Below are 57,671 nucleotides of genomic sequence, written 5' to 3' on the forward strand. Positions count from 1 at the left end.
TCCTACAAGGGACCACCAACCCAGAATAACAATCCACAGAGGTTGAACCATGGCTGTCAGCAGCGAACGTGCAGGCAACAAACCGTTGATCGAGAAGCGCTCGATCGACTACATCCCGGAGGCGGAAAGACACGGTCGTCTGTTTAGCCAGTTCACCTTGTGGATGGGTGCCAACCTGCAAATCACCGCGATTGTCACCGGGGCCCTGGCCGTGGTGTTGGGCGGTGACGTGTTCTGGTCGTTGATCGGTCTGTTGATCGGCCAACTGATCGGCGGTGGGGTAATGGCGCTGCATGCCGCGCAAGGGCCCAAGCTCGGCCTGCCGCAGATGATCTCCAGTCGCGTGCAATTCGGCGTATATGGCGCGGCCATCCCGATCGTGCTGGTGTGCCTGATGTACCTGGGCTTCACCGCAACGGGAACCGTGCTGTCCGGCCAGGCGCTGGGCCAGTTGTTTGGCGTCAGCGACAGCGTTGGCATCCTCATCTTCGCCAGTGTCATCGTGCTGGTGACGGTGCTCGGTTATCGGGTGATCCATTGGATCGGCCGTGTGGCCAGTGTCATTGGCGTGATTGCCTTTGTTTATCTGTTCAGCCGCTTGATGAGCCAGGTTGACGTTGGCGCACTGTTGCAAATCCGTCACTTCAGCTGGAGCAGCTTCCTGCTCGCGGTGTCGCTCGCGGCGTCCTGGCAGATCGCCTTCGGCCCTTATGTGGCTGACTACTCCCGCTACCTGCCGAGCAAGGTTTCCTCGGTGAAGACCTTTTTCGCCGCAGGCGCAGGTTCGGTGATTGGCGCACAGGTGGCGATGATCCTCGGCGTGTTTGCCGCCGCATCGGCCAACGGCCAGTTCGCCGGCCACGAAGTGGCCTACATCGTTGGTCTGGGCGGAACCGGTGCCACCGCTGCGCTGCTGTACTTCAGCATCGCATTCGGCAAGGTGACCATTTCCACGCTCAATTCCTACGGCAGCTTCATGTGCATTGCGACCATCATCAGCGGTTTCCGTGGTGACCTGAAGGTATCGCGCTTGCAGCGTCTGCTCTTCGTGCTGGCCATCGTAGGTGCCGCGACCTTGATGGCGTTGCTCGGCCAGCACTCGTTCCTCGGTGCGTTCAAGTCCTTCATCCTGTTCCTGCTGGCGTTCTTCACGCCATGGAGCGCGATCAACCTGGTGGATTACTACTGCATCACTCGCGAGCGCTATGACGTACCGGCGCTGTCCGATCCGAACGGTCGCTACGGCCGTTGGAATGCCCTCGGTATCAGCGTCTATGTTTTCGGTGTGCTGGTGCAGCTGCCGTTCATCTCCAGCAAGTTCTACACCGGCCCGCTGGTGGCAGTTCTGGGCGATGTGGATATTTCCTGGATCATTGGTCTGGTGATTCCCGCAGCCCTGTATTACGTGTGTGCGAAAAAATGGCACGGCTCAGTGCCTGATCAACTGATCCTGCCGGTCGAGCAGGGCGTGGTCACCGAACAAACGCTGACTGTCGGTCGCGCTGCGGCGCAGGCCTGACTGGACGTGGACAGGGCTGGATGCCTCTTGACTGCCGTAAGCCAATTCATGATTAGGAGCGTCACTACAATGAAATCGAACAAGACCCTGCTGACCACATTGCTTTCCATGGGCCTGCTGGCCAGCGCCGGCGCCACTCAGGCAGCGGGCTGGTGCGAGTCGGGCAAACCGGTGAAATTCGCCGGCCTTAACTGGGAAAGCGCCATGTTGCTGACCGACGTGATGCAACTGGTTTTGGAAAAAGGCTACGACTGCAAGACCGACAGCTTGCCAGGCAACTCCATCACCATGGAAAACGCCCTGAGCAGCAACGACATCCAGGTGTTTGCCGAAGAATGGGTCGGCCGCAGCGAGGTCTGGAACAAGGCCGAGAAGGCCGGCAAGGTCGTCGGTGTCGGCGCGCCGGTGGTTGGTGCGATCGAAGGCTGGTACGTGCCGCGCTACGTGATCGAAGGCGATGCCAAGCGCAAGCTGGAAGCCAAGGCTCCGGATCTGAAAAACATCGCCGACCTGGGCAAATACTCGGCGGTGTTCAAGGATGCCGAAGAACCCTCCAAAGGGCGCTTCTACAACTGCCCGGCCGGCTGGACCTGTGAGCTGGACAACAGCGAAATGCTGAAAAGCTACGGCCTGGAAAGCAGCTACACCAACTTCCGCCCAGGCACCGGCCCGGCACTCGATGCCGCCGTGCTGTCGAGCTACAAGCGTGGCGAACCGATCCTGTTCTACTACTGGTCGCCAACCCCGCTGATGGGCCAGGTCGACGTAGTGAAACTCGAAGAAAAACCCGGTGTGAACAAGACCGTGGATATCAAGGTTGGCCTGTCCAAGACCTTCCACGACGAAGCGCCGGAACTGGTCGCCGTGCTGGAAAAGGTCAACGTTCCGATCGACCTGCTCAACCAGAACCTGGGCCGCATGACCAAAGAGCGGATCGAGTCGCCAAAACTGGCCAAGATCTTCTTGAAGGAACATCCTGAAGTCTGGCATGCATGGGTGAGTGAAGACGCAGCCAAGAAAATCGACGCGGCCTTGTAGGTCGGGCTTCTCCGGCTGCCGCCAACGGCAGTCGGATGCTTGATCGCAACCCCTTGATTGAGAGCCTCTTATGTTTCCCGAAAGCTTTACCTTTTCCATCGCCGACTGGGTCAACGGTTGGGTCGATTCGCTGGTCACCAACTACGGCGACGTTTTCCGCAGCATCTCCGACACCCTGCTGTGGGCCATCGTCAATCTTGAAGGCCTGCTGCGTGCCGCACCCTGGTGGCTGATGCTGGCGATCGTGGCCGGTGTGGCCTGGCACGCGACCCGCAAGGTCGTGACCACTGCCGTCATCGTTGGTTTGCTGTTCCTGGTGGGTGCGGTAGGCCTCTGGGACAAGTTGATGCAGACCCTGGCGCTGATGATGGTGGCGACGGTCATCTCGGTACTGATCGGCGTCCCGTTGGGCATCCTCTCGGCCCGCAGCAATCGCTTGCGTTCGGTGCTGATGCCGTTGCTGGACATCATGCAGACCATGCCGAGCTTCGTGTACCTGATCCCGGTGCTGATGCTGTTCGGCCTGGGCAAGGTCCCGGCGATCTTCGCCACCGTGATCTACGCCGCGCCACCGCTGATCCGCCTGACCGACCTGGGGATTCGCCAGGTTGACGGCGAGGTGATGGAGGCGATCAATGCCTTCGGGGCCAACCGTTGGCAGCAACTGTTCGGCGTGCAACTGCCGCTGGCCCTGCCGAGCATCATGGCCGGGATCAACCAGACCACCATGATGGCCCTGTCGATGGTGGTGATCGCCTCGATGATCGGCGCCCGTGGCCTGGGCGAAGATGTGCTGGTGGGGATCCAGACCCTCAACGTCGGACGCGGCCTCGAAGCCGGTCTGGCGATCGTGATTCTGGCCGTGGTGATCGACCGCATTACACAGGCGTACGGTCGTGCACGGCATGAGGTGAGCAAATGAACAACGCAACCGTGAGCAAGATCGAAGTCAAGAACGTCTTCAAGATTTTCGGCAACCGTTCCAAGGAAGCGCTGGCCATGGTCGGCCAGGGCAAGACCAAGGACCAGGTGCTGGCCGAAACCGGCTGCGTGGTCGGCGTGAACGATTTGTCCCTGAGCATCGGCAGCGGCGAGATCTTCGTGATCATGGGCCTGTCCGGTTCCGGCAAATCCACCCTGGTGCGCCACTTCAATCGCCTGATCGACCCGACCAGCGGCGCGATCCTGGTGGACGGTGTGGACATCCTGCAATACGACATGGAAGCCCTGCGCGAATTTCGCCGGCGCAAGATCAGCATGGTGTTCCAGAGCTTCGGCCTGCTGCCGCACAAGAGCGTGCTGGACAACGTCGCCTACGGCCTGAAGATCCGTGGCGAGAGCAAGCAAATGTGTGCCGAGCGCGCGCTGCACTGGATCAACACCGTGGGCCTCAAGGGCTACGAAAACAAGTACCCGCACCAGCTCTCCGGTGGCATGCGTCAGCGTGTGGGCCTGGCCCGGGCCTTGGCGGCGGACACTGACATCATCCTGATGGACGAAGCCTTCAGTGCCCTCGACCCGCTGATCCGCGCCGAGATGCAGGACCAGTTGCTGGAACTGCAAAAGACCCTGCACAAGACCATTGTCTTCATCACTCACGACCTCGACGAGGCCGTGCGCATCGGCAACCGTATCGCGATCCTCAAGGATGGCCGCCTGATCCAGGTCGGCACGCCGAAAGAGATCCTGCATTCGCCGGCGGATGAATATGTCGACCGCTTCGTGCAGCGTCGGGCGGCGGTGGTTTAAGAGATTTTCGGTGGCTGTTCGGGCCCCTTCGCGAGCAAGCCCGCTCCCACATTTGGAATGCAATCCCCCTGTGGGAGCGGGCTTGCTCGCGAAGGCGGCGGTGAAGCTGCATCAATATTTGGATGAGGTTGAAGATGTCCCAGGCTGAAAAAATCGTTATCACCGAGGCGCAGGTTACTTGGCAGGACGTGGTCGCCGTCGCCCGTCATGGCGCGCAGCTCGAGCTGTCGGCACCGATCTGGGCACGGATTGAAAACGCCCAGGCCATCGTCCAGCGCATCGTCACCAGCGGCGAGCGTGCCTACGGCATCAACACCGGGCTGGGCGCGTTGTGCAACGTCTCACTGCAGGACGAACAACTCAGCCAGTTGTCACGCAACACCTTGCTCAGCCACGCTTGTGGCGTCGGCGCGCCGCTGTCCAACGAGCAGGCGCGCTCGATCATGTGCGCAGCCGTCGTCAACTACAGCCACGGCAAGTCTGGCCTGCACCGGCAGGTGGTCGAAGCGCTGCTGGCGTTGCTCAACCGTGGCATCACCCCGCAAGTGCCATCCCAGGGATCCGTGGGCTACCTGACCCACATGGCCCACATCGGCATCGCGTTGCTGGGCGTCGGCAATGTCAGCTATCGCGGGCAGATCGTATCCGCGCACCAGGCCTTGGCTGAAGAAGGCTTGCAACCGGTCAAGCTGGGCGCCAAGGACGGTCTGTGCCTGGTCAATGGCACACCCTGCATGACCGGCCTGAGCTGCCTGGCGATCGCCGACGCTGCCCATCTGTTGCATTGGGCCGACGTGATCGGTGCCATGAGCTTCGAGGCCCAGCGCGGGCAGATCGACGCGTTCGATGCCGAAATCATCGCGCTCAAGCCGCACCCGGGCATGCAGCAGGTGGGCATCAACCTGCGCGCGTTGCTTGACGGCAGCGAAGTGATTGCCCAGAGCAAGGGCATTCGCACCCAGGATGCCTTGAGCATTCGCTCGATTCCGCAGGTGCACGGTGCCGCTCGCGACCAACTGCTGCACGCGACCAAACAGATCGAAACCGAACTCAACAGCGCCACCGACAACCCGCTGGTGCTGGGCACCGCAGACAACTACCGCGTGGTGTCCCAGGCCAACCCGCACGGCCAGTCCGTGGCATTGGCGGCGGACCTGCTGGCCATCGCCATGGCCGAAATCGGCTCCATCGCCGAGCGTCGTCTCGACCGATTGATCAACCCGCACGTCAGTGGCTTGCCGGCGTTTCTGGTGGCCAACCCCGGGGTGAACTCCGGGATGATGATCGTGCAATACGTGGCCGCTTCGCTGTGCGCGGAAAACCGCCAGCTGGCGCAACCGGCAGTGCTTGATAACTACGTCACCTCGGGCCTGCAGGAAGATCACCTGAGCCTGGGCACTAACGCCGCGCTCAAGCTGCATCGCGCCCTGGAAAACTGCACGCAGATCCTCGCCATCGAGTACCTGCTGGCGGCCCAGGCGTTTGAGTTCCTCAAGGAGCAACGCTTCGGCGCCGGTACCGATGCCGCCTGGCGCCTGCTGCGCGAGCGGGTTGCGGCCTACGATCAGGACCGTTGGCTGGCGCCGGATATCGCGGCCGCTGCCAGTGTTCTGAAAGACCCTGTCTTGTTGCACAAAGCCTTACCGAATTTGAACTGATTTCACTACAAAACCAGCGTGCCAAGGCGCCAGCCCCCTCAAGAAGGGGGAAGCGACGGACAACGGATATCTCCGGAGCGTCTGGTAGTTAATAACAACTCTCACAAGGAGCATGAAATGACTGCGCTTAATTTGATCCCTGGCCAGCTGACCCTCGCCCAACTGCGTGACGTGTATCAGCAACCGGTGACACTGACCCTCGACAACAGCGCCTCGGCCCAGATCGAAGCCAGCGTTGCCTGCGTGGAACAGATCCTCGCCGAGAACCGCACCGCCTATGGCATCAACACCGGCTTCGGCCTGTTGGCTTCGACCCGCATCGCCAGCGAAGACCTGGAAAACCTCCAGCGCTCGCTGGTGTTGTCCCACGCCGCCGGTGTCGGCCAGCCGATCAGCGACGATCTGGTGCGGTTGATCATGGTGCTCAAGGTCAACAGCCTGAGCCGTGGTTTCTCCGGCATCCGCCGGGTAGTGATCGACGCGCTGATCGCCCTGATCAACGCCGAGGTCTACCCGCACATTCCGCTCAAAGGTTCGGTCGGTGCATCCGGCGACCTGGCGCCGTTGGCACATATGTCGCTGGTACTGCTGGGTGAAGGCAAGGCGCGTTACAAAGGCGAGTGGATGGAAGCGACCGAAGCGCTGAAAGTCGCCGGCCTGACTCCGCTGACCCTGGCGGCGAAAGAAGGCTTGGCGCTGCTCAACGGTACCCAGGTGTCCACCGCGTTTGCTTTGCGTGGCCTGTTCGAAGGCGAAGACCTGTTCGCCGCAGCCTTGGCGCTCGGTGGCCTGACCGTTGAAGCGGTGTTGGGCTCGCGTTCGCCGTTCGATGTGCGAATCCACGCCGCTCGTGGCCAGAAAGGCCAGATCGACGCCGCTGCCGCTTATCGTGATTTGCTGGGCGAGCGCAGCGAAGTTTCCGATTCCCACGAAAACTGCGAAAAAGTACAGGACCCTTACTCCCTGCGCTGCCAGCCACAAGTCATGGGTGCCTGCCTGACCCAGTTCCGTCAGGCCGCTGAAGTGCTGGCCATCGAAGCCAACGCCGTGTCCGACAACCCGCTGGTGTTTGCCGCTGAAGGCGACGTGATTTCCGGCGGTAACTTCCACGCCGAACCGGTGGCCATGGCCGCTGACAACATGGCGCTGGCTATCGCTGAAATCGGCTCCCTGAGCGAGCGCCGCATCTCGCTGATGATGGACAAGCACATGTCGCAGCTGCCGCCGTTCCTGGTGGCCAATGGTGGCGTGAACTCCGGCTTCATGATCGCCCAAGTGACTGCAGCCGCACTGGCCAGCGAAAACAAGGCGCTTTCCCATCCGCATTCGGTGGACAGCCTGCCGACCTCCGCCAATCAGGAAGACCACGTGTCCATGGCCCCGGCTGCGGGCAAGCGACTGTGGGAAATGGCCGAGAACACCCGTGGGATTCTCGCTGTTGAATGGCTGGCGGCGGTGCAGGGCCTGGACTTGCGCAATGGCCTGAAGAGCTCGCCGAAACTGGAAAAGGCTCGGGCGATTCTGCGTAACGAAGTGCCGTTCTATGAGAAGGACCGTTTTTTCGCCCCGGACATCAATGCGGCGACCGAGTTGTTGGCTTCGCGTTGCCTGAACGAGCTGGTGTCGGCGAAGTTGCTTCCTAGCCTGTAAGGGCCTCTTCGCGAGCAAGCCCGCTCCCACAGGAGAACGCATTTCAATGTGGGAGCGAGCCTGCTCGCGAATCGATTTTGAATAACACGAGGACTTGGGATGAAAACCCTCTGGCAACACTGCCACGTCGCAACCATGACGCAAGGCGTCTACTCGATCATCGAGGATGCGGCCATCGTGACGTCCGGTGCGCACATCGAGTGGGTCGGCCCGCGCAGTGAACTGCCGTCTGGCGAGTACCCGGCGGTCAATGATTTGAACGGGGCCTGGGTCACTCCAGGCCTGATCGACTGCCACACCCACACGGTGTTCGGCGGAAATCGCAGTGGCGAATTCGAGAAACGACTGCAAGGTGTCAGTTATGCGGAAATCGCCGCAAGCGGCGGCGGCATCGCCAGCACCGTGCGGGCCACTCGCGCGGCCAGTGAAGACGAACTGTTCGCCAGCGCCGCCAGGCGCCTGAAAAGCCTGATGCGCGATGGCGTCACCAGCATTGAGATCAAATCCGGCTACGGCCTCGACCTGGCCAACGAACGCAAGATGCTGCGGGTAGCCCGGCGTCTTGGCGCCGAGCTGCCGGTCAGCGTACGCAGCACCTGCCTGGCGGCGCACGCCTTGCCGCCGGAATACGCCGATCGCGCTGACGATTACATCGATCACATTTGCAGCGAAATGCTCCCGGCACTGGCCGCCGAAGGGCTGGTGGACGCGGTGGATGCGTTTTGCGAATACCTGGCGTTTTCCCCTGCCCAGGTCGAGCGCGTGTTCATCACCGCCCAGGCACTGGGCCTGCCGGTGAAGCTGCACGCCGAGCAACTCTCGTCCCTGCACGGTTCGAGCCTGGCGGCGCGTTACCACGCACTGTCGGCCGATCACCTGGAATTCATGACCGAGGACGACGCCATCGCCATGGCCAAATCCGGCACAGTGGCCGTTTTGCTGCCTGGCGCCTTTTACTTCCTGCGCGAGACCCAGTTGCCGCCGATGGAGGCCTTGCGCAAGCATGGCGTGAAAATCGCCATTGCCAGCGACCTCAACCCCGGCACCTCGCCAGCGCTGTCGTTGCGCCTGATGTTGAACATGGCCTGCACCTGTTTCCGCATGACCCCGGAAGAGGCCCTGGCTGGCGCGACCATCCATGCGGCGACCGCGTTGGGCATGGCCCAGACGCACGGTTCGCTGGAGGCGGGCAAGGTTGCAGATTTCGTTGCCTGGCAAATCGATCGCCCGGCCGACCTGTGCTACTGGCTGGGCGGAGACCTGGAAAAACGCGTCGTGCGTCACGGCGTCGAAACGAGCGTTTAGGAGAACAGTTGTGGATAAGGTTCTGAATTTCAAACAAGGCCGTGTGCCGCTGCTGATCAGCATGCCTCACGCCGGCCTGCGCCTGACCCCGGCGGTCGAGGCGGGGTTGATTCCCGACGCGAAAAGCCTGCCGGACACCGATTGGCACATCCCCCGGCTTTACGATTTTGCTGCAGAACTGGGTGCCAGCACCTTGGCCGCCGAGTATTCGCGATTCGTCATCGACCTGAACCGGCCGTCCGACGACAAGCCTTTGTATGTCGGCGCGACCACCGGCCTGTACCCGGCGACACTGTTCGACGGCATTCCGTTGTTCCGCGAAGGGCACGAGCCTTCCAAAGAAGAGCGTGCGACCTATCTGGAGCAAATCTGGACGCCGTATCACAGCACGCTGCAGAACGAGCTGGCGCGACTCAAAGCCGAGTTCGGCTATGCGCTGCTGTTCGATGCGCACTCGATTCGCTCGATCATCCCGCACCTGTTCGACGGCAAGCTGCCGGACTTCAACCTCGGCACCTTCAATGGCGCCAGTTGCGATCCGCAGCTGGCGAGTCAGCTGGAAGCCATCTGCGCCGCTCATCCGGATTACAGCCATGTGTTGAACGGGCGCTTCAAGGGCGGCCACATCACCCGGCATTACGGCAATCCGGCAGAAAATATCCATGCCGTGCAACTGGAGTTGGGCCAGTGCACCTACATGGAAGAGTTCGAGCCGTTCCGTTATCGCCCGGACCTGGCGGAGCCGACGCGTGTGGTATTGAAAGAGTTGTTACAGGGTTTGCTCGCGTGGGGTGAGGAACGCTACAAACGCTGAATCCCGGCGCAGGCTGTGATCTTTTGATCCTGAAAAATCAAACCCAAAAGATCGCAGTCTGCGGCAGCCCTACAGGGGACATGCTCATTGACGTAATTCGGGTTTATGATGCCCAACGGCAGAATAATAGAAGTCCCCCCAGGGATGACCTCGACCCCCTTACGGAGTGCGCAATGCAGACTTTGTACCCGCAGATCAAACCCCACGCCCGGCACGATCTGGCCGTCGACGAGACCCACACGCTGTATGTCGACGAAAGCGGTTCACCGCAAGGTTTGCCGGTGGTGTTCATTCACGGCGGCCCCGGTGCCGGCTGCGATGCCGCGAGTCGGTGCTACTTCGATCCCAACCTGTACCGCATTGTCACTTTCGACCAGCGCGGTTGCGGTCGCTCCACCCCCCACGCGAGCCTGGAAAACAACACCACCTGGGATCTGGTCGCCGACCTCGAGCGGATCCGCCAGCACCTGGGCATCGACAAATGGGTGCTGTTCGGCGGCTCCTGGGGTTCAACCCTGGCGCTGGCCTACGCGCAAACCCACCCGGAGCGTGTGCACGGGCTGATCCTGCGCGGGATATTTCTCTGCCGTCCGCAGGAAATCGAATGGTTCTATCAAGCGGGCGCCAGCCGCCTGTTCCCGGATTACTGGCAAGACTACATTGCGCCGATCCCGTTGGACGAGCGCCATGACCTGCTCAACGCCTTCCACAAACGCCTGACCGGCAATGACCAGATCGCCCAGATGCACGCGGCCAAAGCCTGGTCTACCTGGGAAGGTCGCACCGCCACCCTGCGTCCGAATCCGCTGGTGGTCGACCGCTTCTCCGAGCCTCAGCGCGCGTTGTCCATCGCCCGTATCGAATGCCACTACTTCACCAACAATGCTTTCCTCGAGCCGAACCAGCTGATTCGCGACATGGGCAAGATCGCCCATTTGCCAGGCGTCATCGTCCACGGTCGTTATGACGTGATCTGCCCGCTGGATAACGCCTGGGAACTTCACCAGGCTTGGCCCAATAGCGAGCTGCAAATAATCCGTGACGCGGGCCATGCCGCTGCCGAACCGGGGATTACCGATGCATTGGTGCGTGCGGCCGATCGAATGGCCCGGCGTCTGCTCGACCTCGCCCCCGAAGAAGCATGAAGGGCCTGTTGCAACGCGTGCGCGGCGCGCGAGTCGAGGTAGCAGGTGAGGTGGTGGGTGCGATCGACCAGGGTTTGCTCGTGCTGGTAGCCGTCGAGCCGGGCGACACGCGGGCCAGCGCCGACAAACTTCTCAATAAGCTGCTTAACTATCGAGTGTTCAGCGACGCTGAGGGCAAGATGAACCTGTCCTTGGCGGATGTGAGTGGCGGGTTGCTGCTGGTCTCGCAGTTCACCCTGGCCGCCGATACCAAGAGCGGGTTGCGTCCGAGTTTCTCGACTGCTGCCCCTCCAGCCTTGGGCGAGGAGCTTTTCGACTATCTATTAGGCAAAGCGAAACAGGTGCATGGCACTGTGGCATCAGGTAGATTCGGCGCGGATATGCAGGTGCACTTGGTCAATGACGGCCCTGTGACCTTCCTGTTACAGACCTGAAAGCGCTTGAAACATCTTTTTTGAGCGCATTTCGACTGAAAACAGGCGTTTTTCCCAATAAATACTTTGTTACCCCTGATGCGTTGTAACGCGGCCTACTAGATAATCGCGCGCTACGGGGATCAGCGTTCGTTGGTCCATTTTGACTTAGGTAGAGACTTGTCCGGATCCGATTGGGGAATCATTTTGCCCCAGCGGAGTCGGAACAATGCTCGCCAACTTGGCAAGAGTGGTCTGCAGGACCGGTTTTTTTATGCCGGATGCCTACAGGCCCTTTAACTGGCCGTTGGTTTTTTGATCTGTTTTCGGCGAGGGTTGCTCGTGATTGTTAGTCCCTGTAACGCACCAAAATTGACTGCCAAACGGTTTCGTAGCGCATTGGTAGCGGGTTCGGCACTGTTGTGCCTGCTCAGCGCCGGCCAGCTTTGGGCATTCAGTCTGGATGATGTATCGGTCAAGGCAAAAGAGCTGGCCGGGCAAAAGTACGAAGCTCCGCGCAGTAACCTGCCGAACGAATTTCGCGAGATGAAATTCGCCGATTATCAGAAAATTCGCTTCCTGACTGAAAAAGCAGAATGGGCCGATCAGAAGACCCCGTTCAAGCTGTCCTTCTATCACCAGGGTATGCATTTCGATACGCCGGTGAAAATCAACGAAATCACGGCGAACACCGTCGAAGAGATCAAGTACGACCCAAGTCGTTTCGATTTCGGTGACGTCAAGTTCGATCCAAAGGCCACCGAACAACTCGGTTATGCCGGTTTCCGCGTCCTGTACCCAATCAACAAGGCTGACAAGCAAGACGAAATCATGACCATGCTCGGCGCGAGTTATTTCCGCGTGGTCGGCAAGGGTCACGTCTACGGATTGTCCGCTCGCGGCATGGCGATCGATACTGCCTTGCCGTCCGGTGAAGAATTCCCGCGTTTTCGCGAGTTCTGGATTCAGCAACCGAAACCCGGCGACAAGCACCTGGTGATCTTCGCCCTGCTGGATTCGCCACGGGCGACCGGAGCCTATCGCCTGACGCTGCGTCCGGGCAGCGACACCATTGTCGACGTCAAGGCGCAGATGTTCCTGCGTGACAAGGTCGGCAAACTGGGTATCGCGCCGTTGACCAGCATGTACCTGTTCGGCGCCAACCAGCCGTCGAAAGTGCTGAACTATCGCCGCGAATTGCACGATTCCAGCGGCCTGGCCATCCATGCCGGTAACGGCGAGTGGATCTGGCGTCCGCTGAACAATCCGAAACACCTGGCGGTGAGCAACTTCTCGGTTGAGAACCCGCGTGGCTTTGGCTTGCTGCAACGTGGCCGTGACTTCAGCCACTACGAAGATCTCGACGACCGCTACGACAAGCGCCCAAGCGCCTGGATCGAACCGAAGGGCGACTGGGGCAAGGGCTCCGTCGATCTGGTAGAGATTCCGACTGCCGACGAAACCAACGACAATATCGTGGCTTTCTGGAGCCCGGACACGATGCCGGAACCTGGCCAGCCGCTGGACTTCGCCTATCGCATGCACTGGACCATGGACGAAGCCTCGATTCATGCCCCGGACAGCGCCTGGGTCAAGCAGACCCTGCGTTCCACCGGTGACGTCAAACAGTCCAACCTGATTCGTCAGCCGGACGGTAGCGTTGCCTATCTGGTGGACTTCGAAGGCCCCTCCCTGGCGGCGTTGCCGGCAGATGCGGACGTTCGCAGCCAGGTCAGCGTCGGTGAGAACGCCGAGCTGGTGGAAAACAGCGTGCGCTACAACCCTGAGACCAAGGGCTGGCGCCTGACCCTGCGGATGAAGATCAAGGACGCGAGCAAGGCCACCGAGATGCGTGCTGCGCTGGTGCAGAGCATCGTGCCAGCCGATTTGGCCAAGACTTCTCTGCCCGTGTCGAACTCTTCCGTTGCCAAGGCCGACAAGGTCGCCGCCAAGCAGCAGGAAAAAGCCGACAAGGAAGCGAAGGCAGCCGAAGCCAAGCAGGCCGAGGCCAAGCCGGTCGCAGATGCCAAGGACGCGGCAAACAACAAAGACGCCACGCAGCCTGCTGCTGCCGACGCGGCCCCAGCCACACCGGAATCGGCACCGACTGAAGAAGTCCTGACCGAGACCTGGAGTTATCAGTTGCCTGCCGATGAGTAATTCTCAAGTACAGCCAGAGACGCTTTCCGAGTATCTGGCACATCTGCCGATGACCGACCAGCAGCGCGCGGAACTCGCGGGCTGCCAGTCCTTCAGCGAATTGCACGAGCGTTTGTCGTCTTCGACATTTGACGCCCCGACCGACGCTGCCCAGGCTTCGGTTGGCAAGCGCCTGACCCTGAGCACTGCCGAAGAATTGCAGGACGCCGAAATGCTGGCGCTTGACGTCAGTGGTCGGGTCGTCCTCAAGGCGACCCCACCGATTCGTCGGACCAAGGTCGTGCCGGAGCCATGGCGAACCAATATCCTGGTGCGTGGCTGGCGTCGCCTGACCGGGCGTACCAACCCGCCGAAGCCGCCGAAGGACGAGAATGTCTTGCCAGCGGCGCGCTGGCGCACGGTCGGTTCGATCCGTCGCTACATTCTGCTGGTACTGATGCTCGGCCAGACCATCGTCGCCGGCTGGTACATGAAAGGCATCATGCCGTATCAGGGCTGGTCGTTCGTCGACCTGGAAGAAGTCCTGCATCAACCGCTGCTGCAAACGGCCACGCAAGTGCTGCCGTACGCCTTGCAGACCAGCATCCTGATCCTGTTCGGGATTCTGTTCTGTTGGGTCTCGGCCGGGTTCTGGACTGCACTGATGGGCTTCCTCGAGTTGCTCACCGGTCATGATAAATACCGCATCTCCGGCAAAAGCGCTGGCAACGAGCCGATTCCGAAGGACGCGCGCACCGCATTGGTGATGCCGATCTGCAACGAAGACGTGCCACGAGTATTTGCCGGTCTGCGTGCAACGTTCGAGTCGGTAGCAGCCACGGGTGACCTGGATCGCTTCGACTTCTTCGTCCTCAGCGACAGTAACGACGCGGATATCTGCGTCGCCGAGCAACAGGCCTGGCTGGACGTCTGCCGCGAAGCCAAGGGTTTCGGCAAGATTTTCTATCGCCGCCGCCGTCGTCGTGTGAAGCGTAAAAGCGGCAACCTCGACGACTTCTGCCGGCGCTGGGGGGGTGACTACAAGTACATGGTCGTGCTCGACGCCGACTCGGTGATGAGCGGTGAGTGCCTGACCAGCCTGGTCCGCCTGATGGAAGCCACGCCGGACGCCGGGATCATCCAGACCGCGCCACGGGCGTCGGGCATGGACACCCTGTATGCGCGCATGCAGCAGTTCGCGACCCGCGTGTACGGTCCGCTGTTCACCGCCGGCCTGCACTTCTGGCAGTTGGGCGAATCGCACTACTGGGGCCACAACGCGATCATCCGCATGAAGCCGTTCATCGAGCACTGCGCCCTGGCGCCGTTGCCGGGTAAAGGCGCGTTTGCCGGTGCGATCCTGTCTCACGACTTCGTCGAAGCCGCGTTGATGCGCCGTGCCGGTTGGGGTGTGTGGATTGCCTACGACTTGCCGGGCAGCTACGAAGAGCTGCCGCCGAACCTGCTGGACGAACTCAAGCGTGATCGCCGCTGGTGCCACGGCAACCTGATGAACTTCCGCCTGTTCCTCGTGAAAGGCATGCACCCGGTGCACCGCGCAGTGTTCCTGACCGGCGTGATGTCCTACCTGTCGGCGCCCTTGTGGTTCTTCTTCCTGGTGCTGTCTACGGCGCTGCTGGCAGTCAACACGCTGATGGAGCCGCAGTACTTCCTCGAACCGCGCCAGCTTTATCCATTGTGGCCACAATGGCATCCGGACAAGGCAATCGCGCTGTTCTCGACCACGGTCGTGCTGCTGTTCCTGCCAAAACTGTTGAGCGTCATCCTGATCTGGGCCAAGGGCGCGAAAGAGTTCGGCGGCAAGCTCAAGGTGACCTTGTCGATGCTGCTGGAGATGCTGTTTTCCATGCTGCTGGCGCCGGTGCGGATGATTTTCCACACCCGTTTCGTGCTCGCCGCGTTCCTCGGCTGGGCCGCGACCTGGAACTCGCCGCAGCGTGACGACGACTCCACGCCATGGAGCGAGGCGGTCAAGCGCCACGGCCCGCAGACCTTGCTGGGCTTCTTCTGGGCACTGCTGGTGATCTGGCTGAACCCGAGCTTCCTGTGGTGGCTGGTGCCGATTGTCGGTTCTCTGATGCTGTCGATCCCGGTGTCGGTGATTTCCAGTCGTGTCGGCCTGGGCCTGAAGTCCCGCGACGAGAGCCTGTTCCTGATTCCGGAGGAATACAATCCACCGCAGGCACTGCTGGCCACCGACCAATACACCCACGAAAACCGCTGGCATGCGCTGAATGACGGCTTTATCCGTGCGGTGGTCGATCCGCAGCAGAATGCCCTGGCATGCTCGCTGGCGACCTCGCGTCACCGTGAGGCCGAGCCGATCGAATGGCTGCGGGTCGAGCGGGTGCGCCACGCCATGAAAGTCGGGCCTGAAGGCCTGACCAACAATGAGCGTGTGCAACTGCTGAGCGATCCGGTGGCATTGGCTCGTTTGCATGAGCAGATCTGGAGCGAAGGTCACCCCGAGTGGCTGGGTGCGTGGCGCAAGTCGGTCCAGGCCGATCCGCACGCTCCGCTGTTACCGCTCCAACCGCTGATCGTTCAAGCCCAACCGGCCTGATGAAAAGCCCCGCTTGATAGCGGGGCTTGATTGCTCCCACGCAGAGCGTGGGAACGATCATGATCACCAACAATTCCCACGCAAACCCTTGTCGAGTGCGTTAGCATCCGTCCCCGAATTGGTGCGCCCGGACCGTTTTGTGTCCGTATCTGCCTGTTTTCCTTGGGGAACTGTCGATTTCGCGCCGCAAACGTCATGGTTTTGGGGGATTAAGATGAAGAAGTATCTGTCGATGCTGCTGGTCGGCGTCACAGCACTGGTTGCAGTCAGCGCGGCGCAGGCCGGTGCCATTGATGACGCGGTCAAGCGCGGCACCTTGAAAGTCGGTATGGACCCGACCTACATGCCGTTCGAAATGACCAACAAACGTGGCGAGATCATCGGATTCGAAGTCGACATCCTCAAAGCCATGACCAAGGCCATGGGCGTCAAGCTGGAGCTGGTGTCCACCGGCTATGACGGCATCATCCCGGCTTTGCTGACCGACAAGTTCGACATGATCGGCAGCGGCATGACCCTGACCCAGGAACGCAACCTGCGCCTGAATTTCAGCGAACCCTTCATCGTCGTCGGCCAGACCCTGCTGATCCGCAAGGAACTGGAAGGCACCATCAAGTCCTACAAAGACCTGAACACCGCCGACTATCGCATCACCTCCAAGCTGGGCACCACCGGCGAAATGGTCGCCAAAAAACTGATTGCCAAGGCCAAGTACCACGGCTACGACAATGAGCAGGAAGCGGTGCTCGACGTGGTCAACGGCAAGGCCGACGCCTTCATCTACGACGCGCCGTACAACGTTGTCGCCGTGAACAAGGTCGGCAACGGCAAACTGGTGTTCCTCGACAAGCCGTTCACTTACGAGCCGCTGGCGTTCGGGCTGAAGAAGGGTGACTACGACAGCATCAACTTCATCAACAACTTCCTGCACCAGATCCACGAAGACGGCACCTACGATCGTATCCATGACAAGTGGTTCAAAGACACCGCCTGGCAGAAGGACATGGAGTAACACCTCTACTTGATCGTTCCCACGCTCTGCGTGGGAATGCCGCCCGGGACGCTCCGCGTCCCTTCGCAAGCGTGACGCAGAGCGTCACAGGATGCATTCCCACGCAGAGCGTGGGAACGAGCGAATCAGAGAAGCGTTCATGAAACAGAAAAAAGCCCAATGGCCCTGGCACGTGCTGACCGTGCTGGTGTTGATCGGCCTTGCCGGCGCGTTGTATTACGCCACCTCGCTGATGTCCTACGAATGGCGCTGGAATCGCGTACCCCAGTACTTTGCCTACCACGCCGAAGAGTCCCAGCGCGCCGCCGACATCTCCACCGTCAGCGAACTGGTGCGCAAGGGCGACAAGGCTGAAGTCACCCTGCGCAATGACGCGGGCGACGAGCAGCACATGACCGTCGACGACAATAGCCTGCAAGTCGCCCAGGGCGATGACGTGGCCGAAGGCGATGTGATTGGCGTCACCCGTCATTGGGCCGCCGGACCGTTGTTGTGGGGGCTCTGGACCACGTTGTGGCTGTCGGTGGTGTCCGGTGTGCTCGGGCTGTTGATCGGCCTGGCGACGGGCCTGTGCCGGCTGTCGAACAACCCGACCCTGCGCGATCTCTCGACCATCTACGTCGAACTGGTACGCGGTACGCCGCTGCTGGTGCAGATCTTCATTTTCTACTTCTTCATCGGCACCGTGATGAACCTGTCCCGGGAGTTCGCCGGGATCGCCGCGCTGTCGCTGTTCACTGGCGCCTACGTCGCAGAGATCATCCGCTCCGGTGTGCAGTCGATTGCCCGTGGCCAGAACGAAGCCGCACGTTCCCTGGGCTTGAGTGCGGGGCAGTCGATGCGCCATGTGGTGTTGCCGCAAGCGTTCAAGCGCGTGTTGCCACCGTTGGCCGGGCAGTTCATCAGCCTGGTGAAAGACACATCGCTGGTGTCGGTGATTGCGATTACCGAGCTGCTCAAAAGTGGTCGTGAAGTCATCACCACCTCGTTCTCGCCGTTCGAAATCCTGTTCTGCGTTGCTGGCCTGTACCTGTTGATCAACCTGCCGCTGTCGAAAATCGCCAGTCGGCTTGAGCGGAGGCTCGCGCAAAGTGATTGAAGTCCGCGATCTGGTAAAAGTCTATGACACCCGTGGTCAGGTGGTGCGGGCGGTGGACAACGTCAGTACGAACGTCGCCAAGGGCGAGGTGCTGGTGGTGATCGGTCCGTCCGGCTCCGGCAAGTCGACCTTCTTGCGCTGCCTCAATGGCCTGGAAGAGTTCGATTCGGGTTCGGTGAGCATCGATGGCCTGCAACTGGCCGACCCTAAAACCGATGTGAACGCCTATCGTCGCGAAGTCGGCATGGTGTTCCAGCATTTCAACCTGTTCCCGCACATGACCGTGTTGGAAAACCTCTGCCTGGCGCAGAAGGTCGTGCGCAAGCGCGGCAAGAAAGAGCGCGAGGCCAAGGCCATGGTGCTGCTGGAGAAGGTCGGGATCGCGCAGAAGGCCAACGAATTTCCATCGCGATTGTCCGGCGGTCAGCAACAGCGGGTGGCGATTGCCCGCGCGCTGGCGATGGAGCCGAAGGTCATGCTCTTCGATGAGCCGACCTCGGCGCTGGACCCGGAAATGGTCGGTGAAGTGCTGGACGTGATGAAAAACCTGGCCGTGGAAGGCATGACCATGGTCTGCGTCACCCACGAAATGGGCTTTGCCCGGGAAGTAGCGGATCGGGTGCTGTTCTTCGATCACGGCAAGCTGCTGGAAGACGCCTCGCCCGCGCAGTTCTTCGATGCGCCGAAGGATCCGCGGGCGCAGGCCTTCCTTCGTCAGGTCCTTTAATTTCACCGGCCTCTTGGCCGCCTTCGCGAGCAGGCTCGCTCCCACAGTAGTTCGGGTGAACACAGAGTATGTGTCTACTACAAAGTCTGTGGGGGCGAGCCTGCTCGCGATAGCATCACCTCTATGAATCTCTTCAAACCCTGAACCGGCCCACCAGCATCTGCAAATGCGTCCCCAGCCGCGCCAGCTCAATGCTGGACGCCGCCGTCTCTTCGCTCGCTGCGGACGTCTGGTCCGACACATCGCGTACATTCAGCACGCTGCGGTTGATCTCTTCGGCCACGGCGCTCTGCTGTTCTGCAGCGGCGGCAATCTGCTGGTTCATTGCCTGGATCGCCGACACCGTGCGGGTGATGTTCTCCAGTGAGCCGCCGGCGCGACGGGTCAATTCCACGCTGCTGTCGGTGAGGGCGCGACTGTTGTCCATGATGTTCGCGACATGCTGCGTGCCGTTTTGCAGGCCGACGATCAGCTCTTCGATCTCTTCGGTGGACTTCTGGGTGCGTTGCGCCAGGCTGCGAACTTCGTCGGCGACGACCGCAAAACCGCGTCCGGCCTCGCCAGCGCGGGCCGCTTCGATGGCTGCGTTGAGCGCCAGCAGGTTGGTTTGCTGGGCGACGGACTTGATCACGTCGAGCACACTGCCGATCTTGTCGCTTTCGCGCTTGAGCTCGCCCATGGCCTCGGTGGAGTGACCCACTTCCAGGGCCAGGCGCTCGATCTGGGCGATGGCTTCGCCTACCACCTTGTCGCCTTCGCGGGCCTGTTGATCGGCAGCGACGGCGGCCTCGGAGGCTTCCTCGGCGTTGCGCGCGACTTCCTGCACCGTGGCGGTCATTTCATTCATGGCGGTGGCCACCTGGTCTGTCTCGACCTTCTGGTTGGTGACACCGGCGCTGGTTTGCTCGGTGACGGCGGACAGTTCTTCCGCGGCGCTGGCAATTTGCGTAACGCCATCGCTGATCCCGCCGATCAGTTCACGCAAGCCCAGGGTCATGCTCTGGATGGCCCGTTGCAGTTGGCCAAGTTCGTCCTGACGCTGGGACAGCAGGTTGTGGGTCAGGTCGCCGGCGGCAATGCGCTCGGCCGCCTTGAGGGTCTGGTTCAGCGGAATGACGATCTGCCGGGTGATGGCCCAGGCGGCAAACAGGCCAAAGACCAGCGCCAGGACGGTGGCCAGCAACAGCATGTTCTTGGCGTGCGCTACGTCGGTATCGCGCACCAGGGTTTGCGAGACGGTGAGCTTGTTGCTGACATTGAGCAGAATTTCGCCCTGGGCAGCCATGTGCTTGAAGGCGTCGGCGCTGGCGGTCTGGGAATCATGATACTGGCTGACCGCGGCGCGGTAGGCCTTGAGGGAGTCGGTCGCTTGCTGCAGGTTACCGATGTGTTGTTCCGGCAGCTGCGACGGCAGGCTTTGCAGATATTTCAGGGCGTTGTCGATGGCGTCCAGCGCCGGCTGTTCGGCCTCGGCCTTGCCGCTATAGGTGTAGCCACGCACCTGGAAGCGCGCCTGCTGGATCAGTTTGCTCAGGTCGATCACGCTGTTGAACTGCGCCACGCTGTCGCCTTGCAGCATGGATTTTTCCACTTCGGCGACTTTGGCCACGGCATTGTCGGCGGTGGCGCCCAGTTTGCTGCGGGCGTCTTCGCGGCTGGCGCTGACCTGGGTCAGGGTGGCGAAGGCTTGCTTGTATTGGCTGACGGCGGCCAGTTGCTGGTCGATCATGGCCACGTCGGCGGGTTGCTCGATCATCTTGCGAGCCGCTTGCAGGCTGGTATCGAGCTTGCCCAGCATATCAGTGACGGCACCGGGGCCCTGTTCGCCGCGGCGCATTTCGTAATCCAGGCGGGCGATGCGCAGGTCCTTGGTCATTCCGTTGATCTCGGAGATGAACCCCAGCGTATCACCGCGGCGGGTCACGTCGCTCAGGCCGGTCCAGCCGGTGAAGGTGATCAGCATCGTCAACAGCAGCACAAGACCGAAGCCGACGCCCAGCTTGCGGTTTACGCTAACGTTTCCCAGTTTATCGGCCAGCCATTGGTACATGCTGTAACTCCCTTGGACCACATATTGGTTTCATGGGCGTTATATCGGCTGCAGGCCGGCAATCTATAGGCGCTATCTGACAAGCGGGAGCAGCTGTTAGAAGAGGCGGGCCAGCAACGCCGTGACGGCGGTTTCCACGCGCAGGATGCGCTCGCCCAGTTGCACCGGTTGCAGGCCGGATTTGCCCAGCAAGTCGATCTCGTAGGGGATCCACCCCCCTTCCGGGCCAATGGCCAGGGTCACCGGCTCGGTCAGCGCGCGGGGGCAGGGCGGGTATTGGCCGGGATGACCAACCAGGCCGAGGGTGCCCTCGGTGATGGCAGGCAGGCGATCTTCGACGAACGGCTTGAAGCGCTTCTCGATCACGACTTGCGGCAACACGCTGTCCCTGGCCTGTTCAAGGCCGAGGATCAATTGCTCGCGAATGGCCTCGGGCTCCAGGAACGGGGTCTGCCAGAAGCTCTTCTCGACGCGATAGCTGTTCACCAGCACGACACGGGGCACACCCATGGCCGCGACGGTCTGGAACACCCTGCGCAGCATCTTGGGGCGTGGTAGGGCCAGGACCAGGGTCAACGGCAGCTTGGCGGGAGGAGGCTGGTCGAGGGTGACGCGCAGTTCCGCCTCGTTGGCGTCCAGGCGCAGGACCTCGGCCGAGCCCATCAGGCCGCCGATGCGTCCGACACGCATGCTGTCCCCGACTTCACAGCGATGGACTTCCTGCATGTGGGTCAAACGGCGATCGCGCAGCACCACCCGGTCGACCGCAATGAAGTCGGCCTCTTCAAGGAGCAGCAGGTTCACGGTTGGGTCGCTGGCGGCTGGTCGTTGTTATCGTCGGCAGGCTGGTCGTCCGGATGCTCGCCGCGCTTGCTGATCAGGCTGCCAAACAGGATGCCGATTTCAAACAGCAGCCACATCGGTACCGCCAACAGGGTCTGCGAGAAGATGTCCGGCGGGGTCAGGATCATGCCGACCACGAAGCAGCCGATGATCACGTACGGGCGGATTTTCTTCAGGTACTTGACGTCGACCACGCCGATCCACACCAGCAGCACCACGGCCACCGGTATTTCGAATGCCACGCCGAAGGCGAAGAACAGCGTCATGACGAAATCGAGGTAGCTGGTGATGTCGGTCATCATTTCCACACCGGCCGGGGTGGCGGCGGCGAAGAACTTGAAGATCAGCGGGAACACCAGGAAATAGGCGAACGCCATGCCGGCGTAAAACAGCACGATGCTCGAGCACAGCAAGGGCACGGCGATGCGCTTCTCGTGCTTGTACAGGCCCGGTGCGATGAAGCCCCAGATCTGGTGCAGGATCACCGGGATGGCCAGGAACAGCGACACCATCATGGTCAACTTCAGTGGCGTCAGGAACGGCGACGACACATCGGTGGCAATCATCGTCGCGCCAGCGGGCAGGTACGCCCGCAGCGGTGTCGAGACGAAGGTGTAGATTTGCTGGGTAAAGGCGAACAGCCCGGCAAAGATGATGAAAATTGCCGCTACGCAGCGCAGCAGGCGGGTACGCAACTCGGTGAGGTGCGAAACCAGCGGCATGTGCTGGTCGTTTTCAGGAAGATCGCTCATGGGGCTCGCGGCGGCAGTGTTGGGTCATGTGGGGCCGGCGCAACGGGCGCAGCCGCAGGTGCAACGGGAGAGGTCGGCGTCGCCGCAGCAGGTGCTGCTTCGACAGGCGCGGCTGCGACAGGTGCAGATTCAACGACAGGTGCATCGATCGTCTGCGTCGCCACAGGCTCGACTGGCGTCGGCTGCTGCTGGGTCGGCGAGAAGATCTTGCGGGCCTCCTGTTCAAGCGACAGGATGTGCTCGTTGTGCAGTTGCCGACGAATCTCGTCGGCACCGATTTCACGTTCAACTTCCTGTTTGATCGCATTGAAGCTGCGCTTGAGGCGCCCGACCCACAGGCCGGCGGTGCGCGCAGCGCCCGGCAGGCGCTCGGGGCCCAGCACCAGCAGGGCGACGAGGCCGACGAGCAGCAGTTCAGAGAAGCTGATACCAAACATTAGTCAGTGCTCACACGTCTTTGCGGATCGGCTCTTCGACTTTCTGTGCCTGCACGTCGATGGTGTGCGGCTGGTTCACCGAAGCCTGGGGCTGTACCGGCGGCACCGGTTGGGCCGGAGTCACGGTGGGCTCGGCGGGTTTTTCGTCGTCGTTCATGGCTTTCTTGAAGCCCTTGATCGATTCGCCGACGTCGGTGCCGAGGTTTTTCAGTTTCTTGGTGCCGAATACCAGTACCACGACAACCAGGATGACGACCCAGTGTTTCCAGTCAAAAATGCCCATGCTGCTGCTCCTCTCTAATAGTTATTCAGGCGGACGGGCGCGAGGCTTTCTCGGCGTGTCCGGACAGACCGAAGCGACGGTCCAGTTCATCGAGTACAGCTTGGGGATGCTGCCCCAATTGGGCGAGCATGACCATGCTGTGGAACCACAGATCGGCGGTTTCGTAGATCACATCGCTGCAGTCGCCGCTGACGGCGGCGTCCTTGGCGGCAATGATGGTCTCGACCGACTCTTCGCCGACTTTTTCCAGAATCTTGTTCAAGCCCTTGTGGTACAGGCTGGCGACATACGAGCTATCGGCGGCGGCGCCTTTGCGCTCTTCCAGTACCTGGGCCAGACGGGTCAGAGTGTCACTCATGTTTGTGTCCTGCGGAATAGATGGCGTGCGGATCTTTCAGGACCGGGTCGACGGTTGTCCAGTCGCCGTTCTCAAAGACGCGGTAGAAGCAGCTCTGGCGGCCGGTATGACAGGCGATATCGCCGATCTGCTCGACCATCAGGATGATCACGTCGGCGTCACAGTCCAGGCGCATCTCATGCAGGGTCTGCACGTGGCCGGATTCTTCGCCCTTGCGCCACAGCTTGCCACGCGAGCGCGACCAGTAGATGGCGCGGTTCTCGGCGGCCGTCAGTTCCAGTGCTTCGCGGTTCATCCAGGCCATCATCAGGACGCGCCCGGTCTTGTGGTCCTGGGCAATCGCCGGCACCAGGCCGTCGGCATCCCATTTGATCTCGTCCAGCCAGTTTTTCATCTTCGACTCCGACAGCGAGCCCGACACTTCATGAGTCAGGCTCAACGTTGAAACAGTGTGCCAGTGCGCAGCACAACTGGCTATCGGCGAACGACCAGATACAAGCCGACGGCCATCATGATGCCCGCCGGCCAGTAGGCCAGGTCGTTCAACGGACCACCCGCGGCGAGGATCGCGCCACCGGCCAGGTGCGCCGTACCGAGCAGGCGCAGGAACCAGTCGTCACGGCGGCGGTGCCACGGTGGCGGCGGGTCGTAGGCGTGCGGCTGGGACATGCGTTCGAGCAGGTCGCGAGCCATGTTGGCCAGGTGCGGGAGCTGCTCGAACTGGCTCTGCACGTTGCCGAGCAGGGCTTTGGGACTGACGCGCTCACGCATCCAGCGTTCGAGGAAAGGTTGTGCGGTGTTCCACAGGTCGAGATCCGGGTACAGCTGGCGGCCCAGGCCTTCGATGTTCAACAGGGTTTTCTGCAGCAGCACAAGTTGCGGCTGCACTTCCATGTTGAAGCGACGAGCTGTCTGGAACAGGCGCATCAGCACCTGGCCGAAGGAAATATCTTTTAACGGTTTTTCAAAGATTGGCTCGCAAACCGTCCGGATCGCCGCTTCGAATTCGTTGAGCTTGGTTTCCGCCGGCACCCAGCCCGAATCGATGTGCAGCTGTGCCACACGCCGGTAATCACGCTTGAAGAACGCAAACAGGTTGCGAGCCAGGTAATCCTGGTCTTCCGGGGTCAGGCTGCCGACGATGCCGCAGTCGATCGCAATGTACTGCGGGCTCCACGGGTTCACGGTGCTGACGAAGATGTTGCCGGGGTGCATGTCGGCGTGGAAGAAACTGTCGCGGAACACCTGGGTGAAGAAGATTTCCACGCCGCGTTCGGCGAGCATTTTCATGTCGGTGCGCTGGTCGGCCAGGGTCGCGAGGTCAGTGACCTGGATGCCGTATATGCGCTCCATCACCAGCACTTTCGGCCGGCACCAGTCCCAATAGACTTGTGGCACGTACAGCAGCGGCGAACCGTCGAAGTTGCGCTTCAACTGGCTGGCGTTGGCCGCTTCACGCAGCAGGTCGAGTTCGTCGTAGATGGTTTTTTCGTAGTCCTGGACCACGTCCACCGGGTGCAGCAGGCGCGCATCGGCCGAGAGCTTTTCGGCGGCCCGGGCAAGGATGAACAGCCACGCCAGGTCCTGGGCAATCACCGGCTTGAGGCCCGGCCGGATCACCTTGACCACGACTTCTTCGCCGGTTTTCAGCTGCGCGGCGTGCACTTGGGCCACCGACGCCGAGGCCAGCGGTTCGACGTCGAAGCGGCTGAACACTTCACTAATTTTCTTGCCCAGCTGCTCTTCGATCAGCTTGACCGACACCTGCGAGTCGAACGGTGGCACGCGGTCCTGCAGCTTCATCAGCTCATCGGCGATGTCTTCCGGCAGCAGGTCGCGGCGGGTGGACAGGATCTGCCCGAACTTGATGAAGATCGGCCCCAGGTCCTGCAGCGCCAGGCGCAAGCGCGCGCCACGGCTGAGGTCCAGGGTCTTGCGCGGAAACCAGCGCCACGGCAGGGCGTAACGCAGCACCAGGAGGAACCAGGGCAGCGGCAGGGCGAACAGCAGGTCATCGAGGCGGTAGCGGATCACGACGCGCTGGATGCGCAACAAACGGCGGACGGCAAGCAGCTTCATGCGTTATCGCTTGGGTCGAGGGATCGGGAAAGGCGCTCGAAACGCGCCTCGAGACGTTCCAGATCGAGCTTGATCTGGTCCAGTTCAGTGAATCGGGCTTCGGCCTCGCGCTGACCGACGAGGGTGCGCGATTCTTCGGCCAGGTATTCGCCCAGGTTCTGGCCCAGGCTGGTGAACCCTTGCTGATACCAGCGGGCGCGGCTGCGCAGGTGACCGCCGACCAGTTGCGTGGCAACCGGGCCAAGCCAGCGTGAGAGTTCGTACTCCCAGTCCAGTTCCAGGTCCTGAAGGATCGCCGCCAGTTCCAGCAGTACACCGCTGTCACCATCGAGCTCGACTTGCGGCGCGTGCAGCACCGCGGTCTTGTCCTTGCTCGTGGCCAGTTTCAGCAGGCTCGAGGCCGGTGCGCGAAGAGTGCAGTCGGCGCCGGTTTCCCACTGCGAAGCAAGCATCAGGCCTTCGTCGCTGGGCAGGATGAACAGTTGCAACGCCGGGCTGCGGCAATCGACGGCAATCACCTTGCCGCTCAAATGCGCCAGCCGCGGCAGCGCCGTGCTGTCGAGACGCAGCACCCGGTTCAGGCCGAGTTCAACGCTGGCGAGCAGGCCGGCGAGCAACATCAGGGCTTGATGCCGCGGTGCAGGGCGACGATGCCTGCGGTCATGTTGTGATAGGTCACGCGGTCGAAACCGGCCTCGACCATCATCGACTTCAGGGTTTCCTGGTTCGGGTGCATGCGGATCGATTCAGCCAGGTAGCGATAGCTTTCCGAATCATTGGTGATCAGCTTGCCCATCAGTGGCATGAAGGCGAACGAGTAGGCGTCGTAGGCTTTGGACATCAATGCGTTGGTCGGTTTGGAGAACTCCAACACCAGCAGGCGACCGCCAGGCTTGAGTACACGCAGCATCGAACGCAGGGCGTCTTCCTTGTGCGTGACGTTGCGCAAGCCGAAGGCGATGGTCACGCAGTCGAAATGGTTGTCCGGGAACGGCAGCTTTTCCGCGTCGGCCTGGACGAATTCAACGTTGCCGGCCACACCCAGATCCAGCAGGCGATCGCGACCGACCTTGAGCATGGATTCGTTGATATCGGCCAACACCACCTGGCCGGTCGGGCCAACGAGGTGCGAGAACTTGCGGGTCAGGTCGCCTGTGCCGCCGGCGATGTCCAGTACCCGGTTACCGGTGCGCACGCCCGACAGTTCGATCGCGAAACGCTTCCACAGACGGTGCATGCCGCCCGACAGGAGGTCGTTCATCAGGTCGTACTTGGCAGCTACCGAGTGGAAAACCTCAGCGACTTTTTCCGCTTTCTGGCTTTCCGGAACGTTTTTGAAGCCGAAGTGAGTGGTGGGTTCGGCGTCGTTGCCTTTGCGCTGATCAGTCATATCGCTGTCACCAAAAGAGAATGCGCGACATTCTAATCCCCAAGGCATGCTTTGTCTTGGCAAGGCTGAAGGTAAGATGGGCAACCATCGGGACGTTTTGACGCAGCAGAGGTCAAGATGTCTCGCGAAAGCATTCATAAAGCAGGAGTCATTCGATGGCCCATATTAGTGTTGAACGGGCCCACGGCCTGGGTAAGGAAGCGGCGCGCGAGAAGGCCGACAAGCTGGCGCAGAAACTACACGATCAATATGGCCTGGAGCCGCAGTGGTCCGGCGACACCCTGAACCTCAAGCGTTCGGGTGTGAAAGGTGCGGTGCATGTCAGTGACGATTCGATCAAGGTCGATGTGGAATTGGGCCTGATGATGTCGGCCATGAGCGGCATGATCAAAGCCGAGATCGAGAAGGCGCTGGACAAGGCGCTGGCATAAGGCGCGCGATCTTGTAGGAGCAAGCTTGCTCGCGATGGCATCTACGCGGTGTAACTGGAAAACCGAGGTGCCTGCATCGCGAGCAAGCTTGCTCCTACAGTGAGCGGTGAGGGCACCATCGATTCATGTCAGTTGTTAGGGTGCCGTTTCTAATTTTTCTCCCTACTTTGTGCCTGAGCCCGACACTTTCGCGGGCAGTTCCTCAAACCTTCTGCGCGTGAGGTGCACCATGGCCAAAGTTATTTTGAAGAAAAAAATCGACGCATCGACGACCGCTCTGCATGACGTCAAATCGTATGCCCGCAGGATCTGGCTGGCAGGCCTGGGTGCCTATACCAAGGTCGGCCAAGAGGGTAGCGAGTACTTTCAAGAGTTGATCAAGGCTGGGCAAGCAGTTGAAACCAAAGGCAAAAAAGTAGTTGCCGAAAAGCTTGAAGCGGCGAATGCCGAGATCGATGAAGCCAAGAGCGAAGTGAGCACTTTCAAAGGCAAGGTCGAAGTTCAGCTCGACAAAGTCGAGAAGGTGTTCGACACGCGTGTCGCAAGTACCTTGAATCGTATCGGCATTCCGTCTAAACATGACGTTGAGACACTCTCTGCCAAGCTCGATGAGCTGACGGCACTGCTCGAACGCGTCGCGCGTAAATCTTAAGGAGAACGGGATGGCTGGTAAAAAGAACACCGAAAAAGAAGGCAGCTCGTGGATTGGGAAAGTCGAAGACTACTCCCGCAAAATCTGGCTGGCTGGTTTAGGCGTGTACTCGAAGATCGACACTGACGGCAGCAAACTCTTCGACTCACTGGTTAAAGACGGCGAGAAAGCCGAGAAGCTGACCAAGAACGCTGTTGGCAAAACTGTCGACGCCGCCAAAGACTCCGCTTCTTCTGCCAAGTCGCGCATCAGCGGCGTGAAGGATCGTGCACTGGGCAAGTGGGATGAGCTGGAAGGGGCTTTCGACAAGCGCCTGAACAGCGCCATTTCGCGCCTGGGCGTACCTAGCCGCAATGAGGTCAAGGCACTGCACAGCAAGGTCGATACCCTGACCAAGCAAATCGAAAAACTCACCGGTGCCAAGGTTGCGCCTGTTGCGGCGAAAACTGCGGCAGCCAAGCCGGCAGCCAAAACCGCAGCCAAGCCATTGGCAAAAGCGGCAGCCAAACCTGCTGCCAAACCGGCTGCAAAAACTGCCGCCGCCAAGCCAGCCGCAGCCAAGCCAGCGGCTAAACCTGCAGCCGCCAAAACCGCCGCCAAGCCTGCAGCGAAAACCGCTGCTGCCAAACCGGCCGCCAAGCCTGCGGCAAAACCTGCTGCTGCGAAGAAGCCAGCAGTGAAAAAACCGGCCGCTCCAAAAGCTGCCGCACCCAAACCAGCAGTGGCTGCCGCCAAACCGGCAACCCCGGTAACGCCGGCGAGCACCTCGAACTCCGCCTCTGCGCCGACCCCTGCTGTAACCTCGACTGCCGCGCCAGCTCCATCGACGCCAACCAGTCAGTCCTGATTCCAGGGCTCAAAAAAACGCCCGGCCTGCCAAGGTCGGGCGTTTTTGTTTGTGGCGCTTAATGCTCTTGCAGGTACTGCATCGCCATTTGCTCCGTCGCCGCCTTGATCGGGGGCAACAAGTGCGGCGCCACCAGCATCATGATCTGGTAAACCACCAATCGCACTTCGCCTTCGCGGCCAAGAATCCGCTGATAGTCCAGTGAGAACAGCAGCGTCAGCGTGATCTGCTCCACCAGTTGCCCCAGCGCCTGGGTGTCGCTGACCAGTTGCCCCAGGGCCTTCAAGCGGGCCAGCAATGACGCCAGTGTACGCTTGAGTGCATTGAGCAGGTTGCGAATGCCCTTGGCCAGTTTCGGCAGGCGCCCAGCCAGGTTCGACAGGTCCTGGAAAAGAAAGCGATAGTGGGACAGGCGTTCGACGATCAGGTGCAGGAACAGCCAGTAATCCTCGGGAGCCAGTTCGACGTCGGCCGGTGGATCGAGCAGCGGCGCCAGTTCGGCCTGGAAGCGTTCGAACAGGCCGAGAATCAGCGGCTCCTTGCCGTGGAAGTGGTAGTAGAGATTGCCCGGGCTGATGCCCATTTCGTTGGCGACTTCCATGGTGGAAACATTCGGTTCGCCCTTTTCATTGAACAATTGCAGGGCACATTCGAGAATCCGGTCGCGGGTTTTCATCCAGTCTTCTTATGATCGAGTCATGCCACGGCCGGCAGGGGCCGTGGTCGTTGAACATCAGCGTACGCGCACGTAAGTGCCGGGCGCCGCCTCCATCGGTGGATAATTCTGATTGCCGAGGGCCATGTGGGTTTCTTTCTGTGCGCCCGAGCGCTCCTGAATCCAGCTCAGCCATTGCGTCCACCAGCTACCGTCGACGGGCTTGGCGTCGTAGTACCAGGCCCTGGGGTCGCTGCTCAGTTTGGAGCCTTCGACGTAGTTGGCTTTCGGGTTGTTCGGCGGGTTGAGAATGCTCTGTATATGACCGCTGTTGGACAGGACGAAGCGGCGTTCGCCACCGAGCAACAGGGTCGAGCGATACACCGCGTCCCACGGTGTGATGTGGTCGTTGATGCCGGCCACGCTGAAGCTGTCGACGGTGACCTTCTGCAAATCGATCGGGGTGCCGCACACTTCCAGGCCCCCAGGATGGCTCAGCGGGTTGTGCTTGAAGAAGTCCAGCAAGTCGCCATGCAGGGCGGCCGGAAGGCGTGTGTTGTCGTTGTTCCAGTAGAGAATGTCGAACGCAGGCGGCTCCTTGCCCATCAGGTAGTTGTTGACGAAGTAACTCCAGATCAAGTCGTTGGGGCGCATCCAGGCGAAGACCTTGGCCATGTCGCGGCCATCCAGTACGCCTTTCTGGTAGGAGCGGCGCTTGGCGGCTTCCAGCGTCTGTTCATCGGCGAAGAGCGTGGCCGGACTGTCCAGTTGACTGTCGAGCAGGCTCACCAGGTAGGTCGCGCTGGAGACGCGGCGCAGCTGTCGCTTGGCTTGCAGGTGACCCTGCAAGGCGGCAATGGTCAGCCCGCCAGCGCAGGCGCCCATCAGGTTGACCTCGCGCGCGCCGGTGATTGCCCGGCACACGTTCATGGCTTCTTCCACCGCCTCAACGTAAGTCGACAGGCCCCATTCGCGGTGCCGCACATCCGGATTGCGCCAGCTGATCACGAAGGTCTGCAGGCCGTTCTTGAGCGCGTACTGGACGAAACTGTTGTGCGGGCTGAGGTCGAAAATGTAGTACTTGTTGATCTGAGGGGGTACCACCAGCAACGGTTTGGAATACTGCTTTTCGCTCATCGGCTTGTACTGGATCAGCTCCAGCAGTTCGTTGCGAAACACCACGGCGCCGGTGGTGGTGGCGACGGTCTTGCCGACCTCGAATGCGTGCTTGGTGACCTGCCTGGGCAGGCCGTCGTTGTGCAGGAGGTCATCGACCAGATGGCCGATCCCGCGTACCAGGCTGTTGCCGCCTGAGTTGAAGATTTCCTTGATCGCCAGAGGATTGAGCAGGCTGTTGGACGGCGACACGGCATCGTTGAGCAGGGCGAACGCGAAGTGCGCGCGGGCGCGGTCGTCGGGGTTCATGTTGCTGTCGTCGATCCAGCTTTTGACCTGCTTCTGCCAGCTCAGGTAGGCCTGCAGGCTGCGACGATAAAAGGGGTTGAGGCTCCACGCAGGATCGTCAAAACGACGGTCCTGGGGATTGGTCGGATGCAGGGTGTCGCCCAGCAACACGCGGCCCAGTTGACCACCCAGTTTCAAGGCGTGTCGAGCGGTGTGTACGGGGTTGCGCAGGCCATGGGCGGCCACACTGCGCAAAGTCGAAATCAGATCCCGACCGCGCAGGCCGGTAATCGCACTTTGTGCGTTGATGAACGCGGCGGGAGTGGGTAATGACTCCCTCGCAGGTTTATCGCGCATGACTCAACACTCCTTCGTCTTCAGGCCAAATACAAAACACCGAACCAGAACACCATAGACGCTGTAACGGGTTGTTGCGCGGTGCGATGTCGGCCGCTCCCTCTTTCCCATACAAAAAATGGGCCGATCAACCGCCCAGTGGCGCCGGATGCGGGTGCATCACAGCACGCTGACGCTCCTCCTCGAGGAACTTCATGATGATTGGCGCCACCGCTTCGGCCCGGGTAATCAGGAACAGATGGCCGTCGTCGATGATGTGCAACTGGGAATTGGGGATCCGCCAGGCCAGCAGGCGCATGTTGATCAGCGGGATCAGCGGGTCGTCGTCACCCGCCAGGACCAGGGTCGGCTGATTGATCTTGTGCAGCCAGTGGATGCTGGTCCAGCCGAAACCGGCGAACAGTTGCCAGTAATAACCGAGCTTGCCCGCCGAGCGGACTTTCGCTGCATGGCTCGCGGCGAGCGTCGGGTCGCGTCGGAATGAGCCGCCGTAGATCATCGGCGCAATGCGGATCACATGGGAGGGCTGGATGTAACGTCGTGGGCTGGCCATCATCCACAAGACCTTTGGCTTGCCCGGCACCATCACCGTACCCGCTGCCGTCGCCGCCAGGACAAGTTTCTTGCAACGCTCCGGATAGTCATAGGCGAATTGCTGTGCAAGAGCGCCACCCCATGACACGCCGATCACATTGACTTGCCCGTAATCGAGATAGTCGAGCATGCGTGCCGTGAGTTTCGCCAGGCCCGGAAAGCGGTACGGGCGCCTCGGCGTCGACGAACCGCCGACACCGGGTACGTCGAAGGCGATGACTTCGAGGTCCGGGTCCAGCGCCGCGACGAACGGGAACACCAGCTCCAGGTTGGCGCCGATGCCGTTGAAAATCAGCAAGGGCGTCAAGTGAGGCTTGCCGGGGCGCACCGCCGTGCGGAGGGTCTGGCCATCCAGGTCGACGGTGCGGAATATGAACGGTTGCGGCATGCTTCTGGCCCTGTGGGTGGATCGTAATTCCTGACACACATCCTGTAGGAGCCGGTTTGCTGGCGATGCGTTCAGCGCGGTTTGCCAGTCTCACCGTGATGAGGCAATCGCCAGCAAGCCGGCTCCTACAAGTCTGTGGGTCTAGCGCTCGTGTACGTAAGTGCCGGGAGCCGCCTCGCCTGCCGGGTAAGCCTTGTTGCCCAGTTTTACCGGGGACTTTTTCAGTTCGCCGGAGCGCTGAGCCTGCCAGGCCTGCCAGTGCAGCCACCAGGAATCGGTGTGCTTGGTGGCGTTCTGTTGCCATTCATCGGCACTGCTCGCCGGTTCGGTGCTGGTCATGTAGCGGGATTTCGGATTGCCCGGTGGATTCAGGATGCTCTGGATATGCCCGCTGCTCGACAGCACGAATTCAACGTTGCCGCCGAACAGTTGCGCCGACTTGTAGCAGGACTTCCACGGGGTGATGTGGTCGTTGGTGCCGGCCAGGGAAAAGATGTCGGCCGTCACTTGCTTGAGGTCGATGGCGGTGCCGCACACTTCCAGTGCATTCGAGCGAATCAGTGGGTTGTTTTTGAACAGCTCGATCAGGTCGCCGTGGAATGCGGCGGGCAACCGGGTAGTGTCGTTGTTCCAGAACAGGATGTCGAACACCGGCGGTTCGTTGCCCAGCAGGTAATTGTTGACCCAGTAGTTCCAGATCAGGTCGTTGGGACGCATCCAGGCGAAGACTTTCGCCATGTCGCGGCCTTCCAGTACACCGGCCTGGTACGAGTGGCGCTTGGCGGCTTCGAGGGTCTGTTCGTTGACGAAGAGGGCGACGTCGCTGTCCAGGGTGGTATCGAGCACGCTCACCAGCAAGGTCAGGGCATTGACCTTGTTCTCGCCGATCGCCGCATAGTGGCCCAGCAGCGCGGTGCAGGTGATGCCGCCGGAGCAGGCCCCGAGCATGTTCACGTCTTTGCTGCCGGTGATCGCGGTGACCACGTCAACCGCTTCCTTGAGGGCTTCGATGTAAGTCGACAGGCCCCACTCGCGCTGTTCCTTGGTCGGGTTGCGCCAGCTGACAATGAAGGTCTGCACGTTGTTGCGCAGGCAGAACCGCGCCAGGCTCTTGTCCGGGCTCAGGTCGAATACGTAGAACTTGTTTATCTGCGGCGGCACCACCAGCAATGGTCGCTCGTGGACCTGCTCGGTGATCGGCTTGTACTGGATCAGTTCCAGTACATCGTTGCGGAATACGACCGCGCCTTCGGTCACGCCCAGGCTCTTGCCGACCTCGAACGCGCCCATGTTGACCTGGCTCGGCATGCCGCCGTTGTGTACAAGGTCCTTGGCCAGGTGCGAAAGGCCATCAAGCAGGCTTTTGCCGCCGGTTTCGAAAAAGCGTTTGACTGCCGCCGGGTTGGCTGCGGTGTTGGTCGGCGCCATGGCTTCGGTCATGAGGTTGATCACGAAGTGCCCGCGTGCCACATCCTTGGGGGTGAGGTTACTTTCGTCGATCCAGTCGTGGAGTTCCTTGCGCCACGCCAGGTAGGTTTGCAAATAACGTTTATAGAGCGGGTTCTGGCTCCAGGCCGGATCGGCGAACCGACGATCATCGCTGGTCGGTTGCAGCCCGGATTTACCAAACAGCACGTTCTTGAGTTCGAGGCCAAAATGCGCAACGTGCTTGACGCTGTGCACCGGTTGCCTGATGGCCTGCCTGAGCACCATTCGAGCAGAAGCCAGTAGATCCTTTCCACGCAGCCCAACGACAGGATTGAGCCCCAAGGTGTTTTCTGAGGCTTGATACTTCAACTCATCGTTACTCTTGTTACTCATCTACGACGCTCCATTGCCCTGAGACGAGTACCTTGATCCTGCTGTGTAGTCACACAACAACGGCAAGGTACTACTGCTTGGGTGACTTTAATTCTGCATCACTGCTTTTTAGTTCAGAGAGCACTGCAGGGAACTTGCCAATCCATTGGTTACCCGAGTTTAATTTTTTTCGCAAGCGGGCCAAGCGTCGGCCCTGAAGCCGAGCATTCAAACAGATGAAATTAGAAAATGCCCTCTAAAGAGCAAGAGGCTCGGGCTAGAGCATCAGCTTGACGACAGATTCGTTCGGGTCACGGGTTTTCCCTGCGGCTTTGAGCTCGGCAAGATAATCCTCCCAGAGTGCGTCATGACGTCGCCCCAGTTCGTAGAGGTATTCCCAAGTGAACAGGCCGCTGTCGTGGCCATCGTCGAAGGTCAGCTTCAATGCGTACTGACCGGCAGGTTCTATCTTGCTCAGCCCTACGTTGATCTTGCCAAATTGCAGGATGGGTTTGCCGTGGCCCTGGACCTCGGCGGAGGGAGAGTGCACGCGCAGGAACTCGGCGGGCAGGGTGTATTCCTCGCCGGACGCGTATTTGAGCGTCAGGGTTTTCGAGGCTTTGTGCAGCTTGATGTCGGTGGGGAGCTGGGTCATGGCCGGATGTCCGATTAGGTGTGGGACCCCGATTCAAATGTGGGAGCGGGCTTGCTCGCGAAGGGGCCTTAACATTCAACATTGATGTTGATTGTCAGACCGCTTTCGCGAGCAAGCCCGCTCCCACAGGGTCCGTCATCGCTGTAAGTATGGCTTACAGGATATAACGGGACAGGTCTTCGTTCTGCGCCAATTCACCCAGGTGGCTGTTGACGTAGTCGGCGTCGATCTGGATCACCTTGTCGTCATGGACGCTGGCCAGGTCGCCGGCACTGAAAGACACTTCTTCCAGCAGGCGCTCAAGCAAAGTGTGCAGGCGACGGGCACCGATGTTTTCGGTTTTTTCGTTGACCTGCCAGGCGATCTCGGCAATGCGCTTGATGCCGCTCGGCGGGAACTCGATACCCAAGCCTTCGGTTTTCAGCAGTGCGCAGTATTGCTCGGTGAGCGAGGCGTGAGGTTCGCTGAGGATACGCTCGAAGTCTTCCGGGCTCAGGGCCTTGAGTTCGACACGGATCGGCAGACGACCTTGCAGCTCGGGCACCAGGTCGCTTGGCTTGCTCAGGTGGAACGCACCCGAAGCAATGAACAGGATGTGGTCGGTCTTGACCATGCCCAGCTTGGTGTTGACGGTGCAGCCTTCGATGAGCGGCAGCAAGTCACGCTGCACGCCTTCGCGGGACACATCGACGCCGCCGGAGTTGCCGCGTTTGGCGACCTTGTCGATTTCGTCGATGAACACGATGCCGTGCTGTTCGACCGCTTCCAGTGCCTTGGCTTTCAACTCATCATCGTTGACCAGGCGACCGGCTTCTTCGTCGCGCACCATCTTCAGCGCTTCTTTGACCTTGAGCTTGCGAGCTTTTTTCTTACCCTTACCCATGTTGGCAAACAGGCTTTGAAGCTGGTTGGTCATTTCTTCCATGCCCGGTGGCGCAGAGATGTCGACGCCGGCCATTTCGGCGACTTCGATCTCGATCTCCTTGTCGTCCAGTTGACCTTCGCGCAGGCGCTTGCGGAACAGTTGGCGGGTGTTGGAATCAGCAGTCGGGGCATCGTCGTTGCTGAAACCCATGCGTGCCGGCGGCAGCAGGGCGTCGAGGATGCGCTCTTCTGCTGCGTCTTCGGCACGGTGGCGAACCTTGACGATTTCCTGTTCGCGCAGCAGCTTGATCGCGGCATCGGCCAGGTCACGAATGATCGATTCGACGTCGCGGCCGACATAGCCGACTTCAGTGAACTTGGTCGCTTCGACCTTGATGAAAGGTGCGTTGGCCAGTTTCGCCAGGCGACGGGCGATCTCGGTTTTACCGACGCCGGTCGGGCCGATCATCAGAATGTTCTTGGGCGTTACTTCAACGCGCAGCTCTTCAGGCAGCTGCATGCGACGCCAGCGATTGCGCAGGGCAATGGCGACGGCGCGTTTGGCATCGTCCTGGCCGATGATGTGGCGATTGAGTTCGTGGACGATTTCACGGGGAGTCATGGACATAATATTCAAAGGACCTCAAGCAAGAATGAGCCGTGGCACAGGGCCAAGTCAGGCTTTACTCGGCGCAGTCCTGCTCCTCAATGGTCTGGGTGTGGTTGGTGAATACACAGATGTCGCCGGCAATACCGAGGGCGGTTTCAACGATTTCCCGGGCCGACAGGTCGGTTTTTTTCAGCAGTGCGCTGGCTGCCGCTTGTGCATAGGCGCCGCCGGAACCCATGGCGATCAGGCCGTCTTCAGGCTCGACCACGTCGCCGTTGCCGGTGATGATCAGGGAGGCGTCTTTGTTGGCGACCGCGAGCATGGCTTCGAGGCGGCTCAGGGAGCGGTCGGTACGCCATTCTTTAGCGAGTTCGACAGCGGCGCGTACCAGGTGACCCTGGTGCTTTTCAAGTTGGCCTTCGAAGCGTTCGAACAGGGTAAAGGCGTCAGCGGTGGCACCGGCAAAACCTGCAATGACCTGGCCGTGGTACAGGCGACGAACTTTTTTCGCGTTGCCTTTCATCACGGTATTGCCAAGAGAAACCTGGCCGTCGCCGCCCATGACGACTTTGCCGTGGCGGCGAACTGAAACGATGGTGGTCAAGGGAAGAGTCTCCACGCTGCGGGGCGAAAATGCCTTATGCCCATTCATATGGGGGTGGTGGAGAGGATTTCAACTGTTGGGCGGGAGAGGGGACGGGCGGTGTGAGACAGAAATGGCTTTGGTGATAATGAGGACGCCTTCGCGAGCAGGCTCGCTCCCACAGGATTTACGCTAACCCTGTGGGAGCGAGCCTGCTCGCGAAGAACGATGACGCGGTCTCAGCGGCTCTGGCGTTGTTGTAACAACAAATTGCTGAAACCTGCGCCCGCCAGTTGTTTCTGCGCCGTGGTCAGTTGCTCACGGTTGCTGAACGGACCGACCAGAACCCGATACCAGGTCTCGTCTTTGACGGTGCCGGACTCAACCGCCACAGCCTGGCCGAGCAGGATGATCTGCGCGCGAACCTTATCCGCATCAGTCTCCTTGCGGAACGAACCGGCCTGCAGGAAAAACTTCGTCACAGGCGCCGCCTTGACCGGCGGTGCAGGAGGCGGAGTAATCCCGGACAAGGCAGCCTGGGCACGCGCGGTGTCGATCTTCGCCGCTTCAGCCGGTGTCACCGGCGTGGTCGGAATGGCCGGTACCTGCGGCGTCGGCAGGGTTTTTTCCGGTACGGCATCCGGTGGCACTATGACTTCCGATTCCGGCAGCAGGGTGTAGAAATCGTATTTCGGCTTCACCGGTTGCGTCGGGCTCGGCGGCGTCTTGTTAGCCTCGGCGATCTTGGTGGCTTTCTGTTGTTGCTCCACCTTCTCGCGCTTGACCGTGTCGCTGCCTTTGCCCGGCTCCAGCTTCATCAGGAAAACGATGAATGCGCCAACCGTCAGGCCAATGGCCATCCACAGCCAACCCGGGATCGGTTGTTTCGCTGGAGCTTGGTAACGGCTGGCGCCACGCTTGGGTGCAGGTTTTTTCTTGGCAGCCAACTTACATACGCTCCAGAGTTTCTAGGCCCAAGAGTTCCAGGCCTTGCTTGAGGGTGCGACCGGTCAGTGCGGCGAGGCGCAGGCGGCTCTGCATCTGTGCCGGGGTGTCGGCGGCGAGGATCGGGCAGTTCTCGTAGAAGCTGGAGAACAGGCCGGCGACGTCGTACAGGTAAGTGCAGAGAATGTGCGGCGTGCCTTTCTCGGCCACGTTGTTCAGCACTTCGCCAAATTGTGCGAGTTTTGCCGCCAGTTCGTGTTCGTGGGTGGCTTCGAGCACGATCTGGCCTTCGACTTCGCTGAAGTCCTTGCCGAGTTTGCGGAACACGCCAGCCACACGGGTGTAGGCGTACAGCAGGTAGGGCGCGGTGTTGCCTTCGAAGTTCAGCATCAGGTCGAAGTTGAAGCTGTAGTCGCTGGTGCGGTGCTTGGACAGGTCGGCGTATTTCACCGCGCCGATGCCCACGACCTTGGCGATGTTGCGCAGGTCGGCTTCGGCCAGCTCAGGGTTCTTCTCTTTCACGAGGGTGTAGGCGCGTTCCTGGGCTTCGGTCAGCAGGTCGATCAGCTTCACGGTGCCGCCATCACGGGTCTTGAACGGGCGGCCGTCAGCGCCGTTCATGGTGCCGAAGCCCATGTGTTCCATTTCCATTGGATGGGTCACGAAACCGGCCTTGCGCGCCACGGCAAACACCTGCTGGAAGTGCAGGGCCTGACGCTGGTCGACGAAGTACAGCGCACGATCAGCCTTGAGCTTGCCGCTGCGGTAGCGTACGGCGGCCAGGTCGGTGGTGGCGTAGAGGTAGCCGCCATCGGCCTTGACGATGATCACCGGCAGCGGGTCGCCGTCGGCGTTCTTGAACTCGTCGAGGAACACGCACTGGGCGCCGTTGCTCTCGACCAGCATGCCAGCGGCCTTGAGGTCGTTGACCACGTTGATCAGGTCGTCGTTATAGGCGCTTTCGCCCATCACGTCGGCCATGGTCAGCTTGACGTTCAGCAGTTCGTAGATTTTCTGGCAGTGGGACAGCGAGATGTCCTTGAACTTGGTCCACAGCGCCAGGCAATCGGCATCGCCGGCCTGCAGCTTGACCACCAGGCCACGGGCGCGGTCGGCGAACTCTTCGGATTCGTCGAAGCGTTGCTTGGCGGCGCGGTAGAAATTTTCCAGGTCCGACAGCTCGTCGCTGGTAATCGGGTTTTCCTGCAGGTACGCCATCAACATGCCGAACTGGGTGCCCCAGTCGCCGACGTGGTTCTGGCGGATCACTTCATCGCCGAGGAACTCGAGTACGCGGGCCACGCCGTCGCCAATGATGGTCGAGCGCAAGTGGCCGACGTGCATCTCCTTGGCCAGGTTCGGGGCGGACAGGTCGACCACGGTGCGCTGCACTGGGCCGGCCTTGCGCACGCCGATGTTGGCGTCGGCCAGGGCGGCGTCCAGGCGCGAAGCCAGGGCATCGGTGTTCTGGAAGAAGTTCAGGAAGCCAGGGCCGGCGATTTCGGCCTTGGAGACGTTTTCGTCGGCGGGCAGCGCGGCGATGATTTTTTCCGCCAGGTCGCGCGGCTTCATGCCGGCCGGTTTCGCCAGCATCATGGCGATGTTGCTGGCGAAGTCGCCGTTCTTCTTGTCGCGGGAGTTTTCCACCTGGATCGCCGGCGACAGGCCTTCAGGCAACACACCTTCGTTGACGAGTTGGGTGATGGCTTGTTGGATCAGCTGACGAATGGTGTCTTTCATGGTCTTCTCTTTCGACCGCAAGCGCGGCGGCGCATCGTGCGCTGGTGGAAAAACTGGGCATTATCCGTTGCCCGGGCAAGCTTGCCAACTATAGCGGGCAGGTTATGGATATGTGGTGACAAATCGGCCGGCCCGTTCAATACAAATCGACGGGATCAACATCCAATGACCAACGCACCGCCCGCCCGCTCGGCATCTGTTCCAAAACCAGCAGCCAGCTGGCAAGCAACCGATGCAGCGGCGCCCGTGCGGTAGCCTGCAGCAACAACTGCGCACGATAACGCCCGGCCCGCCGCTCCATCGGTGCCGGCACCGGCCCGAGCAGTTCGATTCCGGTCAGATTCTGATCGGCGAGCAAACGCTCGGCCTCGCTGCACGCTTCATCAAGAAAGCCTTCGGCCTGACCCGGCTTGTGCGCTTCGGCCCGCAGCAGCGCCAAATGCGCAAACGGTGGCAATCCCGCCGCGCGCCGCTCGCTCAAGGCCTGTTCGGCAAAGGCGAAGTAACCCTGTTCAGTCAGTTGCACCAGCAGCGGATGGTCGGCCAGGTGCGTCTGGATGATCACCTTGCCCGGCTCTTCCGCCCGGCCCGCGCGACCGGCGACCTGGACAATCAGTTGCGCCATGCGCTCGCTGGCGCGGAAATCACCGGAGAACAGCCCGCCGTCGGCATCCAGGATCGAGACCAGGGTGACCCGTGGAAAGTGGTGTCCCTTGGCGAGCATCTGCGTGCCGACCAGGATGCAGGGGTGACCTTTCTGGATAGTGGCGAACAATTGGTTCATTGCGTCCTTGCGCGATGTACTGTCGCGGTCGACCCGCAGCACCGGAAAGTCCGGGAACAGGATCCCCAGGCGTTCCTCGGCCCGTTCGGTACCGGCTCCCACGGGGCGCAAGTCGACCTTGCTGCATTTGGGGCACTGGCGCGGCACGCGTTCGACATAGCCGCAATGATGGCAGCGCAGTTCGCCGTAGCGCTGGTGCACGGTCATGCGCGCATCGCAGCGTTGGCACTCGGACATCCAGCCGCAGTCGTGGCACAACAGCGTCGGGGCAAAACCGCGGCGGTTGAGGAATACCAGCACCTGTTGGCCGGCGGCAAGTGTCTGGCCGATGGCTTGTTGCATGGGGCCGGAAATGCCGCTGTCCAGCGGACGGCTTTTCACATCCAGGCGCAGGAATCGTGGTTGCTTGGCACCACCCGCGCGCTCGTTCAGCCGCAACAGTCCATAGCGGCCGGTGTAGGCGTTGTGCAGGCTTTCCAGCGAGGGCGTGGCGGAGCCCAGGACAATCGGGATGTTTTCCTGGCGCGCCCGTACCAGCGCCAGGTCGCGCGCGTGGTAGCGCAAGCCTTCCTGCTGCTTGTAAGAGCCGTCGTGTTCTTCGTCGATGATGATCAGTCCCGGGTTTTTCATCGGCGTGAACAGCGCCGAGCGGGTGCCGATAATGATGTCGGCTTCGCCGTCGCGGGCGGCGAGCCAGGCGTCGAGACGTTCGCGATCATTGACCGCCGAGTGAATCAGCGCGATGCGCGCATTGAAGCGCTGCTCGAAGCGCGCCAGGGTTTGCGGCCCGAGGTTGATTTCCGGGATCAGTACCAGCGCTTGCTTGCCGGCCTCCAGGGTTTCGCGGATCAGTTGCAGATAAACTTCGGTTTTGCCGCTGCCGGTAACACCGGCGAGAAGGAACGCGTGGTAACTGTCGAACCCGGCGCGAATGGCTTCATAGGCTGCCCGCTGTTCCGGGTTGAGTGGCAGTTCGGGTTGGGCCAGCCAGTGTTCGTGGCGGGCGCCAGGAGCGTGCCTGCGGATCTCGACCTGGACCAGTTCCTTGGCCAGCAACAGATCGAGGCTGTCCTTGCTCAGCATCAGCTTGCTCAGCAACTGATGGGCGACGCCGTGAGGGTGCTGGGCCAATGTTGCCAAGGCTTCGCGCTGGCGCGGGGCTCGGGCGATACGCGGGTCATCGAGGCTGGCGCCTGGCGCAGCGGACCAGAAGCGCTCCTGGCGCGCCTCGGCCAGTTCACCCTGGCGCAGCAACACCGGCAGTGCCCAGCTCAAGGTGTCGCCGAGGCTGTGCTGGTAGTACTGGGATGTCCACAGGCACAGCTTGAACAGCGCGGGCGGCAGCGGCGGCGTGGCATCCAGCAGTGCGAGGGCAGGTTTGAGTTTCTCCACCGGTACTTCACTGGTGTCGGTAACTTCCACCAGGATCCCGATCATCTCCCGTCGACCGAACGGCACCCGCAAGCGCATGCCGGGGTGCAACTGCGCACGCAGCACGCCGGCCGGCGCCCGGTAGTCGAACAGGCGGCGCAGGGGCGAAGGCAGGGCGAGGCGCAAAATGGCGTCGGGCACGCGGGGGAGTCTCGATCAACAGGCAATGAAGGGTATGACACATAACCTAAGGGAGCGGGCTTGCTCGCGAAAGCGGTGTGTCAGACGCCTTGAATGCTGGCCGGCACACCGCTTTCGCGAGCAAGCCCGCTCCCACAAGGATCGCGCTTTGGGTCGGGAGCCTAGCAGACGGTCGGTCTCAGGGACAGCTTGCGTGATTGGCATTGTCTGGTAGAATCCGCGGCCTAATTACGTGCGGTATTCAACAATAGTGTTGGGTGGCGGCACGCTAGCCAGAGGAAGACACCATGAAAGCTGATATCCATCCAGAATACCCAGCAGTTGCTGTTACCTGCAGCTGCGGCAACAAGTTCGAAACCCGTTCGACCTTCGGCAAAGCCCTGGCGATCGACGTTTGCAACGAATGCCACCCGTTCTACACCGGTAAGCAGAAGACTCTGGACACTGGCGGCCGCGTTCAGCGCTTCGCAGACCGTTTCGGTGCTTTCGGTGCGAAAAAGGCCTAAGGCCAATCAACCTGGGAAAGCGTTGCCGTTTTTCCATGCTGATGAAAAAGGCGTCCCCTGGGGCGCCTTTTTTGTGTCTGGGATTTGGCTGCAATGGCCATTTTCAAATAATTGTAGACATTTTTAATGTGGATTGTGAACAGTCTATCCCTTGTGTTCCGTGGCTCTTGGGCCAAAGTCGTAGGGACGGGTGCTTGACAGGGGTGACCGGTCAGTCTTGTGGGGATTTTGCGAGGCGCGTATCCTCGCTGACCAGTCTGTCCAACAGTAAAAGCGGAATGCCAAAATGTCTGATCTGAAAACTGCCGCTCTCGAATATCATGCCAATCCTCGTCCAGGGAAGCTGAGTGTCGAGCTCACCAAGGCCACCGCTACCGCCCGCGACCTGTCGCTGGCCTACAGCCCCGGCGTAGCTGAACCAGTACGCGAGATCGCCCGCGATCCTGAGCTGGCCTACAAATACACCGGCAAAGGCAACCTGGTTGCAGTCATTTCCGATGGCACCGCGATTCTGGGCCTGGGTAACCTCGGCCCATTGGCCTCCAAGCCAGTGATGGAAGGTAAAGGCGTGCTGTTCAAGCGCTTCGCCGGTATCGACGTATTCGACATCGAAGTCGACTCCGAAAGCCCGCAAGCCTTCATCGACACCGTCAAGCGCATCTCCATCACCTTCGGTGGCATCAACCTGGAAGACATCAAGGCACCTGAGTGCTTTGAGATCGAACGTGCCCTGATCGAGCAGTGCGACATCCCGGTATTCCACGACGACCAGCACGGCACCGCGATCGTGACGGCTGCCGGCATGATCAACGCCCTGGAAATCGCTGGCAAAACCCTGCCGCAAGCCAAGATCGTGTGCCTGGGTGCCGGCGCTGCCGCCATCTCCTGCATGAAATTGCTGGTGAGCATGGGTGCCAACATCGAAAACATCTACATGGTTGACCGTACCGGTGTGATTCACTCCGGCCGTGACGACCTGAACCAGTACAAGGCTGTCTTCGCTCACGCGACCGACAAGCGCACCCTGGCAGACGCCCTGCAAGGCGCAGACGTGTTCGTCGGCCTGTCCGGCCCGAACCTGCTGAGCCCTGAAGGCCTGCTGTCGATGGCGCCTAACCCGATCGTGTTCGCGTGCTCGAACCCGGATCCGGAAATTTCCCCGGAGCTGGCGCATGCCACCCGCAACGACGTGATCATGGCCACCGGCCGTTCGGACTACCCGAACCAGGTCAACAACGTACTGGGCTTCCCGTTCATCTTCCGTGGTGCCCTGGACGTTCGCGCCAAGCGCATCAACGAAGAAATGAAAGTAGCTGCGGCCAACGCCCTGCGCGAATTGGCCAAGTTGCCAGTACCTCAGGAAGTGTGCGACGCCTACGGCGGCATCGCGCTGGAATTCGGTCGTGAGTACATCATTCCGAAACCAATGGACGCCCGCCTGATCACCGTGATCTCCGATGCCGTGGCCAAGGCTGCGATCGAGACCGGCGTGGCAACCCTGCCGTATCCGAAGAACTACCCGCTGAAAAGCGTGGATGACGTGTTCAACGGCTAAGTCGTTGTAGCGCTTCAACCAAAAGCCCCGGCTCATTTTGAGTCGGGGCTTTTTCGTATCTGTGAGTTTTGCGTCGAGGGTGCGGGCGCCGCTAATCCCAGTGGGAGCGGGCTTGCCCGCGAAGACGGCAGCTCAATCAATGCAAGGCTGGCAGGCAATAAAAAAGCCCCGCGCTTCACTCGAAGGCGGGGCTTTTTGCGCTGCTATACGGGATCAGAACAAATCAATCGGTGCCGCTTCATCCGCCGGCAGTGGGCTGCCTGGCGCAGTGCCGTTGCCCAGCTCATTGCCCGTCGGCGGCGTATCCTCGACCTTGAACAGTTCGAAGTAAGCCCCTGGCGTGCCTGGAGTGGCCGCACGACCACTGACAGGGTCTACCCGCAGGCTCAGGATGCCTTCCGGCTCCGGCTGGGTGTGTGGCGGCAGTCCTTCGAGCGCAGCCCCCATGTAGTTCATCCAGATCGGCAAGGCGACGGTGCCGCCAAACTCCTTGCGACCCAGGCTTTCAGGCTGGTCGAAGCCGGTCCAGACGGTGGTGACGTAATCGGCGTTGTAGCCGGAGAACCAGGCGTCCTTGGACTCGTTGGTGGTACCGGTCTTGCCCGCGATGTCGCCGCGTCCCAGGGCCAGCGCGCGACGGCCAGTACCGAGCTTGATCACGTCTTCGAGCATGCTGTTGAGGATGTAGGTTGTGCGTCCGTCGACAATGCGCTCAGCCACGGCGGGTGCTTGCGCGGCTGGTGGCTCGCCCGGTACTTGGCCAGGTGTTGCATTGACCGTAAAGGCTTCGGCGGCAGGTGCGGCGATACCGTCGGTCGCGACAGCGCCTTTTGGCACGCTTGGCGGGTTGGCGACGAACAGCGTATCGCCGTTGCGGCTCTCGATCTTGTCGATGATGTACGGGGTGATCTTGTAGCCGCCATTGGCGAAGGTAGCCCAGCCCGTGGCAATTTCCATTGGTGTCAGGGTCGCGGTGCCCAGGGCCAGGGAAAGGTTGGGCGGCAGATCCTGCTTGTTGAAGCCAAAGCGGCTGATGTAGTCGATGGTTTTACCAACCCCCATTGCTTGCAGCAGGCGGATCGAAACCAGGTTGCGCGACTTGTAGAGCGCTTCGCGCAGGCGGATCGGGCCGAGGAAGGTGTTGGTATCGTTTTTCGGGCGCCAGACCTTGTCCAGGTACTCGTCGACAAACACGATCGGTGCGTCGTTCACCAGGCTGGAGGCGGTGTAGCCGTTATCCAGGGCGGCGCTGTAGACGAACGGCTTGAAGCTCGAGCCCGGCTGGCGCTTGGCCTGAAGGGCGCGGTTGTAGTTACTCTGCTCGAAGGCGAAACCGCCGACCAGAGAGCGGATGGCGCCATTTTGCGGGTCAAGGGAGACCAGTGCGCCCTGGGCTTGCGGGATCTGGCTGAACTTCAGCGTATTGTCCGCCTGGCGCTGCACGCGTATCAGGTCGCCGACCTGGGCTACGTCCGAGGGTTGTTTCGGATTGGGCCCCATGCTGTTGGTGTTCAGGAATGGGCGAGCCCATTTCATGCTGTCCCAGCCAACGTGCTCGCTGCCGGTGCGGGTCAGCACTTGCAGGCCGTTCTTGTCGACCTGGGTGACGATGGCCGGCTCGAGACTGCTGACGGTGCGTTGCTTGGTCAGTTCGGTCGCCCACGCCTCGCGCGTCTTGCCCGGCAGGCGCGACTCGGGGCCCCGGTAGCCGTGACGCTGGTCATAGGTCATCAAGCCTTCGTGGAGGGCGGTGTTGGCCATCTCTTGAAGGTTGCTCGGCACCGTGGTGGTGACGCGGAAACCTTCGGTGTACGCATCGCTGCCATATCGACCAACCATTTCGGCGCGAGCCATCTCGGCGATGTAGGGCGCGTTCACTTCTGGCGTTGGTACGTGATAGCTGGCGTTCAGTGGTTCGTTGATGGCGGCCGTGTAGTCGGCTTCGCTGATTTTGCCCAGCTTGTACATGCGCCCCAGGATCCAGTCGCGACGCTCCTTGCTGCGGGCCGGGTTGGCCAGCGGGTTGAATCGCGAAGGGGCCTTGGGCAGGCCGGCGATCATCGCCATCTGCGCCAGGCTGATGTCGCGAATCGACTTGCCGTAATACACCTGCGCCGCCGCTTCGATGCCGTAGGCACGATTGCCCAGATAGATCTTGTTGACGTAAAGCTCAAGGATTTCGTCCTTGGTCAGTTGTCGTTCGATCTGCAGGGCCAGGAGAATCTCGGTGGTTTTGCGCGAGAAGCTGCGTTCGCTGGTCAGGAAGAAGTTCTTCGCCACCTGCATGGTGATGGTGCTGCCGCCGGACTGGATATGGCCGCTTTTCACCAGCTGAGTGGCGGCGCGCATCAGGCTGCTGGGATCGACACCGTAGTGGTTGGCGAAGTTGTCGTCTTCAGCACTTAGTAACGCATTAATGAAATTGGGGGGAATGTCGGCGAAACGGATCGGTGTACGGCGCATTTCGCCGAATTCTGCGATCAACTTGTTATCGCTGCTGTAGACCCGCAAAGGGATCTGCAACTGGATGCTTCTCAGTGCCTCTACGGACGGTAATCCGGGACTAAGGTAAAGAAACGCCCCACTCAGACCCAGAAGCAGTCCGCAGAATACGGCGACGATGGACCAACCGAAAAATTTCAGCAGACGAATCAAGGCTTTTGGACATCCAGGGTAAAAAATGAATTTGGCATCAGGGTTCAGGCTAAGGAGAACGACCCGCGCTTGAGAAAAAGCGGAAAAAAACGCTGGGCATTATAAGCATTTTTCCGTCCATGGCGTTATTTGCGCTGCTGTCAAGACGGGTGGTTTGAACGCAACCCCCGTTATGGAGTCCGTAACACACGGAAAGTCATAGGGAATTGGTAGTGCTAGGACTCTTCAATAAAAAAGCCAGGTCGCTTCTGGGGATCGATATCAGCTCCACATCGGTGAAGCTGCTGGAGCTGAGCCGCCAGGGCAGTGGCTATCGGGTCGAAACTTACGCGGTCGAGCCGTTACCCCCCGGTGCGGTCATCGAAAAAAACATCACCGAGCTCGATGGCGTGGGCCAGGCCGTGGCGCGTGCGCTGGTCAAGGCCCGGACCAGCCTCAAGAACGTAGCCGTGGCTGTGGCCGGTTCGGCGGTGATCACCAAGACTATCGAGATGGAGGCCGGACTTTCCGATGACGAGATGGAAGATCAGCTGAAGATTGAGGCCGATCAGTACATTCCTTATCCGTTGGACGAAGTTGCCATCGATTTCGAGGTCCAGGGCGCGTCAGCGCGCAATCCTGAGCGGGTCAACGTGTTGCTCGCCGCCTGTCGCAAGGAGAACGTCGAAATCCGAGAGGCCGCCTTGGGCCTGGCGGGCTTGACTGCGCGCGTGGTCGATGTCGAGGCCTATGCCCTGGAACGATCTTGCAGTCTGCTGAAGAACCCGCGAGGGGGCTTCCAAGGGCGACTGGTGGCGGTGGTCGACGTCGGCGCAACCATGACCACCCTGAGCGTGCTGCATGACGGAAGGATCATCTACAGCCGCGAACAGTTGTTTGGTGGCCGCCAGCTCACCGAGGAAATTCAGCGCCGATATGGTCTGACCGTCGAGCAAGCGGGCCTGGCGAAGAAGCAGGGTGGTTTGCCTGACGATTATGCCAGTGAAGTCTTGCAGCCATTTCGTGAGGCGCTGGTGCAGCAAGTGTCGCGTTCGTTGCAGTTCTTCTTTGCTTCGGGCCACTACAAAACGGTCGACCACATTCTGCTGGCAGGGGGAACTGCGTCGGTCTCCGGCCTGGAGCAGTTGATCGAGCAGCAACTGGGTACGCCGACACAGGTGGCCAATCCGTTTTGCGACATGACCCTGAGCAGCAAGGTCAACGCCGCGGCGCTGACCAGCGATGCGCCCGCACTGATGATCGCCTGCGGGCTGGCCCTCAGGAGTTTCGACTGATGGCGCGGATCAATCTATTGCCCTGGCGCGAAGAGCGGCGCGAACAGCGGCGCAAGCGCTTTCTACTGATGCTGGTCGGTGTACTGGTGGGCTCGACGGGTGCGCTGTTCTTCGCCAACCAGGTCATCAGCAGCGCCATCGAGCGGCAGCTTGCGCGTAATGATTACATCGGCAGACAAATCGCCGTGGTCGACGAGCGGATCAAGCAGATCAGTGATCTCAAGGCCCGTCGCGAGCAATTGGTCGAGCGCATGCGCATCATCCAGGACTTGCAGGGCAATCGTCCGATCAGCGGGCGAATGTTTGATCAATTGGCGCGCACCTTGCCCGATGGGGTGTTTTTCACTGAAGTCAAAATGGCGGGCAAGACCTTGTCCATTACCGGGGCGGCGCAATCGAATAATCGCGTTTCAGACTTGATGCGCAACCTTGATGCGTCCGACTGGTTTGATGCGCCCAGCCTCACTGAAGTCAAGGCGACGACCGCTGGTCAGCTGGACCAGGCCAACGTTTTTCAGTTGACCGTTCGTCAGACCCAGCCTGCGGCCACGGAGGTCGACAAGTGAGTCCGTCCGAGTGGTTCGAAGGGCTTCGCCGGATCGACATCAACGATCTGGACACCAATAACATCGGTACCTGGCCACCCGCGATCAAGGTCCTGACGGGCATTGTGGTCGCAATCCTGGTGCTTTCGATCGGCTACAGCTTTTCCACGAGCGAGCTTGAAAGCCAGCTCGAACTCAAGCGCAAGGAGGAGTCGACCCTCAAAGAGCAATTTGCCAGCAAATCCCATTTAGCGGCGAATCTGGAGCTCTACACCCAGCAGATGAAGGAGATGGAGAACTCCTTTGGCGTGCTGCTCCGGCAACTGCCCAGCGACACCGAAGTCCCCGGCTTGCTGGAGGACATCACGCGAACGGGGCTGGGCAGCGGCCTGGAGTTCGAAGAGATCAAGCTGCTGCCGGAGGTCACCCAGCCTTTCTATATCGAATTGCCGATCCAGATCACGGTTACCGGCGCCTATCACGACCTGGCCACTTTCGTCAGTGGCGTGGCCGGGTTGCCGCGTATCGTCACCCTGCATGATTTCGACCTGGCGCCGGTCAATCCCGACGGCGGGCCGAAGTTGCGCATGAGCATCCTGGCCAAGACCTACCGCTACAACGACAAGGGGCTGCATCGATGAGCCCGCTTCGTGGTTATTCGCTGATGGTGTTGATGGCCATATTGGCTGGCTGTGGCGGCAGCGATGATTTCAGTGATCTGGACGCTTACATGAACGAAATGCGCCTGCGGGCACCGGGCCAGATTGAACCAACGCCGACATTCCGGTCTTACCCGACATTCACCTATAACGCCGCCAACCTGCGCAGCCCGTTTTCCCGGCAGGTCAAGGTCGATCTCGCACTCAAGCAGGGGGCGCGTAATGTCCAGCCGGACCCCAACCGGGTCAAGCAGTACCTTGAGGGTTTCAATATCGAGCAGTTTGAAATGGTCGGCACAATCTCCAATGCAGCGGGCTCCTTTGCCTTGTTGCGCGGCGCCGGTGGGGTGCATCGGCTGAAAGTCGGCGATTACCTGGGGCGTAACGACGGTCGGATAGTCGCCATCAGTGGCTCGCAAGTCGATGTGGTCGAAATCGTTCCCGACGGTGAAGGGGCTTGGCTGGAGCGGCCGCGGACCCTTCCTTTGAAAGAGCATTCATAGTGGAACTCGAACAATGAACAGGATTCTCTCCGCCCTCGGCGTATCGCTATGGATAGCGTTGCTGGCGCCGATGGTACAAGCGGCCAAACTCAAGGCGCTGGATGTCGCCGCTTTACCGGGAGATCGCGTCGAGTTGAAACTGGTGTTCGACGAGCCACCTCCGACGCCCCGTGGCTACACCACGGAATCCCCCGCCAGGATTGCCCTGGATCTGCCCGGTGTCGTCAGTCAATTGGCGAGCAAGACGCGGGACCTGGGCAATGGCAATGCCCGCAGCGCGACTGTGGTGGAGGCCAAGGATCGTGCGCGGCTGATCATCAATCTGACCCAGTTGAGCCCCTACGACTTCCGGGTCGAAGGCAATAATCTGTTTGTGGTGATCGGGCAGGGTGGCAAAGGCATGGCCCCGCGAGCGGCCGCTACCGCCGTTCCGGTCCAGGCCTCGAAACGTGCGGCTGCGCCGGCTGGCAAGGCCATTCGTGCGGTGGATTTCCAACGTGGCACTCAGGGGGAAGGCAATGTCGTGATTGATTTGTCGGATCCGTCCATTGCCCCGGACATTCAGGAACGCGAAGGCAAAATCATTCTCGGTTTTGCCAAGACCCGATTGCCCGAGCCATTGCGCGTGCGCCTGGACGTCAAGGATTTCGCTACCCCAGTGCAGTTCGTCAATGCCAGTGTCATAGGGGATAGGGCGACGATCACGATCGAGCCCGGTGGTGCCTTCGATTATTCGACCTATCAGACCGACAACAAGCTGACCGTCAGCGTCCGTCCGATGACTGTCGACGACCTGCAAAAGCGCAACGCGGACCGTAATGCCTACAGCGGTGAAAAGCTCTCGCTGAATTTCCAGGACATCGATGTGCGCTCGGTGCTGCAACTGATCGCCGATTTCACCAACCTCAATCTGGTCGCCAGTGACACGGTGCAGGGGGGCATTACCTTGCGCCTGCAAAATGTACCCTGGGACCAGGCGCTGGACCTGGTGCTGAAAACCAAGGGCCTGGACAAACGCAAGGTGGGTAATGTGCTGCTCGTTGCGCCGGCCGACGAAATTGCGGCCCGTGAGCGTCAGGAGCTTGAATCACAGAAGCAGATTGCCGACCTGGCGCCGCTGCGTCGGGAACTGTTGCAGGTCAATTACGCCAAGGCGGCCGATATCGCCAAACTGTTCCAGTCGGTGACCAGTGCCGAGGCGAAAGCCGACGAGCGGGGGTCGATCACCGTCGATGAGCGCACCAACAACATCATTGCCTACCAGACCCAGGACCGGCTCGACGAACTGCGGCGAATCGTTGCGCAACTGGATATCCCGGTGCGTCAGGTGATGATCGAGGCGCGCATCGTGGAAGCCAACGTTGATTATGACAAAAGCCTCGGCGTGCGCTGGGGTGGCTCGATACAGAACAAAGGCAACTGGAATGTTTCCGGGGTCGGTAACGGCGCCGACGCCAGTAGCGGTTCGCCGTTCGTCGACTTGGGTGCCGCCAACAACACGTCGGGCATCGGCATTGCCTTCATCACGGACAACGTATTGCTGGACCTCGAATTGACGGCCATGGAAAAGACCGGCAATGGTGAAATCGTCTCGCAACCCAAGGTAGTCACCTCTGACAAGGAAACCGCGAAGATCCTCAAGGGCACCGAGATTCCCTATCAGGAAGCCAGCTCCAGCGGTGCTACGTCGGTCTCCTTCAAGGAAGCTTCGCTGTCGCTGGAGGTGACGCCGCAGATCACCCCGGACAACCGGATCATCATGGAGGTCAAGGTCACCAAGGACGAGCCGGACTACCTGAACAAGGTCCAGGATGTGCCGCCGATCAAGAAAAACGAAGTCAACGCCAAGGTCCTGGTGAACGATGGCGAGACCATCGTCATTGGCGGTGTTTTCTCAAATACTCAAAGCAAGGTTGTAGATAAGGTGCCATTTCTTGGCGATGTGCCGTATCTTGGCCGCCTTTTCCGGCGCGACGTGGTTTCGGAGAAAAAATCCGAGCTGTTGGTGTTTCTCACTCCGCGTATCATGAATAACCAGGCGATTGCTGTGAGTCGTTGATTCTGTGCGAAATTTGATACTTGTAGGACCGATGGGGGCTGGCAAAAGCACCATCGGCCGATTGCTGGCCAAAGAGCTGCGCTTGCCATTCAAAGATTCCGACAAGGAAATTGAATTACGCACGGGCGCCAATATCCCATGGATCTTCGACAAGGAAGGCGAACCGGGCTTTCGTGAGCGCGAGCAGGCAATGATTGCCGAGCTGTGCGATTACGATGGCGTGGTGCTGGCGACCGGCGGCGGGGCAGTCATGCGTGAAGCCAATCGTCGGGCGCTGCGCGCTGGCGGGCGGGTGGTCTATCTGCATGCCTCTGTCGAGCAACAGGTCGGTCGCACGTCCCGCGATCGCAATCGGCCCTTGCTGCGCACCGCCGATCCGGCCAAGACCCTGCGGGATCTGCTGGCGATCCGTGATCCCCTTTATCGGGAAATCGCCGATCTGGTGGTGGAAACCGATGAGCGACCACCGCGAATGGTCGTGCTCGATATCCTGGAGCGTCTGCAGCAATTGCCGCCCCGTTAAAGCGCTGCACGAAATGCGCTATCCTCGGCGTCCGGCCATGACCGCTCCAGGTTGTGGCGAACGGCCGACGAGCGGCGTCACACCAGCAGTGGCCGTAGACATTCGTTAACTCAAGGCAGGTTGCCTGATTCCATCTTCACTGTGGGGACACATGCAGACACTCAAGGTCGATCTAGGCGAGCGCAGCTACCCGATTCATATTGGCGAAGGTTTGTTGGACCGGCCTGAGCTGCTGGCCCCCCATATTCGTGGACGGCAAGTGGCAATCATTTCCAATGAAACCGTCGCGCCGCTCTATCTCGAACGTCTGACCCGCAGTCTTGCGCAGTTCTCGGTGATTTCCGTGGTGCTGCCTGACGGTGAGGCCTTCAAGACCTGGGAAACCCTGCAACTGATATTTGATGGCCTGCTGACCGCGCGGCATGATCGACGCACCACGGTGATCGCCCTGGGGGGCGGTGTGATTGGCGACATGGCCGGTTTCGCGGCGGCCTGCTACCAGCGCGGTGTCGATTTCATCCAGGTGCCGACCACGCTGCTGTCGCAGGTCGACTCTTCGGTGGGTGGCAAGACCGGTATCAACCATCCGCTGGGCAAGAACATGGTCGGTGCCTTCTATCAGCCGAACGTCGTGCTGATCGACACCACTTCTCTCAATACCTTGCCGGCCCGCGAGCTGTCCGCCGGCCTGGCTGAAGTCATCAAGTACGGGCTGATCTGCGATGAGCCGTTCCTGACCTGGCTCGAAGACAACGTCGACCGCCTGCGCAACCTGGATCAGCAAGCCCTGACCTATGCCATCGAGCGCTCCTGTGCGGCCAAGGCGGCCGTGGTCGGCGCCGACGAGAAGGAAACCGGTGTGCGGGCAACGCTCAACCTGGGTCACACCTTCGGTCACGCGATCGAGACTCATATGGGCTATGGTGTCTGGCTGCATGGTGAAGCGGTGGCTGCTGGCACGGTAATGGCTCTGGAAATGTCCGCGCGCCTGGGCTGGATCAGCGAGCAGGACCGCGACCGTGGCATCCGACTGTTCCAGCGTGCCGGCCTGCCGGTCATTCCGCCTGAAGAAATGACGGAAGCCGATTTTCTCGAGCACATGGCAATTGACAAGAAAGTGATCGACGGTCGTTTGCGCCTGGTGCTGCTGCGCCACATGGGCGAAGCGGTGGTGACCGACGATTATCCGAAAGAGGTTCTACAGGCCACGCTGGGAGCGGATTACCGCGCCCTGGCTCAGCTTAAAGGTTAATAAGAACACGATGACTAGTTTGCATGCCGACGAGGCTTTCCTCGGCCACTACCAGTTGAGTCATGACCCTTTTGCTCCACGGGTCCCTGGCTTCAAGTTTTTCCCTGCCCAGCGCAAACCGGTACTGGGGCAGTTGCACCATCTGGCGCGGTACAGCCAGTTGCTATTGGTGGTCACCGGTCCACAAGGCAGCGGCAAGACCCTGTTGCGTCAGGCCCTGGTGGCCAGCACCAACAAGCAAACGGTGCAGAGCGTGGTGGTTTCCGCCCGTGGCGCCGGTGATTCGGCTGGCTTGTTGCAGCAGGTCGCCCAGGCACTGAACGTTGCCCAGGCCGAGATCGGTGCAATCCTGAAACAGGTGGTTCAACTTGCTCTTACGGGGCAGGAGGTCTATCTGCTGGTCGATGATGCCGAGCAGCTTGACGAGTCTGCGCTCGAGGCCTTGATGGCCCTGGCCGCCGGTGCACCGGAAGGCCGTCCGCATGTGTTCCTGTTCGGCGAGTCGTCGATGATCGCTCAGCTCGATCAGTTGAGTCTCGAGGAAGAGCGCTTCCATGTCATCGAACTGCAGCCTTACACCGAAGAGGAAACTCGCGAATACCTGGAGCAGCGGCTCGAAGGCGCCGGCCGGGGTATCGAACTTTTCACTGCAAATCAGATCTCTGATATTCACGAAAGCTCCGAGGGTTGGCCTGGCAATATCAACCAGGTTGCCCGCGATGCGATGATCGAAGCCATGATTGCCAGCCGCTCCGCGGTGAAGCGTCCAAGTATGGGGTTCAATATGCCGAAGAAACACGTATTGGCGATTTCCGCCGTCGTTGTGGTCGCGGTAGCTGCCGCCTGGTTGATGCCGGGTCGCAGCAAGACACCGACCACGGGGGCGCCTGCCAACGAACAGGCGCAACTACCGCTCGGGCAGGGGTCGCCACAGTCTGGCGGTGCGCCGGCCGTCGAATTCGCCGGCAATACGCAGCCAATGCCATTGCCGTTGGTCGGCAATTCGCAACCGGTCATGCGCGAGCCATTGGCCGAAGCGGCAGGCGGTATTACCGAAGGCGATGACGGCGTACCGGTCGAGGGTTCCAGCGCGACCCCGCCAACCGTGACCACCATTGCACCGCCGACAGGCGTTCCGGCTGGCCCTGCGCCAACGCCGGCAGCCAAACCGACGCCTGCACCGACCCAGGTCGCTACCGCCAAACCGGCGCCTGCCCCGGTTGCCAAGCCTGCACCGGCTCCAGCGCCGGCCAAGCCTGCCGCCGTTGCCGCCAAACCGGCCGAAAAACCGGCGACCGGCGCCAAGGCTGCCGGTGGCACCTGGTACGCGGGCCAGGCGCCGGGGAACTACGTGGTGCAGATCCTCGGCACCAGCTCGGAAACGGCCGCGCAAAGCTTCGTCAAGGAGCAGGGCGGCGAGTACCGTTATTTCAAGAAAGTCCTCAACGGCAAACCGCTCTACGTGATCACCTACGGCAGTTTCGCCAATCGTGATGCAGCCGTTTCCGCCATCAAGGCCTTGCCAGCGAAGGTTCAGGCTGGTAAACCTTGGCCACGCTCTGTCGCCAGCGTCCAACAGGAACTGGCAACAGCTCGCTGAAGATTCGGCGGCCTTACCCAGGCCGCCTCTCCAAGCACCTCAAAATTTCTGCACGGCATGCCGCCTCTACAGGCCGCGTGCCTTGTGGTGTCTGCGTCACAGTAGTCTTTGAGTCGTTGCGGTCAAAATTAAAAAAAGTTTTGACTAGCACAGCAGATCGCTTTAAACCTTTCACAAATGCGACATAGATTTGCGACATTTCGTCGCCAAATTTGTGAGGCCAAGTGTCGGTGTGTACAATGACCTCCCTTTTGCCCCCGCAAAGCTGGCGTACGTTCGGCGCGGAAGGTAAGTGGTTGAATTGAAAAGAAATTTGCCTCGATAAGAGGCAGCCTGGTGAGAAAGTGTCTATGAAAGCAGGTCTGTACCAACCAGATGAATTCAAGGATAACTGCGGTTTCGGCCTGATTGCCCATATGCAAGGCGAGCCCAGTCATACCCTTTTGCAAACGGCCATCGAGGCCCTGACCTGCATGACCCACCGCGGTGGGATTAATGCTGACGGCAAGACCGGCGACGGTTGCGGTCTGCTGATTCAAAAGCCGGACGTGTTCCTGCGAGCCATCGCCCAGGAAACCTTCGGTGCCGAACTGCCCAAGCAATACGCCGTGGGCATGGTCTTCTTCAACCAGGACCCGGTCAAAGCCGAAGCGGCTCGCGAGAACATGAATCGCGAGATCCTGGCGGCCGGCCTGCAGTTGGTCGGCTGGCGCAAAGTGCCGATCGATACCAGCGTCCTCGGCCGCCTGGCCCTTGAGCGCCTGCCACAGATCGAGCAGGTGTTCATCGGTGGCGAAGGCCTGAGCGACCAGGACATGGCCGTCAAGCTGTTCACTTCCCGTCGTCGCTCGTCGGTGGCCAACGCCGCTGATACCGACCACTACGTCTGCAGCTTTTCGCACAAGACCATTATCTATAAAGGCCTGATGATGCCGGCGGACTTGACCGCCTTCTATCCGGACCTGAGCGATGAGCGCCTGCAAACTTCGATTTGCGTGTTCCACCAGCGCTTCTCCACCAACACCCTGCCGAAATGGCCGCTGGCTCAACCGTTCCGCTTCCTGGCGCACAACGGCGAGATCAACACCATCACCGGCAACCGCAACTGGGCCGTGGCCCGTCGTACCAAGTTCAGCAACGACCTGATGGACCTGGAAGAACTCGGCCCGCTGGTCAACCGCGTCGGTTCCGACTCCTCGAGCATGGACAACATGCTGGAGCTGATGGTTACCGGTGGCATCGACCTGTTCCGTGGCGTGCGGATGATCATTCCGCCTGCGTGGCAGAACGTCGAGACCATGGACCCGGACCTGCGGGCGTTCTACGAATACAACTCGATGCACATGGAGCCGTGGGACGGCCCGGCTGGCGTGGTAATGACCGACGGTCGCTACGCGGTGTGCCTGCTCGACCGTAACGGTCTGCGTCCGGCGCGTTGGGTCACCACCAAGAACGGTTTCATCACCCTGGCGTCCGAAATCGGTGTCTGGAACTACCAGCCGGAAGACGTGATCGCCAAGGGCCGTGTTGGCCCGGGCCAGATCTTTGCCGTGGACACCGAAACCGGTCAGATCCTCGACACCGATGCCATCGACAACCGCCTGAAGTCCCGTCATCCGTACAAGCAATGGCTGCGCAAGAATGCCCTGCGCATCCAGGCGACCATGGAAGACAACGACCACGGTTCGGCGTTCTACGACGTCGATCAGCTCAAGCAATACATGAAGATGTATCAGGTCACGTTCGAAGAGCGCGACCAGGTGCTGCGTCCGCTCGGCGAACAAGGTTACGAGGCCGTCGGCTCGATGGGCGACGATACGCCGATGGCCGTGCTGTCCCAGCGCGTGCGCACGCCGTACGACTATTTCCGCCAGCAGTTCGCGCAAGTCACCAACCCACCGATCGACCCGCTGCGTGAAGCCATCGTCATGTCGCTGGAGATCTGCCTCGGTGCCGAGCGCAACATCTTCCAGGAGTCGCCGGAACACGCCTCGCGCGTGATCCTCAGCTCGCCGGTCATTTCCCCGGCCAAGTGGCGCTCGCTGATGAACCTCGATCGTCCGGGCTTCGAACGCCAGAAAATCGACCTCAACTACGACGAAAGCATCGGCCTGGAAGCCGCGATCCGCAACGTTGCCGATCAGGCTGAAGAAGCCGTGCGCGCCGGTCGTACCCAGATCGTCCTGAGTGACCGTCACATTGCCCCGGGCAAGTTGCCGATCCACGCCTCCCTGGCCACCGGTGCGGTACACCACCGCCTGACCGAGAAGGGCCTGCGTTGCGACTCCAACATCCTGGTGGAAACCGCGACCGCACGTGACCCGCATCACTTCGCCGTGTTGATCGGTTTCGGCGCCTCTGCCGTCTATCCGTTCCTGGCTTATGAAGTGCTGGGCGACCTGATCCGTACCGGTGAAGTTCTGGGCGACCTCTACGAGGTGTTCAAGAACTACCGTAAAGGCATCACCAAGGGCCTGCTCAAGATCCTGTCGAAGATGGGCATCTCGACCATCACTTCGTACCGCGGTGCGCAGTTGTTCGAGGCTATCGGCCTGTCCGAGGAAGTCTGCAACCTGAGCTTCAAGGGCGTACCGAGCCGCATCAAGGGTGCGCGC

General features: G+C 60.6%; 50 protein-coding genes and 1 pseudogene (1 of these 51 running past the window's edge). 29 read left to right on the forward strand and 22 right to left on the reverse strand.

Annotated features, from left to right (window positions below):
* Positions 1-49 precede the first annotated feature (49 nt).
* The 15 genes from NQL71_RS10865 to NQL71_RS10935 all read left to right on the forward strand — a co-directional run bounded on the left by NQL71_RS10865 (position 50) and on the right by NQL71_RS10935 (position 18,852).
* Entirely contained in the window at positions 50-1,519 is a 1,470-nt protein-coding gene (locus NQL71_RS10865) for a purine-cytosine permease family protein (RefSeq protein ID WP_046816920.1), read from the forward strand.
* A gap of 69 nt (positions 1,520-1,588) precedes the next feature.
* Positions 1,589-2,557 carry an ABC transporter substrate-binding protein gene (locus tag NQL71_RS10870; RefSeq protein WP_046816921.1) on the forward strand — a complete coding sequence of 323 codons (969 nt, stop codon included), beginning with the start codon at positions 1,589-1,591 and terminating at the stop codon, positions 2,555-2,557.
* Between the two features lie 70 nt (positions 2,558-2,627).
* Positions 2,628-3,479 carry an ABC transporter permease gene (locus NQL71_RS10875; protein ID WP_046816922.1) on the forward strand — a complete coding sequence of 284 codons (852 nt, stop codon included), beginning with the start codon at positions 2,628-2,630 and terminating at the stop codon, positions 3,477-3,479.
* A complete protein-coding gene (locus NQL71_RS10880; protein ID WP_052760638.1) occupies positions 3,476-4,306 on the forward strand; it encodes a quaternary amine ABC transporter ATP-binding protein in 831 nt (276 codons plus the stop codon). The genes NQL71_RS10875 and NQL71_RS10880 overlap by 4 nt, the downstream gene beginning before the upstream one ends.
* Positions 4,307-4,440: 134 nt before the next feature.
* Positions 4,441-5,964 (forward strand): histidine ammonia-lyase, encoded by a 1,524-nt coding sequence (hutH, locus tag NQL71_RS10885; protein WP_046816923.1) that lies wholly within the window; start codon positions 4,441-4,443, stop codon positions 5,962-5,964.
* Positions 5,965-6,081: 117 nt separating this feature from the next.
* Entirely contained in the window at positions 6,082-7,614 is a 1,533-nt protein-coding gene (hutH, locus tag NQL71_RS10890) for a histidine ammonia-lyase (protein ID WP_046816924.1), read from the forward strand.
* A 99-nt stretch (positions 7,615-7,713) separates the two neighbouring features.
* Complete coding sequence (gene hutI, locus NQL71_RS10895; protein WP_046816925.1) at positions 7,714-8,919, forward strand: imidazolonepropionase; 1,206 nt, start codon at positions 7,714-7,716, stop codon at positions 8,917-8,919.
* 10 nt (positions 8,920-8,929) lie between these two features.
* On the forward strand, positions 8,930-9,733 hold the full coding sequence (gene hutG / locus NQL71_RS10900; RefSeq protein ID WP_046816926.1) for an N-formylglutamate deformylase: 804 nt from the start codon (positions 8,930-8,932) through the stop codon (positions 9,731-9,733).
* A gap of 173 nt (positions 9,734-9,906) precedes the next feature.
* On the forward strand, positions 9,907-10,878 hold the full coding sequence (pip, locus tag NQL71_RS10905) for a prolyl aminopeptidase (protein ID WP_046816927.1): 972 nt from the start codon (positions 9,907-9,909) through the stop codon (positions 10,876-10,878).
* On the forward strand, positions 10,875-11,312 hold the full coding sequence (gene dtd / locus NQL71_RS10910) for a D-aminoacyl-tRNA deacylase (RefSeq protein ID WP_077185462.1): 438 nt from the start codon (positions 10,875-10,877) through the stop codon (positions 11,310-11,312). Before pip ends, dtd begins: the two co-directional genes overlap by 4 nt.
* A 321-nt stretch (positions 11,313-11,633) precedes the next feature.
* Complete coding sequence (locus NQL71_RS10915) at positions 11,634-13,451, forward strand: glucan biosynthesis protein G (RefSeq protein ID WP_046816929.1); 1,818 nt, start codon at positions 11,634-11,636, stop codon at positions 13,449-13,451.
* Positions 13,444-16,014 (forward strand): glucans biosynthesis glucosyltransferase MdoH, encoded by a 2,571-nt coding sequence (gene mdoH, locus NQL71_RS10920; protein WP_046816930.1) that lies wholly within the window; start codon positions 13,444-13,446, stop codon positions 16,012-16,014. The genes NQL71_RS10915 and mdoH overlap by 8 nt, the downstream gene beginning before the upstream one ends.
* A 214-nt stretch (positions 16,015-16,228) precedes the next feature.
* Positions 16,229-17,026, forward strand: a complete 798-nt coding sequence (locus NQL71_RS10925) for a transporter substrate-binding domain-containing protein (protein WP_046816931.1) — start codon at positions 16,229-16,231, stop codon at positions 17,024-17,026.
* Between the two features lie 139 nt (positions 17,027-17,165).
* Complete coding sequence (locus tag NQL71_RS10930) at positions 17,166-18,125, forward strand: amino acid ABC transporter permease (RefSeq protein WP_046816932.1); 960 nt, start codon at positions 17,166-17,168, stop codon at positions 18,123-18,125.
* Positions 18,118-18,852 carry an amino acid ABC transporter ATP-binding protein gene (locus tag NQL71_RS10935; RefSeq protein WP_077185460.1) on the forward strand — a complete coding sequence of 245 codons (735 nt, stop codon included), beginning with the start codon at positions 18,118-18,120 and terminating at the stop codon, positions 18,850-18,852. The genes NQL71_RS10930 and NQL71_RS10935 overlap by 8 nt, the downstream gene beginning before the upstream one ends.
* Positions 18,853-18,985: 133 nt before the next feature.
* Here the strand turns inward: NQL71_RS10935 and NQL71_RS36770 are convergent, their stop codons facing one another.
* The 11 genes and pseudogenes from NQL71_RS36770 to ubiE form a co-directional block, all read right to left on the reverse strand.
* A complete protein-coding gene (locus NQL71_RS36770) occupies positions 18,986-19,849 on the reverse strand; it encodes a methyl-accepting chemotaxis protein (RefSeq protein ID WP_425520682.1) in 864 nt (287 codons plus the stop codon).
* A pseudogene (locus tag NQL71_RS36775) lies at positions 19,844-20,902 on the reverse strand (methyl-accepting chemotaxis protein); the annotation flags it as partial. The gene NQL71_RS36770 and the pseudogene NQL71_RS36775, both read right to left, overlap by 6 nt.
* A 96-nt stretch (positions 20,903-20,998) precedes the next feature.
* Positions 20,999-21,706: a 16S rRNA (uracil(1498)-N(3))-methyltransferase gene (locus NQL71_RS10945; protein WP_046816935.1), complete on the reverse strand. Its 708-nt coding sequence runs from the start codon at positions 21,704-21,706 to the stop codon at positions 20,999-21,001.
* Positions 21,703-22,497 carry a twin-arginine translocase subunit TatC gene (gene tatC / locus NQL71_RS10950; RefSeq protein WP_008058092.1) on the reverse strand — a complete coding sequence of 265 codons (795 nt, stop codon included), beginning with the start codon at positions 22,495-22,497 and terminating at the stop codon, positions 21,703-21,705. Before tatC ends, NQL71_RS10945 begins: the two co-directional genes overlap by 4 nt.
* Entirely contained in the window at positions 22,494-22,934 is a 441-nt protein-coding gene (gene tatB / locus NQL71_RS10955; protein WP_274642641.1) for a Sec-independent protein translocase protein TatB, read from the reverse strand. The genes tatC and tatB overlap by 4 nt, the downstream gene beginning before the upstream one ends.
* Positions 22,935-22,944: 10 nt before the next feature.
* Entirely contained in the window at positions 22,945-23,217 is a 273-nt protein-coding gene (locus NQL71_RS10960; RefSeq protein WP_046816938.1) for a twin-arginine translocase TatA/TatE family subunit, read from the reverse strand.
* A gap of 25 nt (positions 23,218-23,242) precedes the next feature.
* The gene (locus tag NQL71_RS10965) at positions 23,243-23,575 is read right to left on the reverse strand and encodes a phosphoribosyl-ATP diphosphatase (protein ID WP_046816939.1); all 333 of its coding nucleotides are present in this window, start codon (positions 23,573-23,575) and stop codon (positions 23,243-23,245) included.
* Positions 23,568-23,969, reverse strand: coding sequence for a phosphoribosyl-AMP cyclohydrolase (gene hisI, locus NQL71_RS10970; protein WP_046816940.1), 402 nt, complete (start codon positions 23,967-23,969; stop codon positions 23,568-23,570). The genes NQL71_RS10965 and hisI overlap by 8 nt, the downstream gene beginning before the upstream one ends.
* An 80-nt stretch (positions 23,970-24,049) precedes the next feature.
* Positions 24,050-25,654 (reverse strand): ubiquinone biosynthesis regulatory protein kinase UbiB, encoded by a 1,605-nt coding sequence (ubiB, locus tag NQL71_RS10975; protein ID WP_046816941.1) that lies wholly within the window; start codon positions 25,652-25,654, stop codon positions 24,050-24,052.
* The gene (locus NQL71_RS10980; RefSeq protein WP_077185457.1) at positions 25,651-26,274 is read right to left on the reverse strand and encodes a ubiquinone biosynthesis accessory factor UbiJ; all 624 of its coding nucleotides are present in this window, start codon (positions 26,272-26,274) and stop codon (positions 25,651-25,653) included. The genes ubiB and NQL71_RS10980 overlap by 4 nt, the downstream gene beginning before the upstream one ends.
* On the reverse strand, positions 26,274-27,044 hold the full coding sequence (gene ubiE / locus NQL71_RS10985) for a bifunctional demethylmenaquinone methyltransferase/2-methoxy-6-polyprenyl-1,4-benzoquinol methylase UbiE (RefSeq protein ID WP_033045331.1): 771 nt from the start codon (positions 27,042-27,044) through the stop codon (positions 26,274-26,276). Before ubiE ends, NQL71_RS10980 begins: the two co-directional genes overlap by 1 nt.
* Before the next feature lie 155 nt (positions 27,045-27,199).
* On the opposite strand from ubiE, the gene NQL71_RS10990 reads away from it, so the two are divergent.
* From NQL71_RS10990 to NQL71_RS11000, 3 genes are all read left to right on the forward strand, one after another.
* Complete coding sequence (locus NQL71_RS10990) at positions 27,200-27,475, forward strand: polyhydroxyalkanoic acid system family protein (protein WP_077185456.1); 276 nt, start codon at positions 27,200-27,202, stop codon at positions 27,473-27,475.
* Between the two features lie 229 nt (positions 27,476-27,704).
* The gene (locus NQL71_RS10995) at positions 27,705-28,127 is read left to right on the forward strand and encodes a phasin family protein (RefSeq protein WP_046816944.1); all 423 of its coding nucleotides are present in this window, start codon (positions 27,705-27,707) and stop codon (positions 28,125-28,127) included.
* Between the two features lie 10 nt (positions 28,128-28,137).
* Positions 28,138-28,974: a phasin family protein gene (locus tag NQL71_RS11000; protein WP_077185455.1), complete on the forward strand. Its 837-nt coding sequence runs from the start codon at positions 28,138-28,140 to the stop codon at positions 28,972-28,974.
* Between the two features lie 58 nt (positions 28,975-29,032).
* Here NQL71_RS11000 and NQL71_RS11005 read toward each other — a convergent pair whose 3' ends face one another.
* The 10 genes from NQL71_RS11005 to NQL71_RS11050 all read right to left on the reverse strand — a co-directional run bounded on the left by NQL71_RS11005 (position 29,033) and on the right by NQL71_RS11050 (position 41,925).
* Entirely contained in the window at positions 29,033-29,650 is a 618-nt protein-coding gene (locus tag NQL71_RS11005; RefSeq protein ID WP_046816946.1) for a TetR/AcrR family transcriptional regulator, read from the reverse strand.
* A gap of 57 nt (positions 29,651-29,707) precedes the next feature.
* A complete protein-coding gene (phaC, locus tag NQL71_RS11010; RefSeq protein WP_046816947.1) occupies positions 29,708-31,390 on the reverse strand; it encodes a class II poly(R)-hydroxyalkanoic acid synthase in 1,683 nt (560 codons plus the stop codon).
* A 127-nt stretch (positions 31,391-31,517) separates the two neighbouring features.
* The gene (phaZ, locus tag NQL71_RS11015; protein ID WP_046816948.1) at positions 31,518-32,372 is read right to left on the reverse strand and encodes a poly(3-hydroxyalkanoate) depolymerase; all 855 of its coding nucleotides are present in this window, start codon (positions 32,370-32,372) and stop codon (positions 31,518-31,520) included.
* Positions 32,373-32,513: 141 nt separating this feature from the next.
* Entirely contained in the window at positions 32,514-34,193 is a 1,680-nt protein-coding gene (phaC, locus tag NQL71_RS11020; RefSeq protein WP_046816949.1) for a class II poly(R)-hydroxyalkanoic acid synthase, read from the reverse strand.
* A 256-nt stretch (positions 34,194-34,449) separates the two neighbouring features.
* A complete protein-coding gene (locus NQL71_RS11025) occupies positions 34,450-34,827 on the reverse strand; it encodes a gamma-butyrobetaine hydroxylase family protein (RefSeq protein WP_046816950.1) in 378 nt (125 codons plus the stop codon).
* Between the two features lie 154 nt (positions 34,828-34,981).
* Positions 34,982-36,319, reverse strand: a complete 1,338-nt coding sequence (gene hslU / locus NQL71_RS11030; RefSeq protein WP_274642642.1) for an ATP-dependent protease ATPase subunit HslU — start codon at positions 36,317-36,319, stop codon at positions 34,982-34,984.
* 55 nt (positions 36,320-36,374) lie between these two features.
* Positions 36,375-36,905 (reverse strand): ATP-dependent protease subunit HslV, encoded by a 531-nt coding sequence (gene hslV / locus NQL71_RS11035; RefSeq protein WP_007975582.1) that lies wholly within the window; start codon positions 36,903-36,905, stop codon positions 36,375-36,377.
* Positions 36,906-37,123: 218 nt separating this feature from the next.
* On the reverse strand, positions 37,124-37,831 hold the full coding sequence (locus NQL71_RS11040; protein ID WP_046816952.1) for an SPOR domain-containing protein: 708 nt from the start codon (positions 37,829-37,831) through the stop codon (positions 37,124-37,126).
* 1 nt (position 37,832) lies between these two features.
* Positions 37,833-39,569, reverse strand: coding sequence for an arginine--tRNA ligase (argS, locus tag NQL71_RS11045; protein WP_046816953.1), 1,737 nt, complete (start codon positions 39,567-39,569; stop codon positions 37,833-37,835).
* Between the two features lie 136 nt (positions 39,570-39,705).
* A complete protein-coding gene (locus tag NQL71_RS11050; protein WP_046816954.1) occupies positions 39,706-41,925 on the reverse strand; it encodes a primosomal protein N' in 2,220 nt (739 codons plus the stop codon).
* A 287-nt stretch (positions 41,926-42,212) separates the two neighbouring features.
* On the opposite strand from NQL71_RS11050, the gene rpmE reads away from it, so the two are divergent.
* Positions 42,213-42,431 (forward strand): 50S ribosomal protein L31, encoded by a 219-nt coding sequence (gene rpmE / locus NQL71_RS11055; protein ID WP_008047849.1) that lies wholly within the window; start codon positions 42,213-42,215, stop codon positions 42,429-42,431.
* Between the two features lie 286 nt (positions 42,432-42,717).
* Positions 42,718-43,986, forward strand: a complete 1,269-nt coding sequence (locus tag NQL71_RS11060; RefSeq protein ID WP_166618839.1) for a malic enzyme-like NAD(P)-binding protein — start codon at positions 42,718-42,720, stop codon at positions 43,984-43,986.
* A gap of 213 nt (positions 43,987-44,199) precedes the next feature.
* Here the strand turns inward: NQL71_RS11060 and NQL71_RS11065 are convergent, their stop codons facing one another.
* Positions 44,200-46,638 (reverse strand): penicillin-binding protein 1A, encoded by a 2,439-nt coding sequence (locus tag NQL71_RS11065; RefSeq protein ID WP_425520683.1) that lies wholly within the window; start codon positions 46,636-46,638, stop codon positions 44,200-44,202.
* A 215-nt stretch (positions 46,639-46,853) separates the two neighbouring features.
* Here NQL71_RS11065 and NQL71_RS11070 point away from each other — a divergent pair, with 215 nt between their 5' ends.
* The 9 genes from NQL71_RS11070 to gltB form a co-directional block, all read left to right on the forward strand.
* On the forward strand, positions 46,854-47,915 hold the full coding sequence (locus NQL71_RS11070; RefSeq protein ID WP_077185449.1) for a pilus assembly protein PilM: 1,062 nt from the start codon (positions 46,854-46,856) through the stop codon (positions 47,913-47,915).
* Complete coding sequence (locus NQL71_RS11075; protein ID WP_046816958.1) at positions 47,915-48,481, forward strand: PilN domain-containing protein; 567 nt, start codon at positions 47,915-47,917, stop codon at positions 48,479-48,481. The genes NQL71_RS11070 and NQL71_RS11075 overlap by 1 nt, the downstream gene beginning before the upstream one ends.
* On the forward strand, positions 48,478-49,101 hold the full coding sequence (gene pilO / locus NQL71_RS11080) for a type 4a pilus biogenesis protein PilO (RefSeq protein WP_166618838.1): 624 nt from the start codon (positions 48,478-48,480) through the stop codon (positions 49,099-49,101). The genes NQL71_RS11075 and pilO overlap by 4 nt, the downstream gene beginning before the upstream one ends.
* Positions 49,098-49,622 (forward strand): pilus assembly protein PilP, encoded by a 525-nt coding sequence (locus tag NQL71_RS11085; RefSeq protein ID WP_046816960.1) that lies wholly within the window; start codon positions 49,098-49,100, stop codon positions 49,620-49,622. Before pilO ends, NQL71_RS11085 begins: the two co-directional genes overlap by 4 nt.
* Positions 49,623-49,635: 13 nt before the next feature.
* The gene (locus NQL71_RS11090; RefSeq protein WP_274642644.1) at positions 49,636-51,681 is read left to right on the forward strand and encodes a type IV pilus secretin PilQ; all 2,046 of its coding nucleotides are present in this window, start codon (positions 49,636-49,638) and stop codon (positions 51,679-51,681) included.
* 4 nt (positions 51,682-51,685) lie between these two features.
* Positions 51,686-52,204, forward strand: a complete 519-nt coding sequence (gene aroK / locus NQL71_RS11095; RefSeq protein ID WP_032831512.1) for a shikimate kinase AroK — start codon at positions 51,686-51,688, stop codon at positions 52,202-52,204.
* Between the two features lie 151 nt (positions 52,205-52,355).
* On the forward strand, positions 52,356-53,456 hold the full coding sequence (gene aroB / locus NQL71_RS11100; protein WP_046816962.1) for a 3-dehydroquinate synthase: 1,101 nt from the start codon (positions 52,356-52,358) through the stop codon (positions 53,454-53,456).
* A 10-nt stretch (positions 53,457-53,466) separates the two neighbouring features.
* A complete protein-coding gene (locus NQL71_RS11105; RefSeq protein WP_046816963.1) occupies positions 53,467-55,056 on the forward strand; it encodes an AAA family ATPase in 1,590 nt (529 codons plus the stop codon).
* Positions 55,057-55,406: 350 nt separating this feature from the next.
* Positions 55,407-57,671, forward strand: the 5' portion of a protein-coding gene (gene gltB / locus NQL71_RS11110) for a glutamate synthase large subunit (RefSeq protein WP_077185445.1). 2,181 nt of this gene lie beyond the right edge of the window; 2,265 of the gene's 4,446 nt are visible here — the first part of the coding sequence; it begins with the start codon at positions 55,407-55,409; its stop codon lies off the right edge, out of view.

The organism is Pseudomonas serbica (assembly GCF_028823535.1).
Classification (GTDB): domain Bacteria; phylum Pseudomonadota; class Gammaproteobacteria; order Pseudomonadales; family Pseudomonadaceae; genus Aquipseudomonas; species Aquipseudomonas serbica.

Excerpts from the sequence above, each read along its gene's own strand:
- tatB (WP_274642641.1), bottom strand. The coding sequence starts at position 22,934 with ATGTTTGGTATCAGCTTCTCTGAACTGCTGCTCGTCGGCCTCGTCGCC.
- NQL71_RS10960 (WP_046816938.1), bottom strand. The coding sequence starts at position 23,217 with ATGGGCATTTTTGACTGGAAACACTGGGTCGTCATCCTGGTTGTCGTG.
- NQL71_RS11085 (WP_046816960.1), top strand. The coding sequence starts at position 49,098 with ATGAGCCCGCTTCGTGGTTATTCGCTGATGGTGTTGATGGCCATATTG.
- NQL71_RS11060 (WP_166618839.1), top strand. The coding sequence starts at position 42,718 with ATGTCTGATCTGAAAACTGCCGCTCTCGAATATCATGCCAATCCTCGT.
- rpmE (WP_008047849.1), top strand. The coding sequence starts at position 42,213 with ATGAAAGCTGATATCCATCCAGAATACCCAGCAGTTGCTGTTACCTGC.
- NQL71_RS10880 (WP_052760638.1), top strand. The coding sequence starts at position 3,476 with ATGAACAACGCAACCGTGAGCAAGATCGAAGTCAAGAACGTCTTCAAG.
- pip (WP_046816927.1), top strand. The coding sequence starts at position 9,907 with ATGCAGACTTTGTACCCGCAGATCAAACCCCACGCCCGGCACGATCTG.
- mdoH (WP_046816930.1), top strand. The coding sequence starts at position 13,444 with ATGAGTAATTCTCAAGTACAGCCAGAGACGCTTTCCGAGTATCTGGCA.
- dtd (WP_077185462.1), top strand. The coding sequence starts at position 10,875 with ATGAAGGGCCTGTTGCAACGCGTGCGCGGCGCGCGAGTCGAGGTAGCA.
- NQL71_RS11090 (WP_274642644.1), top strand. The coding sequence starts at position 49,636 with ATGAACAGGATTCTCTCCGCCCTCGGCGTATCGCTATGGATAGCGTTG.
- ubiB (WP_046816941.1), bottom strand. The coding sequence starts at position 25,654 with ATGAAGCTGCTTGCCGTCCGCCGTTTGTTGCGCATCCAGCGCGTCGTG.
- NQL71_RS10925 (WP_046816931.1), top strand. The coding sequence starts at position 16,229 with ATGAAGAAGTATCTGTCGATGCTGCTGGTCGGCGTCACAGCACTGGTT.
- hutH (WP_046816924.1), top strand. The coding sequence starts at position 6,082 with ATGACTGCGCTTAATTTGATCCCTGGCCAGCTGACCCTCGCCCAACTG.
- NQL71_RS10930 (WP_046816932.1), top strand. The coding sequence starts at position 17,166 with ATGAAACAGAAAAAAGCCCAATGGCCCTGGCACGTGCTGACCGTGCTG.
- hutH (WP_046816923.1), top strand. The coding sequence starts at position 4,441 with ATGTCCCAGGCTGAAAAAATCGTTATCACCGAGGCGCAGGTTACTTGG.
- hisI (WP_046816940.1), bottom strand. The coding sequence starts at position 23,969 with ATGAAAAACTGGCTGGACGAGATCAAATGGGATGCCGACGGCCTGGTG.
- hslU (WP_274642642.1), bottom strand. The coding sequence starts at position 36,319 with ATGTCCATGACTCCCCGTGAAATCGTCCACGAACTCAATCGCCACATC.
- NQL71_RS10995 (WP_046816944.1), top strand. The coding sequence starts at position 27,705 with ATGGCCAAAGTTATTTTGAAGAAAAAAATCGACGCATCGACGACCGCT.
- phaZ (WP_046816948.1), bottom strand. The coding sequence starts at position 32,372 with ATGCCGCAACCGTTCATATTCCGCACCGTCGACCTGGATGGCCAGACC.
- hutI (WP_046816925.1), top strand. The coding sequence starts at position 7,714 with ATGAAAACCCTCTGGCAACACTGCCACGTCGCAACCATGACGCAAGGC.
- NQL71_RS10875 (WP_046816922.1), top strand. The coding sequence starts at position 2,628 with ATGTTTCCCGAAAGCTTTACCTTTTCCATCGCCGACTGGGTCAACGGT.
- NQL71_RS11005 (WP_046816946.1), bottom strand. The coding sequence starts at position 29,650 with ATGAAAACCCGCGACCGGATTCTCGAATGTGCCCTGCAATTGTTCAAT.
- NQL71_RS10980 (WP_077185457.1), bottom strand. The coding sequence starts at position 26,274 with ATGTTGCTCGCCGGCCTGCTCGCCAGCGTTGAACTCGGCCTGAACCGG.
- NQL71_RS11075 (WP_046816958.1), top strand. The coding sequence starts at position 47,915 with ATGGCGCGGATCAATCTATTGCCCTGGCGCGAAGAGCGGCGCGAACAG.
- NQL71_RS10870 (WP_046816921.1), top strand. The coding sequence starts at position 1,589 with ATGAAATCGAACAAGACCCTGCTGACCACATTGCTTTCCATGGGCCTG.
- phaC (WP_046816947.1), bottom strand. The coding sequence starts at position 31,390 with ATGCGCGATAAACCTGCGAGGGAGTCATTACCCACTCCCGCCGCGTTC.
- argS (WP_046816953.1), bottom strand. The coding sequence starts at position 39,569 with ATGAAAGACACCATTCGTCAGCTGATCCAACAAGCCATCACCCAACTC.
- NQL71_RS10990 (WP_077185456.1), top strand. The coding sequence starts at position 27,200 with ATGGCCCATATTAGTGTTGAACGGGCCCACGGCCTGGGTAAGGAAGCG.
- NQL71_RS11000 (WP_077185455.1), top strand. The coding sequence starts at position 28,138 with ATGGCTGGTAAAAAGAACACCGAAAAAGAAGGCAGCTCGTGGATTGGG.
- NQL71_RS11025 (WP_046816950.1), bottom strand. The coding sequence starts at position 34,827 with ATGACCCAGCTCCCCACCGACATCAAGCTGCACAAAGCCTCGAAAACC.
- ubiE (WP_033045331.1), bottom strand. The coding sequence starts at position 27,044 with ATGACTGATCAGCGCAAAGGCAACGACGCCGAACCCACCACTCACTTC.
- NQL71_RS11105 (WP_046816963.1), top strand. The coding sequence starts at position 53,467 with ATGACTAGTTTGCATGCCGACGAGGCTTTCCTCGGCCACTACCAGTTG.
- aroB (WP_046816962.1), top strand. The coding sequence starts at position 52,356 with ATGCAGACACTCAAGGTCGATCTAGGCGAGCGCAGCTACCCGATTCAT.
- NQL71_RS10865 (WP_046816920.1), top strand. The coding sequence starts at position 50 with ATGGCTGTCAGCAGCGAACGTGCAGGCAACAAACCGTTGATCGAGAAG.
- NQL71_RS10965 (WP_046816939.1), bottom strand. The coding sequence starts at position 23,575 with ATGAGTGACACTCTGACCCGTCTGGCCCAGGTACTGGAAGAGCGCAAA.
- NQL71_RS36770 (WP_425520682.1), bottom strand. The coding sequence starts at position 19,849 with ATGACCCTGGGCTTGCGTGAACTGATCGGCGGGATCAGCGATGGCGTT.
- phaC (WP_046816949.1), bottom strand. The coding sequence starts at position 34,193 with ATGAGTAACAAGAGTAACGATGAGTTGAAGTATCAAGCCTCAGAAAAC.
- tatC (WP_008058092.1), bottom strand. The coding sequence starts at position 22,497 with ATGAGCGATCTTCCTGAAAACGACCAGCACATGCCGCTGGTTTCGCAC.